The organism is Heliomarina sp., assembly GCF_052826185.1.
The window spans coordinates 56,786-109,875 of the sequence record NZ_JBRBUI010000011.1; the positions used below are offsets into that span (position 1 = coordinate 56,786).

The following is a 53,090-nucleotide window of genomic DNA, read 5'->3' on the forward strand; positions in this document are numbered from 1 at the left end:
AAACACCCTTGCCGCCGCGTTTCTGGGCGCGGAAATCGGCCAGCGGGGTGCGCTTTATATAGCCGCCCGAGGTGACCGTCACGACCATGTCGGCGCGTTCGATCAGGTCCTCGTCTTCCATGTCGCCGGACCAGTCGACGATCTCGGTGCGGCGCGGCACGGCAAACAGGTCGCGGACCTCTTTCAGCTCGTCCGAGATGATCCCCATGATCCGGTCGCGCGAGCCGAGAATTTCGAGGTATTCCTTGATCTTACCGGCCAGTTCTTCGAGCTCGTCGGTGACTTCTTTGACGCCAAGCTGGGTGAGGCGTTGCAGACGCAACTCGAGGATGGCGCGGGCCTGGATCTCGGACAGGTTATAGGTGCCGTCCTCGTTCATCGTATGGCTCGGGTCGTCGATCAGTCGGATGTATCCGGCGATCTCGGCGGCGGGCCAGCGCCGCGTCATCAGCTTTTCTCGGGCCTCGGCCGCATCGGCGGAGGCGCGGATCGTGGCAACCACTTCGTCCACGTTGGACACGGCAACGGCCAGACCGCAGAGGATATGGCTGCGCTCGCGCGCCTTGCGCAATTCATAGGCGGTACGGCGGGCGACGACATCCTCGCGGAAGTCGATGAAGGAGGTGAGGAAACGCCGCAGGGTGAGGGTTTCGGGACGGCCGCCGTTGAGCGCCAACATGTTGCACCCAAAGGATGTTTGCATCGGGGTGAAGCGGAACAGCTGGTTCAGAACGACCTCGGCCGTGGCGTCGCGTTTCAGCTCGACGACAACGCGAACACCGTTCCGGTCGGATTCATCCTGGACGTGGGCGATGCCCTCAAGGCGTTTCTCGCGGGCGGCTTCGGCGATCTTTTCGATCATCGAGGCCTTGTTCACCTGATAGGGGACTTCGTCGATGATGATCGCCCAGCGGTCCTTGCGGATTTCCTCGATGCGGGTCTTGGCCCGGATGATCACGCTGCCGCGTCCTTCGAGATAGGCTTTGCGCGCGCCGGAACGGCCCAGCATGATACCGCCGGTGGGGAAATCGGGGCCGGGGATATAGTCGATCAGCTGCTCGGAGGTGAGGTCCGGATCCTCGATCAGCGCAAGGCAGGCGTCGATGACTTCGCCAAGGTTGTGGGGCGGAATATTCGTCGCCATACCGACCGCGATACCGCCGGCACCGTTGACCAGCATGTTCGGAAAACGCGCGGGCAGAACCGTTGGTTCGCGGTCTTTGCCGTCGTAATTGTCTTGGAAATCAACGGTTTCCTTGTCGATATCAGCAAGCAGGTAGGCGGCGGGCTTGTCCATCCGCACTTCGGTATAGCGCATGGCCGCAGCGTTATCGCCATCCATTGACCCAAAGTTGCCCTGACCATCCAGAAGCGGCAGCGACATGGAGAAGGGCTGTGCCATACGCACCAGCGCGTCGTAGATCGCGCTATCGCCATGCGGGTGGTATTTACCCATGACGTCGCCAACGGGGCGCGCGGACTTGCGATAGGGCTTGTCATGCGCGTTGTTGGTTTCATGCATCGCGTAAAGGATGCGACGATGCACAGGTTTTAGGCCGTCGCGAAGATCCGGAATCGCCCGGCTGACGATGACCGACATGGCGTAATCCAGGTAGGATGTACGCATCTCGGATTCGATGGACACGGACGGTCCCGAGTAGCTTGGCCGCTCGGGTGGCATTTCATCCATGTTTTCAGGGGGTTCTGGCGTATCAGTCAAGTCGGCTGCCCGTTCTTTGGTCGAGACTATATATTGTGGAGCGACCTTAGCAGAACCGTCATATGAGGTGCAATGCCTCGTGACCCGGCTCTTTGGCAGCCACCGGGAATAACTGCTAACAGATTGTTTTTGTTGATTTTAAAGATTTTGATTTCAAGATGGACCTACAGGCAAGTGTGAGAGGGTTCAAGATGGGAATGAGCGAAACGGAAATGATGCTGCGGGGCTATGGTCTGACGACGGCGGAATTCTACTACCGGATGCCGGATTACCGGAACGTGCTGAACAGCTTTGTCTGGCAGGAATACGACCTTGCGCCAGACCATCCGAAACTGTTCGAATTCGTGGAATTCTGGAACAAGGAAATCGACGGGCCCTTGCATTCGGTGCGATTCACGCATCGCAAATTGCTGAGCTCGGGCGAATGGCGCAATGTCACCGGAGAGTTCACGCTTCATTAACAAATGGCGACAGCGGGCGGTGCACAAAGAGTGCACCCCCTGTACACCCCCTGTACATCGCTCTACGGCATTTCGGCGCGAAAATGCCCGTGACCGGGGCTGGCGGGCGTTCGTGGTTAATTAATCATGAATTCTGAGCGGGTGGGCGGCATGGTGAATGCCGCTGGGTGGTTTGGCGGCATGCCAGTTTGATCCCGGGTTTCAGGAAGCGATTGTCTCGCCTTTTATGTAGGTGGAGAGGTCAAGTGCGGGTACGGAGGTGCGTTCAGGGGTAGTCGCCGGTCAGGAACAGCTCGCTCCGCCCAGCACGCAAAATTTCGCGCAATGGGGGTGGTTGAGGTTCACATCGCGCTCGGCCTCGGCCAGGGTTTCGCCGAGTTCGAACTCGGGCGCATAGGGGAGCAGGGTGCAGGCGAGCACAGTCGGTTTCGCCGCGCCCTTGCGTTTCACCACCATCCGGGACGAGGCGCACATGACCGCGTCGGGGGATTTGTCGAGAATGCCCCAGCAGGCGGTGGTGATTTCCGGCACTTCGGCGGTTTCGTCCATTTCCGGGAATAGAACGGTAATGGCCGGGTCGTGCGCGTCGATGTCGAACCCATAGCGTTCGAACAGCGCGTGGAAACCGGCACGCGCGTCAGGTTCGGATTCGGCCCATCGCATGCGGCCGGCGACAGCCATCCGCAGCCCGGTGTCGCGCAGCCAGATCATGCCTTCGATGGTCTTGGCAAAAGCGCCTTTTCCGCGTTCCTCGTCATGATGGGCGGCGTCGAAGTGATCGAGCGAGATGCGCAGGGTGATCCGTTCGCCAAAGTCCTTTTGAAGATCCGCCAGCCCGGCACGGATGCGCGGGCGCAGCATCGGCTGCATCGCGTTGGTCAGGATCAGAACCTCGTACCCGCGCGTCAGGGCGGCTCGCGCCATGTCGAGCATCTGCGGGTTCATGAAAGGCTCACCGCCGGTAAACCCGATTTCACGGATCGGCCAGTTGCGCGTTTCAATCTGGTCGAGATAGTCTTTCACCTCGTCAGCGGTGAGATAGACCAGCGCATCATTGGTAGGGCTGCTTTCGATATAGCAGTTCGCACAGGTAATATTGCAAAGCGTGCCCGTGTTGAACCAGAGCGTTTCAGGATGGGAGAGCGCGACAGAGGCCCGTTCAGACCCGTCGGCTGTGATGCGGGGATCGACGAACTTGCCCGAATTTGCGCCCCGATGATCGAGATCTTTCATATACCTGTCCGAAAGCTAGAAACTTTGGCCAAATTATCCTATGGCTGGGGCAAAGTAAAAGCCGGTTTACAGAGTTGTGATGCGTCAAGAAAATGATATGATGTTTGCGCTAACTTGCTAATCGGTGGAATGGCTTGGCCCGGCAATCGGGCTAGGTGCCACGAAGAGATGCGGCATATGTCGCGGACTGAAAGGACCGAAGATCATGGTTTCACGCGTTATCCCCGTCGATCCCTTTGATCTGGTGATCTTTGGCGGCACTGGCGATCTTGCAAAGCGCAAGGTCATTCCGGCGCTGTTCAGACGCTATTGTGCAGGTCAGATGCCCGAAGGCGCGCGGATCATCGGGGCGGCGCGCTCGGAACATGATGCTGAGGAATATCGTGAATTCGCCGCCGAGAGCATCCGGGAGTTTTCGCCGGGGCGTGGTTGCGAGGATGGCACGCTGGAAGGTTTCCTGTCGCGGCTTGACTATGTGACCATCGACGCGATGGGGGAGGACGGCTGGGAAGAGCTGGCCTCAAAAATGACCGAAGACCGCGTGCGGGCCTTCTATTTCTCGGTCGGACCCGGTCTGTTTGGCGCGCTGGCCGACAAGATCCACGCCCATGGCATGGCCACGCCCGAGGCGCGGATCGTCGTTGAAAAACCTTTCGGGAACGACCTTGCGACCGCCAAGGAACTGAACGCCACGCTTGCCACGCATTTCGACGAAGGCCAGATTTACCGGATCGACCACTACCTCGGGAAGGAAACGGTACAGAACCTGATGGCGGTGCGTTTTGGCAATATGCTCTTCGAGCCGCTGTGGAACTCGCAATATGTCGACCACATCCAGATCACCGTGGCAGAGACGGTCGGTGTTGGGGGACGGGGCGAATATTACGACAAGTCCGGCGCGATGCGGGACATGATGCAGAACCACCTGATGCAGCTGTTGTGCCTGATCGCGATGGAACCGCCCGCACGGTTCGAACCAGATGCGGTGCGCGACGAAAAGCTAAAGGTGATCCGCGCGCTTGGTGACGTGCTGCCACATCACCTGGTCCGCGGGCAGTACGATGCCGATGCGGATCATCCGAGCTATCGGGAGGCGGTCGATAATCCACGTTCCAAAACAGAGAGTTACGTGGCGCTCAAGACCCATATCAATAACTGGAGATGGGCCGGGACGCCGTTCTACCTGCGCACGGGCAAGCGGCTCAAGGCGCGGTCCTCGGTGATCAACGTTATGTTCAAGGACACGCCGCATTCGATTTTCGGCGAAGAAGCGGGACGGCACGCCAATGTGTTGTCGATCCGCTTGCAGCCGAACGAAGGCATCACGTTGCAGGTGACAATCAAGGAACCCGGCCCGGGCGGCATGCGCCTGATCGATGTGCCACTGGACATGACATTTGCCGAAGCTTTGGGCGAAGAAGGCGGCGATCCGCCGGATGCGTATGAACGGCTGATCATGGACGTGATCCGTGGTAACCAGACCCTGTTCATGCGGGGCGATGAGGTGGAGGCCGCGTGGGCCTGGACCGATCCGATCATCGCGGGATGGGAAGCGCGGGGAGATGTGCCGAAACCCTATGACAGCGGCAGCACCGGACCGCGCGATGCGGAGCTTCTCTTGCTTCGTGACAAACGTGAATGGCGGGGTATAACGCCTTGAAGATTAAAGAATATGCAGATCGGGATATGATGGCGATCGGGGTGGCCGACACGCTGGCGAGCCAGCTGGAATCCTGCCTGTTCAATCATGATTTCGCGTCTTTTGCCGTGCCGGGCGGAACGACTCCGGGGCCGATCTTTGACGCGCTTTGCGGTGTCGATCTGGACTGGTCGCGGGTGCATGTGCTGCCTACGGACGAACGCTGGGTACCCGAGGATCATGAACGCTCGAACGCGCGGCTGATACGTGAGAGATTGCTTGCGGATCGGGCTGCAAATGCCCGTTATATATCACTTTATCGGCATGGGGCTGAGCCGGAGCAGGCTCTGGACGGCATCGCCGAAGAGCTGACGCCCGAGCTTCCCTTGTCGCTTCTGGTGCTGGGGATGGGGGGTGATATGCATACGGCATCGCTCTTTCCCAAGGCGCCGGGGCTTGAGGCCGCGCTGGGGCGCAGGGCGGGACCGGTTGCGGTGATGCGGCCCGAAACCCAGCCGGAGACCCGGGTTAGCCTGACCGCGCCGGTGTTGGACGGGGCGATGTCGAAGCATCTGGTGATTACCGGAGCAGACAAGCGCGAAGCCTTGGAAAAGGCACGTGGCCTGCCACCGGAAGAGGCGCCGATTGGTGCGGTTTTATCAGAAATAACAGTTCACTGGGCAGAATAGTACATGCAAGACTTTAAGTATCTGGATGCTAATCGTACTGCGGCAGCGTCGCGCCATATCCTTGATCTTTTCGACACTGATCCAAGGCGCGCTGGTGATTTCAGCGCCGATGCGGATGAGATGCGGCTGGATTATTCCAAGACCAATATAGACCCTGATACCCGTGCCGCGCTGATCAAACTCTGTGAGAGCAGCGATCTGGCCGCGCGCCGCGATGCGATGTTCTCGGGTGCGGCGATCAATGAGACCGAGGGGCGTTCGGTGCTGCATACGGCCCTGCGCAACCTTGATGGTGACCCGGTGATGGTCGATGGGCAAGATGTGATGCCGGGCGTGCTTGAGACGCTGGAACGGATGCGCGATTTCGCCAACTCGGTGCGTTACGGTGCGCTGACAGGGGCCGGGGGCGAGATTACCGATGTGGTGAATATCGGCATTGGCGGTTCCGATCTGGGACCGGCGATGGCGGTTCTGGCGCTCGCGCCTTATCATGACGGGCCGCGCTGTCATTTCGTGTCTAACGTGGACGGGGCGGATGTTTCCGACACGCTGAAAGGGCTGGATCCAAAGACGACGCTGGTGATCGTCGCCTCCAAGACGTTCACGACCATCGAGACCATGACCAATGCCAAGACGGCCCGGGACTGGATGGAGCAGGGCGGTGGTGACCCCGCGCGCCAGTTCGCGGCCCTGTCCACCGCGCAGGAAAAGACGGCGGATTTCGGGATCGATCCGGCCCATGTGTTCGGCTTTGAAGACTGGGTCGGCGGGCGCTATTCCGTCTGGGGGCCTATCGGGCTGAGCCTGATGATTGCGGTCGGTCCTGCGAATTTCGATGACTTCCTGCGGGGAGCGCAGGCGATGGACCGGCATTTTTGCAAGACGGAGTGGGAAAAGAACCTGCCGGTGCTGCTGTCGCTCGTTGGGATTTGGCACCATCAGGTTTGCGGTTACGGCACCCGCGCGGTTCTGCCCTATGACCAGCGGCTGGCGCGGCTGCCCGCCTATTTCCAGCAGCTCGAGATGGAGAGCAACGGCAAGTCCGTGGCGATGGATGGCACGACGCTTGATTATGCGTCCGGCCCGGTCGTCTGGGGGGAGCCGGGTACGAATGGGCAGCACGCGTTTTACCAGCTAATCCATCAGGGCACGGCGGTCATTCCTTGTGAATTCATGGTAGCCGCCGAAGGGCACGAACCGGAGCTTGCGCATCATCACCGGTTGCTGGTCGCCAATTGTCTTGCACAGTCCGAGGCGCTGATGCGCGGACGCAGCCTTGACGAGGCGCGGGAAAAAGTGGCGGGCAAGTTCGAGGGGGCGGAACTGGAACGGCAAGCGGCGCATCGGGTGTTTCCGGGAAACCGGCCGTCGGTCACGCTGATCTATCCCAAGCTGACGCCGTTCGTGCTGGGCCAGATCATCGCGCTTTACGAGCACCGGGTCTTTGTCGAGGGCGTGATCCTCGGGATCAATTCCTATGACCAATGGGGCGTCGAGCTGGGCAAGGAACTGGCGACGTCGCTGGGGCCGATCGTTGACGGAACCGAGAGCGCATCCTCCAAGGATGGGTCAACGCAAGCGCTTGTTGAATATGTAAAAACACATCGCAAGTAAGCTTGTCGTGACAACTAGCGGCCTATTTGGGTGGACGAATTAACCCTCATAGGTTGTAATTTTCGAAAAATAATGCTACCCAAAAGCGTCCGATTATTTCGTCGGGCGCTTTTTCTTTGAATTTTTATAATTTATTTTTCGGAGTACGATTATCATGTCAGGTATGTATCACGGCCTCTCGCGGCTGGACCAGCTGGTCAAGGTGTGTCTTCATCAGGAAGGTCCGGACAAGCCCTTTGCGAGTGTTTTTGGCCGTCTGAGACCCCCCAATCCGGTATTGATCAAGAACATCACCCACCAGGACGTCATCGACAAGCTGGATGAGCTGTCCCAGACGATGGCGCGGGATGAGAACGAGGACGGTCCGGCAGATGCGGGCATGACCTTTCTGGGTCAGTTCGTGGACCACGACATCACGATGGACGCGACCAGCGCGCTTGGGACCCGGATCGACCCGGCGACGATTGTCAATGTCCGCTCGCCCGCGCTGGATCTGGACTGCGTCTATGGCGCGGGGCCCGACGCCTCGCCGCATCTCTATGGCAAGGACGAGGCGGAGCATTACCTGATGTTCGGCACGGCCCATAACGAAAGGGATCTGGCGCGGACCTCGGCGGAGAAGGCGCTGATCGGCGACCCACGCAATGACGAGAACGTCATCGTGTCACAGATTCAGGGCATGTTTATCCGTCTGCACAACACCCTCATGAGCAAGATCGACGACGGGAATGACATGGCCGAGGAGATCTGCGAATGCGCCCATGGCGGGCTGGAGCCGCATGTCTGGCACGACTATGTCCATCCCAAGCTGAAGAATTTCGAGGAAGTGCGGCGGTTTATCCGGCTGCATTACCAGTGGTGCGTCTGGAACGAATTCCTGCCGTCCTTTGTCGATCAGGCCTGTCTGGACCGGGCGATGGCCACGGATGTGTTCAGCTGGAACGCGCCGGTGATGCCGGTGGAATTCAGCGGTGCGGCTTATCGCTTTGGCCATGCGACAACGCAGGCGGGGTATAAGCTGACCGAAAGTGGCAGTCAGGATCACCTGTTCAAGTTCCTTGGCTTTGGCAAGCGCCCGGTGGCGTCCGATATGGATATGGCGATGTTCTTCGAGATGAAGGACGGGCCGAGCGTGCAAAAGGCACGGCCGATCGGGCCTGGACTGGGGCGTACGCTGCTGGAGCTGCCTTTCGTCAAGGACGAGATCGAACTCAGCGATATCGAGCTGACGATGACCCTTGCGCAGTCGAAAAACCTCGCCCTGCGCAACATGATCCGCGACCGCTATACCTATCAGCTTGCCTCGGGGCAGCAGATGGCCGCTTTCCTTGGCGAAGAGGAAGTCGCGGTGCCGGATGTGCTCAAGCAGGCGGGTTTTGCCAAGACGCCGCTATGGTTCTACTGCCTTCAGGAGGCAGAGCAGCATGGCAATGGCAAGCTGACGGGCGTTGGGGGGCTGATCGTCGCTTCGGTCTTTGCCAACCTGCTCAAGCGGGACAGGACAACATATCTGCATCATCACCATTTCAAGCCATGGAAGGGCTTTGGCGGGCAGCCGAGCGTGCTGGCCGGGATGATGGCCTATGTCGAGGAACACTGGTCCGATAGTAACCACCGCGAGGCGTTGAAATCGGGCTAGGCGACCGGCACGTTGCCAGTCGCGACAGGGGGAAGGCCCAACACCCCCCTGGTTGGGGCGGCCTTGATGGTCGCCCTAACGTTCGTCCCGGGCGCCGTCGAGTGACATGAACTGTTCGCGCAGCCCCTCGGGAAGCGGGTAGCGGCCCGAGCCGTCAGGTTTGTCGAGCACGATCACCGCCTGCATCCGCACGCGCATGTCCCCGGACCAGACCTGCTGGTCGAGCGTATAGGAGGAATTGCGGAACGCGGTGACCTGACAGGTGGCAATATAGCTTTCCTTGATCACCATTTCGCGAATGTAACGCAGCGTAATACTGTGGACCATGAACCGGGGACGCTGGTCAAAGAAGGACAGGCAATAGGCGTCGGAATAGGCCACGCGGGCGGATTCCAGCCAGCTGATATAGGCCTTGTTATTGACGTGGTTTTGCGAATCCAGCTCAGAAAAGCGGACTTTATCGGCAATTGCCATGCGCTGCGGCGTGGTTACGCCATGCGCGATCTGCTCTTCTGCCGAGAGCGGTGTGTGATAGCGAAGCTCCATGTCAAAGGGGCTAGTCCAGTGCGACTTTCGTCGCAAGGTCATTCTTGCAAAGCCTCGAAATCATTGTCAGTTTGATCGGCGGAGAGACATCGGGGAGGGATTGGTGCGAAACGGCCGCTTTCGCCCGTGTTTTCAGAAAATTTTGGACAATGCCGGGAGAGGAAGTCTTCCGGACATGGAAGAAGAGGAGCCTGCCATGCTGGGCCAGATGATGAACAAGCCGCTGCTGATATCTTCGCTGATCGATCACGCGGAGACCTATCATGCGGATACAGAGATTTTTTCGGTAGAAACAACCGGCGGCGTCGAGACCGCCACATGGGGCAGCGTCGCCGCCAATGCGCATCGGCTGGGGTCGGTGCTGAGCAAGCTGGGCCTGTCGGAACAGGCGCGTTGTGCGACACTGGCATGGAACAACCGTCGCCATCTTGAGATTTACTACGGCGTGTCCGGCGCCGGCTTCGTGTGCCACACAATTAACCCGCGCCTGTTCCCGGAACAGCTCGTGTTCATCGCCAACCATGCCGAGGACGAGGTCCTTTTCTTTGACAAGACATTCGTGCCGCTGGCCGCGCTCTTGGCGGACAAGGCCGAAAAGCTGAAGCATCTGGTCTACATGGGCCCGCACGACGAGGAAGTCGCCGAGAAGGTGCCGAATGTCACCTTCTATGACGAGATGATCGCAGAGGGCGACGCGGATTTCGCCTGGCCCGATTTCGATGAGAATACCGCGTCGAGCCTGTGCTACACTTCGGGCACCACGGGCAATCCCAAGGGCGTGCTGTATTCGCACCGTTCGACCGTGCTGCATGCCTTTGCCGCCAATTCCATCGATTGCATCGGGTTCTCGGCGCGTGACGTCGTCATGCCCGTGGTGCCGATGTTCCACGTCAACGCATGGGGCGCGCCTTATTCCTGCGCCATGTCGGGATCGCGGATGGTGATGCCCGGACCGGGTCTGGATGGCGAAAGCCTTGTCAAACTGATCGACAGCTATGACATCACGCTGGCGCTTGGGGTGCCGACGATCTGGCTGGGCCTGCTGGGCTATGCGGCCAAGTCCGGATCCAAGCTGGAATCGCTGGAACGCACCGTGATCGGCGGTTCGGCCTGTCCGCCGTCGATGATCGACACCTTCCGCGACAAGTACGGCGTCGACACGATCCATGCCTGGGGCATGAGCGAGATGAGCCCGCTTGGGTCGACCAACCAGCCGCTGGCGAAACATGCCAAGCTACCGGTCGAGGCGCAGCGCAAGCTTCGAGAAAATCAGGGCCGTCCGCCCTATGGTGTCGAGCTTAAGATCGTCGACGACAATGGCAAGCAACTGCCCAATGACGGCAAGACGCAGGGCGACCTGATGGTGCGCGGCTACTGGGTGCTCGACAGCTATTTCCGTCAGGAAGACGAAGACCTGCTGGATGACGGCTGGTTCGCCACGGGCGATGTGGCCACGCTGGACCCGGATGGCTATATGACGATCCGCGACCGATCCAAGGATATCATCAAGTCGGGCGGTGAGTGGATCAGCTCGGTCGAGCTTGAAAACATCGCCATGTCGCATCCCAAGCTGGCCAACGCGGCGGTGATCGGCGTGCCGCATCCCAAATGGGACGAGCGCCCGCTGCTGGTTGCGGTCAAGGCCGAGGGCGAAGAGCCGAGCAAAGAAGAACTGCTGGCCTATTTCGAGGACAAGATCGCCAAGTGGCAGATCCCCGATACGGTGGTTTTCATCGACGCGCTGCCGCTGAACGCAACCGGCAAGGTGCTGAAGCGTAATCTGCGTGACCAGTTCAACGACGTTCTGAGCGCCTGATACAAGGCCGAGTTAAAGTGAAACCGCCCCGTCCGGATTACGCCGGGCGGGGCGGTCTGTGTTTGACGGATGGGGGCGCAGATCGTGTTAGTCGGTTATGTGCTTCAAGCCGGGGTTTTGGGCAAAGTGCGGCGGAGGTTGGGTTTGAGGCAATTTGAGACACTCAGGGCGACGTGGCGACGGCAGCAGATGCCGTTTGGGCCGACTATCGGTGCGTGCAAAAATCAAGATTTATGCACGTCTTTCCAAACTACGCGCCAAGCTTCAGGGGTTTCTGTGCGAGCCTTGTCCCTCGTAGCGAAGCGGGTAGGGTGTTCCTGGCTGAATTCCCGGAGACAAATACGCACCAACTCGGACAATGAACGTCCATATATCTTTGCACTGGCCTGAAGCCATTCGTCGATGTCAGGATCAACCGTGATGGTAATTCTGTGCTTACTCATCGCTTGTGCGCCTTAGATCACTGATGGCGGCAGCCGCAACTGCGATCCCCAAAACGATTCCCATCTCGGCCACTGTGCTGCCACCAAGTGGTAGAAAGTGGAATAGGTCTGGAAAGAGACCTTTGACGACTGCTAGCAAGAGCAGTGCCACACCAACAAGAGTAATGAACTTCATGAACGCCTCCATCTGAGCGCCCTTGGTGATAGCAGGTAAACCTTAAGAAAAAGTTGCTGCTGCATCACATTGAGTAACTTGAATGATCGTTCTGTCTGTGCAGCCGCTATCGCACGCGACTGATGCACGCTTTTAGCTGTTGAACTGATTAGTAGCTTTAAAGCGTACAAAAATCACGATTTCTGTTCGACTGCCCCGAAAGCGGCCAATGGGTAAAGGTCCAAAATATCCGAATAGCGCACGGACACGCTTTGCGGACAACCCCCAAATGGAATGCTTCAGGACGGGTTCCTGTTCTTTTTCAGCTCGGCCAGAAGTGCGTTGAGCATCGCGTCCACATCCGCGTTCGACCAGCGGTGATCCGCAGAATCCGGGTAGCGGTCGAATGACATGTCGAACTCCAACCCCCAGTCCCGCGCGAGTCTGTCATTGGCATCTGCGAAATGAGCGAGGAAGGCACGCGCTTCGTCCTTTGTCGGAAGGAAGGGCGAACTGCCCTCAACGCGGTCGAGGATACGGTCGATCCGTGCGTCCTTGAGACCGAGGCCGGAGAGTTTCAGGCCGAGATAAGTGGCATTGCCGTCATATGAGGTATTTTTCCACTCGGCGCTCGCGAATTTCGCCCCGGTCCGGTGGGCGAAATCCGCCACGACATCGCCGTCCCTCAGGGAGGCGGTTTCAAACGGCACTACGGTCACGTTTTCCTTGCCAAAGGCGTCGGCCCAGAGTTGCAACTTGGCGGCGTAGTCGAAGTAGTTCTGGAAATGCGGCTGATAGACAGGCAGCGGCGTGTCATTCACCCCGTAGAACCGGCTTGCAGGTTTGTTGCCAATCACTTGCCGACGGTGGGAACTGGCCAGCAGGTCCTGGCGGCGCAGGTAGCACAGAATTTTGACGTGGCCGAACCTCGGTACGACGATATCGCGGAGTGCCCGGATATCTTGGGGATCGTTCAGCCAGAACATGCCCTCGTCCGAGGCGATGGCCGTTGTCTTTTGCGGGGTCAGAACATTTTCCGCGTGTTTCGCGCGCAAAATGCCGCGAAATGCCGGACCTTCATCTGCCGTGTTTGTCATTCGCCCGTTCTGGCGGACGTTGATGTAAACGGGGTCATTGCGATCTGTTTGCTTCAACGCGGTGCGTAGCGCTTTCTGGATCGATGTCGTACCGGTCTTGTGAGATCCGATATGGAGGATAAGGTCACCCATTCAGGGGCTCCGAATTACAGTCGTGTCAGCTTTGGCCGGGTGTAGCCCTGCTATCAGGCCGTTTCAAACGCTATTCTCGGGGCTATGTATGAACGGCGAAAGGCGCTTCAACAGAAGCACAGGTATCTGGATGTTCTTTAAGGGGAGAAACCTTGGAGCGGGTAACGGGAATCGAACCCGTAACTGAAGCTTGGGAAAATTCACGCCTGTTCAGTCAAGGCTTTGATATCTAATTGTTTCTCGATTTGATCTGGGGGAAATTCTGGGGGACGCCTTGCGAAAGTGGGCTGAATTCGTCCAGCGCGAGGCGCATATCGTCTACCATCACATGGGCATATCGCATGGTCGTCGCGATGTCTTTGTGGCCTAGCAGGCGCGAGACGAGCTTCAGGTTATTAGTCTGTCTAAGCATGCGTGTTGCAAAGGTGTGGCGCAGATCGTGAAAGCGGAAATCCTCGATCTCAGCCGCGACCAAAGCTTGGCGAAATTGGGCATTAAATACGCCACCATTGGAGACGATCCGGGTACGCTCCATTGTTTGCTTGTCCAGCCGTGTGAACACCAGCTTGGAGTATTTCTTGACGTTGCTGCGTGGCAGTGACGACAGCAACGCGGACAATTCCCGACTAAGTGGGAAGGTCATGGAGTCGCCACCCTTCAGCCGGAAGATCAGCTCCCGGTTCTCGTGATCTACGTCTGACCAGCGCAACTCGGCCATCGTGGAGATGCGCGCGCCGGTCAGAAGGCAGAACTGGACAGGAGCGACGATGTCTTCGGACAGCTTATCGAAGAGGCGGATCTGTTCGGCTTGCGACAGCTCTCTGACGCGTTCTTTCGGTTCTTTCGTTTCGGCGCCGCGAAGGTCCAGATCCGGAACTGTGGCGCGATACTTCGTCATGTGTCGCAGGGCGCGGCCGATGAGCTGCAGCTGGCGGTTCACCGTGGCATTGGTCACGGTCGACCGACGCTTCGCTACGAATGTCAGAATGTCGGCGTTCGTCAGTTTTGAGATTTTCTTGTCGCCGTCCATCACGGCAAGAATTGCGCGTGATTGGTTGCGCGTGGTCGCTGCGGAGGGTTGGTGCTGGCTTACGTCGCGATAGTAGGTGCCGAGTGCTTCTGACAGGGTAAAGCTCAACGGCGCGGCGGATTTGGCGTCGGATCTTATCTTGGCTTCGACGGCCTTTGCTTCCTCGTAGTCTTTTGTCCCAGTAGATCCTCGAAAGCGATCACCTTTGACGATGATGTCGTATTGCCAGTAGGGGCTTTTACCGGTTCTGAATGGCATTGTGTTTGAGCCTCAATGTAATCCGCAACGTCATCTGGCCTGTATCGGATGGCGCCGCGCGCCACCGTGACCCACCTTAACCCGTCCCGTCGGCAAGTCTGCAACGACTTGGTGCAAACACCAAGGGTGCGCGCGGCTTCAGTGGGCGTCATTAATGGCTGCAGCTTGATGTCGTGTTTGCTCATGGTTGGGCCTGGGGGAGTTAGCTGAGCTCGACCGCGCGCAATCGGCGCCCGCCGGCGACGATGCCGATCTTGCCGGGTTTCTTCGGATCCTCGTAGCCCGCAAGGTTCTGAATCAACCCGTTGATCTCGATCGAGGCGGCCATCGCCGCGGTATCCTCAGGCGCGCCGTTCTGGCGCGGGTTGATCGGATGCAGGTAGAGCTTGGAGAGCGGCGCAAGCGTGTCGTCGGCTATGAGTTCAATATGGGTGTTCATTCTCAATCCTTTTCGGTTCTGAGATATCCGGGGGCGACATCCTCGGTGCGGCCGTCCTGCCAGCGTACGCGCACCATCGCGTTCTTCAGCTCATCCTGGGCAAAGCCGGTGACATGACCGAGTTCGCGGCGCTTGCCGTCGTTCTGAAACGAGTGGATCCAGGTCACGACCGCGCCGAGCTGGAAGCGCCAGTGACGCCGGTAGGGGAAGGGAGAGTGAGGGGAGGCGCTCATATTGAAAGCGCCGTGTCAGGTGCCCGACCGAGGAGCGGGAGACGCTCTGACTCGGTCGGGCGGCTGGCTGCCCCTGCCATTTTAGTTCCGTGAGTGGTGGCGAGGCACGCCTGTTCTCTGCCAACGGTAATGATGGCACAGAAGGTATCAGCTAGAAGTTGAAGTGACGGGGTCAAGGTGACCGCCGAGAGATTTGGCGAGTTCCAGCGGCCTGCTCTGATTTTGGAGGGACCTATGGGGTAACAGGTATCAAAGCAGGCCTTAGTCGCTAGAATATCGATCATCATAGCCACCAAAGGTTAACTGCCAGAAAGACTGCGGTTGTGCAAAGCAGATATTGGGACAAATTCGCCCGTGCTGGCAGCGGCTTGCCTTCCATATGGCATTTCACATGCTGCAGCAGCTCGATGAACAGGGTGGGCAAGGTGGCGAGGCAAAGCCCGATCGTCGCGTATCCGAAAACGGCGGGGATCATGCGGCCGCCCTCATGCGCACGGCAATGACCCTGCCGGTCTCGCGGTGATAGGCGTCGAGCAGCCTGTCCGCCGTCTCGGGATCGTTGCGTAGAAAGGCGCGGCGGGCATCGCAGAGCTTGAGACAGGGGCTGAGTTCGCCTTGCGTCAGGTGAAACTTGGCGAGCTGGCGCAGGGTGACGGTGATCGGGGCGGTGCTCATGAGCGCGCCCCGGGGCAGATCAGGGCAACGGGACCTGTGCGGCCGAGTTCGGCGGCGCGGGTCTGGATCCGTTCCGAGAGGCTGCAGATGCCGGCTGGTTCAATGCGGTGCCGAGCGGGGCCAATGTTCTCAGGGCGAAAGCGGCGGTTGCGTTCGATCAGAAGCGCATTCCAGGCGATCTGAAACAGCGCGGGCGTGTGGCAGTAGCTTAGCGGGTTCGCGGCAACGGTGCGCGCGAGGCTAGTGTCGGGGTGGTGCATTGACTTGCCTCCATCGGGGGTCGATGGTAGGCATTAGTAGTCCAATAAAAATGGACTGTCAAATGGAAGGTTCAGATTTAATGGACAGGTGATCGGCGGTGATGGCTGCGATTGAGCGGTTTCCGATGATTCGAATGTCGATCAATCCGCCTCGGGTCAGGTGTCCATTCGCGCCATAGTTTGGAGATTGTTTCTTTCTGTTTGATCTTAGCCTTTTGATCGCGCGTAGCGATCATGAATTTAACTTGTGAACTTGACCGCTTGGGCCTGCGGCTCGTTAATCGGGTGCTGGCGTTGGGGAGAAGGTCTGAGGGGACGTTGTGAAGTTTGGTATGTTGGTCGCCCGGTTTGCGCTTTGGTTTAATCTTGATCTGAATTGGATCTTCGATCCCATTCATTCTTTGCGGCTTCTAAAGCGGGGAAAAGAGCATCCTGAATGTCGCCAGGGAGCTGGGCAAAATCGCCATTAATCATAAAATTGAAGTCAATTCGGTAAGCTCGATATAGGTGTTTCATGAGTTCCCGATTGGGGTAACTCACGCCGTTTTCCGCATTGCTGTAAACAGTTTTCGATACGCCGCATTCCTTCGCGAGCACGTTCGCTTGTTTTCCTGTCACCGAACGGGCCGCGCGCAGGCGTATGGCGCACGCCATGAGGCCTGTGTCGTTGGTGAATGCTAGTCGTTCTTTGTCGGCGTGGTTCATGTCCTGTTTATAGCTTCGGTCCATATTTTTTGAACCGCTCGTGACGTGAACCTTGCTTGTCCAATTTAATTGGACTATGGGTCGAGTATGGAGCATACGTCGGGAAAATCTCTTGTCGCAGGTATTTGCCAGGCACTCGGGCGCCGGAACATCGGTGAAGGTGTCGGCGTTGGCAAAACTGCCGTTGGCAATGCGGTAAGCGAAGGCATCTTCCCTGCCAGTTGGTACAGGGTAGTGAAGTCTCTTTGTGACGAGACCGGCATCGAATGTCCGCTGGAGGCTTTCAATTTCAAGTCGATTTCAAATGAGGACGCCGCATGATGCGGCGCCCTGAGAGACAATATCAATTTGGATCAACATGCGTGCAGCATGCGCATCGGACGGTGCGCTCTCAAGCGAAACCCGATCGGCGTTCTTCACAGGACGGGGGGCGCTTCCCATGAGATACACGGCGTCCGGCACGATTCAGAATGCGGTGGCGCGATGCTATCGGGCGGTGGGCGGGGTCGAAGCTGTCGCAGAACAGCTCGGCCTCGCCAATAGCACGGTGTCCTACGGCACCGAAGTCAACGAGGCCCGGCCCGGTGGCATTGGCGTCAATTACCTGGCGCGGCTCGGCCGGGCGAACGCGGCGGCGGCGGTACCGGTGGCCGAGTTCTTCTGCGATCTCGCCGGGGGCGTCTTCCAGCCGGTCGAGGTGGTCGGGGTGACCAATCTGCATGACCACTGCTGCGACGTGGCCAAGGAATGCGGAGAAGCACAGGCCGCGACCATCAAGGCGGCCTACAGCTCCAAACGCAACGAGATCGACGAGGCCGAGCGCGAGATCGACGAGGCGATCGGCGCGCTGGTGCGGGCGCGGGCCGCCCTCCGGGGCCAGCGGGGTGCGGCATGAGCCTTCAATTCAAATTCAGGCGCGCGGCGGGCATCCACCCCCTCAGTTCCGTCCCGTCAAACCGTGACCAGGGGGCGCACGGCGCGCCAAGGAACGCCCCCGACATCTCCCTGTTGGACCTGAGCGGGTGCCTCGGCATCCGCCCGATTTTTGAGGGGAGGCCAGTTTGAATAAGCCCGATAGAAAGCCGCTGCCGCAGGTCGCTGGTGAGCCTTTCCGCCTCGATCTTGTGCTGGTCGAGGTCTTTCCCGAGCACCGCAGCTTCGGCCTGTCGGCACTCGAGCCGGATGGCACGCGGGCGACGGCCGTCCTGTTCTCCGGGTTCGTGACGCCGGAGATGCCCGCCGAGCTGCGGCGCCTTGCGGAGCGGCTCGATGAACTGGTGCGGGGGCGATCATGATCCTCCTCGGCGCTGCGATGGGCGTGTCCATTGGTTTCCTGCTGGGCTTGCTGCACGCCGAGCGGCGCGTCGCCCAGGCGAAGCAATGGCTCGACCGCGCTAATGCCACCTATGACCGCGCTTTTGCGATGATCGATGCGGCTGACGGGCAGGGTGATCCGCCATGACCCAGTCCCCCGATCTGCGGCTTGTAGATCCAACGGAAGAGATTCCGGAATACCCGGTCGAACTGACCGAGGCGCGCATGACGTCGGATTACTTCACCATGTTCTGGCATGACCGCTGGCTCTATTCCGAGACCTGCCTGAAGGCGGATCTGGACGTGCAGGGCGCGGCGCTGAACCTGTTTTTTCTCGCGCGCAAGCAAACGCCCGTCGGCAGCCTGCCGGACGATTCCGCGGTGCTGGCGAGCCTGCTGCGCATCGATATCGAGCAATGGGGCCGGCTATGCGGCCGCGCGATCACGCCGCTGAACAATTGGCGGCGCTATCGCTACGGCAACAAGGTGATCCTCGGCCATCCGATTGTGATCGAGGTCGCGCTCGACGCGGTGCACCGGCGCGAGGTGCGCGAGGCGGCGCAGAACGACAAGGCGACCTCGATGCGGCTCAAGCGGCTCGGCGAGCTGATGATCGAGATCGGCTGCGACGCGCGCATGACGCAGGACAAGATCCTGCTGGAACGGCTCGATGCCTGGCTCTTGGAAAACCACGTCGGACAGCGGCGCATGCCGCGCTTCGAGGCCTCGCTAAATGCGGCGCTTCGGCATGCGGTGCAGATGGGCTGGATTAACGGAGGGCGATAAGGCGCTGTAATCAGGACTTAAAAATCTGTGGAGTAACAGAATGGAACAGTTCCGTAACAGTTCGGAACAGTTACGCACAGAACGGAACAGTTCTGCACAAAGAAGAAGAAAAGAAAGAAGAGAAAAAGAGAACCACGGAACGCGACGGGTGCGACCAGGCGGGACGGGGCGAGAAAGGCGAGAGCGAGGACGGGCAATGAGCAGTGAAGACGGGGAAACCAAACGGGACCGGGTGCGAAGACTGCTGATCGGGCCGCTGCAGGCAGCGGGGTTCCGGTTCAAGAAAGGCACCGACGCGGCAAAGGCCAAGGCGGAACTGGACAGGATCGCCGATGCGCTGGCGTACATGAGCGACGCGGATCTGGAAACCATGGCCGAGCTGATGTTGACCAAAGGCGAGGGGGCGCAGCGCTGTTTCTGGCCCGCCTTCGCGACCTTTGCCTTCTGGGCGGATCATGTGAACCCGCGCCCGCTGGAAGAGCATCCGCGCCTGCTGTCCTGGTTCCGCTCACGTGCCGGGGAGCGTGCCCTGCAGAATGGGGCGCTAGTGGCGGAATATGTATATTGGAAACAGCACAAGGCGCCGCCGGTAAAACCGCAGGCCATCCGCTTGGTCGAGGATAAGGCGCGGGAATACAATGGCAAAGCCGAATTGATCCGAGACCGTCAGCGCCGAAACTTCCAGATCCCGCCCGAGGATCTCGACTGGCTGTCCCGGTTCGACCGCGCGGCCGAGCGGCTGAGCCGGATCGTTGCGGAAGGCATCGAGGACCGGGAAGGGGAGCAGGCGGCATGATGGCGGTGCGTCACATCCAGCCAGCGCGCGGCTCGGCAGCGGCCACGCCAGTAAGCATTCAGGAATTGCTGGAATGGGCGTTTCGCTCCGAATGTGCGCAGCTAGACTTCGACGAGATCCGCGCGAGCTCCGGCGCTAACATGCAGTCCTATGGCGCAGAGTACCTGCTGATGCAGCGCCAACTACTCGGCTGCAAGATCGACGGCGGCGGAAGGTCGGAGCCGCACCCGGATGCCGAGATCGTCGCCTCGGCCGTCGCGGCGCTACCGGTCAGCCACGGTGGTCGCCCGATGGCGATCCGCATCGCGGAACTCGCCCGGGCTGGCATGGTACCAGACTGGGCGCCAGAGGCGCGCATGGTCTGCGAGCCAGTGCAGTGGCAGTCGCAGCTTAAACACGGGCGGCGTCACGCGAAAACGGTTGCCGTTGGGAAAGAACGCTATGTCTATCGCGGTCGGCTGCGCGAATACGAAGTTCGACTTTGTCCGGTCAGGTTCCGGAACGATGCGGCTTACCTAGCCTCGCTGCGGCGCGAGTATCTTCTGTGGTGGGGCGCGCTGAGGGAACTCAGGGAAACGTTTCGGGTCTATGGTGGGTTGTCTGCGTTCGCGGTTACAGAGGCAATGCCGGTGATGAAGCCTTGGGTTTGTTGAAGTTGGCGAAAATCGATAATTTAAATATGTTTTATTCCCTAGTTGTGGTATTAATTTCGGTGTCGTTAACTTGTTCTTGCCTTATTGCTCGTGGCATTGCGGTAATATTGATACGTCCCGAACTCCTATTTGCAACGTCTTAATTACGCGAGAAGGAAAGGAATTATGAGCGATGAAATACGATTGAAAGAGTATGATTTTCTAAGAAACGAAATCGCAGAGAGAAGCAATCAGCAGTTTGTGCTGGAGCGAAATGTTGCTATAGGAATTGGTGCTGTCTTTGGGTTGATAATTCAGTTAAGCGAGAATGAATTTGATTCGCTCGTGAACCCGTCAGTTCCTAGCTTGGCCATGCTTGGGTTATGGTGGTTACCTTACGTAATTTTACAAGGAGGGTACTTCCGTTGGAAAGCGAACGAGGAAGAGATATCCAATATCGCAAAATTTCTTAGAGAGGGAGTCGATGAGGAAAGATATGAGAAATTTAAGTCAGATGCGGATAATAGTATAAGTGAAAATAGGAGGTGGCGATATCTACGCAACACATGGATTTCACTTACAATAATTGCCGGTGCTGCCGCCGGTATCCAGACCATTTACGTGTTCGTCTATGATATTTTAATTCAAAATTGACATTAATGCATGCAGGCAGTTTTATCTGTGTGATTCTAAACTGAGCTCTTCGATCATGGTCGTAATGGAATTTTGTCAAAACTAATTTTAGAAATAGACTCTATCGACCTGTGTCTTATATTTGACGCAGCGCAATCGACCCGGATGTGGTTCTAAGCGGGCTATTCAGAAACTTTCTTTACAAATTGAGATTTCAAGCTCATATGACCAATTCCGGGAAGTTTACAGTCTATGTCATGATCGCCGTTGACCAACCTGATGCCGCGAACCTTAGTGCCGACCTTAACCACCGACGAAGAACCTTTGACTTTTAAGTCCCTGATAACGATGACTGTGTCACCCTCCGCAAGGACATTCCCGGCTCTGTCGCGAACATCTTGGAGCTGTGCCAGCTAGTTCATGCGGTACCGACACGTGTCCGCATTCTAGGCAGTTCAGCAGAGCATCGACCTGATAAACATAGGTCGAGGAGCATTCAGGGCATGGTGGTAATGTAACGGTCATGGTTTGGTCCAATTATCTCATGACAGTCTCGAGAAAAGCGGAAATTTCAGTATTGCGGCCCTTAGCGGACTTTCGCCGTGTTGCCTGATGCTGCGATGCGGCTTTTCGAAATCGGTCATCAATCACTTCGAGCGGCACGGTGCGCCTTGCGAAGGTCAGCGAAAACGGCGGGATTAACCTTAGCTGCGCTATGGTATGAGGTCCGAGTGCACTCAGCGAAATCTGTGAAACCGTCCCACCTTGGGATAGGCAGGGTGCCGAACCCTATACTCGTACTTGCACACGCTCACGAACGCGGTTGTAAATTCTGATCGCCGGTTGATGCTCAAGTTCCACGACAACGGCAAACCGCTGATCAAAAACTTGGTCCACCGCCCAGTGGGACAGGCACCGCACGACGAGATAGTAGACCTCTCCATACTCCTCCGTATCACGCTTGAAAGTGATGGATGCCGTCTGAAGCGTATTGTTCGCGCGCTCGTCCGACCCGGGTTGGAGCTTGCACTTAAACTTCTCCGGCACGGCTGGTGCAGCTCCCTCCGAAGCCTTGTCTCTATCGCGGAAATGCTCGAAGAGCTGTGCCTCGTCGATGCCGCGCAATAGGCGGAAATCCATCTTGGTACCTAGATAGTCATTCCGAGTGCGGCGGACGGGTGGGTCGTAGGCAAGGGAGACCCGGATCGTGCGGTCACCGCCAGTTCTGAACTCAGGTGGGATGGGTAAGCGGTATACCGCGAATTGATCCATCTCCAAGGCGTCCTCGGCGTAGAGAATAACACGATGATCATCCGAGTAGGCGGCGCGGCTGGTATCAACGACCCCGTTGCCTCCGATCCTGACACGTTCGACGGAGGTCATCGCGGCCAACCGCCGTTCAAAGGCATCGGGCGAGCGCGCCGCGCCCACGAGGAGCGCTCGCAAGAGGTTGGCAGACGCATCGGGCATGCGACGCAGCAGGCGCGCGGCTTTGTGGATCAACAGAGGCGCCGCGAAGGATGTGCCTGCAGCGGCGGTTAAGTACTGCTCCGTGTAGCGATGATTTAAAGTGATCACCCCCGCTGCGGGCAGGCGCGGCGCGCCTGCCAAGCTGACCGAAGGTACGTCGAAAACAGCTGTGCCGCCGAGATCGACAAGGTCAGGCTTTCGAATGCCGCCTGCCCCAGGACCAACGCGTGTGAAGGGCGATGGTTCGCCCCATTCGTGCGTAATAGGTCGTATGTTAACATCGTATGCATGCCGAGCGTCGAGGCCTGTCCCTCCCGCTACAGAGCCTACCGTAATGACGTTCGCGGCACCCGCAGGCTCGGCCAACCGGTTTTCAGGCTCGAGCAGGTAGGTCGGATATACGGTTACTAATTCCTCCGACGTGGCCGCCATGAAGGGTCTTGGCCGCCCGCGATTACCGGCGGAGACGACAATTAATACGTCGAGTTCGCGAGCGAGCGCGTCGAGGGTCGCGGCCCAAGGGCCGACGCGACCCTGGGCGAGGTTCGCGTTCACATCTCCAAGAGACAGTACGAACAGCCTACAGCCCGAGTCCGCATGTAGCGTGCGAATTGCGGTGTCCATTACACGCGGCACGGTGCGTCGTTCCGGGAACCGGCCGTTGTCCCCCACTACCTTAGCCACAGCCAACCGTCCAACCGGCTCCAAGGGACCCACCGAAATTGCATCGCGTAGGTCGCCGAAGAGCGCAGTGCCCGCGACAGATGTGCCGTGCCCCCAAACGTCAGCAGCGCCGGTAATGCCCTCGCCGACGTGACGACTGACGATGAGTCCGTTCAGAAGGGGATGATCATTCAAGCCACTGTCGAGTATGCCGATAACTGGCGCACCTTCCGGCGGTTCGAGGACAAGGGGAATTGCACCCGCCTCCAAGGCCACCAGTGGCTGGGCTTCGAGATCCGGTTCCGGGGGGAGGTCTATCAGCGCGATCTCGGGCACTCCGAGGAGAGGTCTGAGGCCGCGCCCTGTCGCTTCCACGCGCATTACGGTGATGGAAGGTCCGATATAGTTGTCGTAAACGGCCCCGCCTTGAGCGATTAGAAAGCGCTCGATCTCCGCCACCTTCGCTGCTCGCTGGGCCCGGGCGCCGAACTCCCAAAGTTCGATGTCGAGTATGTACTGCACATCATCCTGTAGGTCTTCCGCTTCGGTGAAGCCTGCGGCCTTTATCTTCGGCCCGAGTCGATCCCGCGGGGAAAGTCCTCCTACACCATCAATTCGCCCTACGAGGCCGGCGTAGTTCGGATTTTTTTGACCCGGATTGGCAGGTGGTTCGTCGAACTTACTAAGGCGGTCGATGAACTCAGTCAGGTCGCCTGTCGAAGAGAAAAGCAGCACTGTGCGATCTGCATCGCTGGAGACCACCGAGAGGCCGAGCCTTTCCCAATCGCTTTCGGCGATGTGTCCATCGACGCGTACGCGAAGTAGTAGAGAGGGATCGACGAAGGCGGCCGGCTTTGCAGCTCGTTGTTCCGCCAACGCAGTTCTGGTCTCCGCTTGGAGGGTGCCGCCATGACCGCCAGCTCGTCCAGGTGGGGCGCTGCCGCCGCCAGTTTTACGGCGTGCGATCGGCATGCGGGCACGGATCAGTTGCAGGTGGTCGAGTTGTGCCATTGCCGCATTCCTACACGGAAGTGGCGCCTGCACCTCCTACGCTATTCCTTGCGCGTCGGCGCTCGGAATTGCGTAGGGCTGAGCGCAGGTTGCCGTCTGTCAGACCCGTGTTGCCATCCAGTATCGACAGCTTAATCGCTTGTTGGGCGATCCGAGCCAGTTCCGCATAGGAACTACCCGCCAGGCGGTCGACATAGGTAGCCGGATCGATGGACGTAGCCACGTTGCGGAAAGCGTGGCGTAGATATGCTTCGATCATACGCTCGTCGGGTAGATCGAACCAGACCACTTCATCGAACCTCCGCCAAATCGCTTGATCAAGCTGGCCCGCAAGGTTCGTAGCCGCGATGAGAAATCCACCGGGCTCGATCTGCTCAATGAACATCAAAAGACTGTTAACCACACGGCGCAACTCACCGGTCTCGGACGCCTCTTCCCGCGAGCGCGCCAGTGCGTCAAACTCATCGAAAAAAAGGACACACGGCTGGCGCCGCGCGAATTCGAAGGTCTTGCGGATGTTCGTGGCCGTCTCGCCCAGGTATGATGACACGAGGCTGTCGAGGCGCACATGAAAGAAGGGTAGTCCCAACTCACCGGCGAACACCTCTGCGCACATGGTTTTTCCCGTGCCAGGCGGGCCGCAGAAAAGAAGTTTAGAACGCACTTCGAGACCATGGCGGCGAAGGCGGTCGGCCTGCCGGAATTCACGTATGATGCCAGCGAAAAGTTCAGTATTTTCCTGCGATAGGTGAAGCTCGGTATGTGTGCGCTGTGGCTCCACTCGTTGTATGAAATCGCGGGCTTCGTCGGGGAAGGGCAGGAGTTTATTTGTAGCAGCCTTTTGGCTCGCACCTTCACCGAGGCGTTCGAGAGACTTGCGCAAGGAGCTCGCGAGCACTCGATTGCCCTTGCGCTCCTCCTCACCGATGATCTGCTCAACTACGGTGCGGAATTTGTCATCTCGACCGTAGCTCGTTAGGAGCTTTTTCATCAGTTCGCCACGTGCCATTTCGTCTCCCTCGTCTCCCCTTCCCTACATGCACGGGAAGGGAGTTGACAACAACAATTCAGATCGCGCAGGCCTCTTTGCAAGACTGAGTGATACCGATGCATGGCGACACGGTGGTACTTGAGGCCACCCAAGTCAATCCACGTATAAAGACACGTGCCGAAAAATGGCCTTGCCGAAACAGGTCGAGGCCTCCCGTCGGTTACCATGCCGCATTTCAAGAATGGGGCATGGTGCCGTCACGCAGTGTTACTGGACTACCCAGTTCGCGGTCAGTTCTGAATGGCGGCTTCCATCATTTCCGGTCAATCGGATTGTCTCCGCGGCGAACGTCCGGAAACCGCCCGTTGGTGGCAACAGAATACACACAGCCCTATTCAAGAGCTGCAAGCGGCGAATGTTTGCGGTCCGCCCTAAGCGCCCATCATATGCCTTCCATGGGAACATTCTATTGACTTGAGAATGTGAGCTTGTTTACAAAAAGCCAGCAACTGATTTGCGCCCGGCGGAGAGATCCGACCGGGCGCTTCGCGTTTCTGTGGTCGGCATCGGTGGACGGTGGTGCCACACGGGTCTTCGGGTCCTTCCGGGGCTGTGGACGTATGCGGTGGGCGATAGCGCATGAGTTTCGCGCCGCTAAACATTCGCAAAAGCCTAAACCAGATGGGCCTAAACAAGAGGAAAAGGGTAAACTGAGAGCGATGGCGATATGGCTGGCTTAACTGCGACGGACTTGGCTTCCCGGCTGAACCTGTCAAAGGGACGCATCAGCCAGCTGGTTGCCGATGGACGCCTCGATGGCTGCTATTCTGGAACGGGCCGAGCTCGGCGGTTCGATGAAGCAGCTTGTATGGAGGCTTTGAATCGCAAGCTTGATCCGGGTCAGATGCTCGGCAACGGGGCGGGAACCAAGAAACGCATTGTCGAGATTGCGGACGACGAAGACGACGGTGCGCCAAAAGTTCGTCCCAGCGACGAACTGCCTTTGCGAGATCCGGATCGCTATGAGCTGGCCCGGATCCAGAAGGTCGAAGAAGAAGCCCGTAAGCTGCGCCGTGCCAATGCCGAAGCCGAAGGTAGCATGGTGCTTACGGCCGCCGTCCATCGTCAGGTCGCGAAGCAGATCGGTCAGGAAATCGCTGAGTTTGAGACTGTGCTGCGTGAAGCCGCCCGAAAGGTCGCGGATCGGTTGGGGGTAGACTATCGCTCCGCTCGGCAAATCATGATCGAGACCTGGCGGGATCATCGGGGCACCCGGCAGGTGGTGCTGGAAGATCAAGCCGAAGCCGCCGAATTGTCGGAAGAAGAGGCGGAGGCGAACTTCTGATGGGGTTCTTGATTTCGGCCGAACGTGTCATCGCCCTCGCTCTTGCCGAGGCGATGGCACCGCCACCGCCGCCGGACATCACCCGATGGTGCGAAGAGAACATAGTTTTTGACGAACGTTCGCCGATGCCGGGTCCGTTCAGGATCGACCGGTTCCCGTTTCTCAGGCAGATCCACGAAGTTCTGTCACCGGAGCACGCCGCGCGGGAAGTGACGATCCGAGGCTCGGCACAGTGGGGTAAGACCGTGTCGATCGTGAATCCGGTGGTTGGTGCCTGGCACGAGTTCGGCCCACTGGACAGCCTTGTGGTGCATCCGACGACAAGCGCGGCGACGGAATGGGCCGACAATAAGTGGCTGCCGATGCGTCGTCAGGCCCCGAGCCTTCGGCGGATATTCGGAGAAGGCAAGGGAGACAACAAGGACGCCAAGTTCAATCAGGAAACCTTGGCAAGAAACGGTTCGCTGAAGATAGCGAGTGCAGGTTCTCCAGATGACCTTGCCGGCACGTCGCGCCGGCTGGTGGTCATGGATGACGTGGCAAAGTTCGAGATGACCGCGAAGGGGGATCCTGAAGCTCTCGCCGAAAGCCGGGCATCAGGTTTTGAAGATGCCAAGCTGTTGCGGGTTTCCACGCCGCAAATCAAGGGGACTTGCCGGATCACGCGAGCCTATGATCGCAGTGATCGACGCCTCTACTTCGTGCCTTGTCCGCATTGCGGGCATGAAGCGCCGCTCACTTGGCAGAACTTCCGGAAGAACCTCGATCCGGAGCGTTTACACGCCGCGTGCTTCAGCTGCGATGACTGTGGCGCGGTCATCGCCCATGCCGATAAGGAAAAGATGGTCGCGGCCGGTCATTGGGAGCCTCAGAACCCGGCAGGTGACCATCCGGGGTTCCATCTGTGGCGTGCCTATGCGCCGCAACGGGACTGGGCATCGATTGCCGTTGATTACGCCCGCGTCATGGGATGGACGGCGGTAAAGACCAGCGGCGAAACCGAAGCGGCGATTGCCGACAAGGTGAACGCGGAAACCGAGCAGACGTTTTTCAACGACGTGCTTGGTTTGCCCTTCGAGCAGGCGAGCAAGGGGCCCGATTGGGAAGCGTTGCGGAACCGGGTGGAAAATGCACCCGAGGAGGAGGGGCGGCCAAAGGGCGTAGTACCGGCACGGGGCATCATCCTCACTGCGGGCGTTGACTGTCAGGGCGACCGGATGGAAGTCCACGTCGTTGCTTTTGGTGCCAATTACCGGCGGTGGGTGGTCGATTACATCGTGCTGCCGCATCACATCGGGGATGACGAGGGCAGGGCCGCTCTGGATGCCATCCTTAAAACGACGTGGCGTACCGAGCGCGGACTTCGTCTGCCTCTGGATATGATGGCGATCGATGGCGGTACCTTTACCGAAGACGTCTGGTCTTTCGCCAAACGCTGGCCGTGGTCGCGGGTGATCATCGTGAAGGGAGCCAGTTCGTCGACCGGGCCCGTCATGGTGCCGCAGCAATTCGAACGGCGCTCCGATGGCGCTGCGAAACGTCGCCAGAAGCGGGCGTGGATGTTGAACGTGAGCCAGTTGAAGGCCGACTTCTACACATGGTTGGACAAGGATGATCCGGTTGAGCGCGGCTACTGCCACATCGCCCGGGGGCTGGGAGATGAGTATTTCCGCCAGATTACATCGGAAGTCCGAGTTCTCAAGCGGTCCCGCACCGGCGTGGTGACCAGCTCCTGGGATCTTGTCGAACCGACCCGCCGAAACGAAGGGCTCGATACAATGATTTACGCGGAAGCTGCCGCTCGGCGCAAAGGGTGGACGTCTCTCACGGCGGAACAGTGGGCGGCATTCGAAGCAGAGCGGGGCATCGCGCCGGAAGAGCCGCAGCGAGACCTGTTTGAAGAAACCATAGTTGTTTCGCCGGCCGTGGCGACAAAGCCGAAGCCGCAACACAATGCATCGGAAAAGCCGGGTTGGCTCGGTGGCCGACAGAAAGGGAAATGGTTGTAATGGATACGCCAGAACAAGAGCTTGCCAGATTGAAGAGCATCAAGCGTTCAGGCGTCTTGCGCGTCGAATACGAGGGCAAGGTGACCGTGTACCGTTCGATGGCGGAGCTGAATAACGCGATCTTCGATCTCGAAACGGAAATCGCGACCGCGTCCGGCAAGCGTCGGCCAAATGTCATGCTCACTCGGTTCTCGCGGGGCTGAACATGATGAATGAACGGGATCCGTCCGTGCCTCTCGGTTTCGCCGAGAAGGCGATTTCGGTGTTTTCGCCGAGAGCGGCGGCGCGCCGCTATGCAGGCCGGGTTGCACTGGAAAACATGCGCAGATCCTACGAAGGCGGGTCGCATACCCGCCTGACGGATGGCTGGAAGACCACCAGAACTTCCGCAGACAGCGAGATTTCCGTCGCCGGGCAGGTGCTGCGCGACCGGATGCGGGATCTGGTGCGCAACAACAGCCTCGCGGCAAATGCTGTTCAGGTGCTGGTCAGCAGTATGGTCGGGCCCGGCATTAGACCTCGGGCCAAAACCGGCCATGAAGCGCTCGATAAGCGCGTAGATGGTCTGTTTGAGCAGTGGAGCAAGCAATGTGATGCCCATGGGCACACGGATTTCCACGGGCTTGTAAATCTTGCGGTCCGAGAAATGCTCGAAGGAGGTGACGTCTTCGCGGTGAACAGGCCAAAGCGCCCGTCGCGAACGCGCGTTGTGCCGCTGGAAATCGAACTGATGGAAGCGGATCATCTCGACACCGGGCGCTGGCAGACTGGTGAGGATGGCTCGCGCATATCGCAAGGGATCGAGTATGACCGCTCGGGGCGTCGATCGGCATTCTGGCTGTACCCGGACCACCCCGGTGACAACAGCGCGGTGTTCCGCAGGAGCCTTGTTTCCAAACGGGTGCCGGCCTCGAAAGTGGCGCATCTCTTTGAGCGCCAGAGGGTTCAGTCGCGGGGGGTGCCCTGGGGGACGCCTGCACTGCGGGCGCTGCGGGACCTCGACGATTGGCAACTGGCTGAGCTGGTGCGCAAGAAAACCGAAGCCTGCATGGTCGGGATCGTGTTTGGCGACGAGGATGGCGGTCAGGGCGGCGTCGGGGCGCGTCCCATGATCGAGGATCAAAACGGCAACCCGATTGAGCAGTTTGAGCCGGGCCTTCTGGCTTATGCGCGCAACGGTCGCGATATCAAGTTCAACACGCCCGGATCGACCGCCGGGGTGCGCGACTGGAACTCGGTGCAGCAACATATCATTGCCGCCGGGTTCCGGATTCCCTACGCGCTGCTAACCGGGGATCTGCGCGAGGCGAATTATTCGAGCAGCCGGGTTGGCATCAATGAGTTTCGCAGAATGATCGACCAGGTGCAGTGGCTGATCATTATCCCGATGCTGTGCCAGAAGTTGTGGGACTGGTTTACCGAAGCGGCATGGACGGCGGGTCTCCTCCCGTCCCCGACGGTGGCAGTCGAGTGGTCGACGCCAAAATTCGAAAGCGTCAATCCGTGGCAGGATGCGCAGACGGATCTTCTCGAGGTGCGCGCCGGGTTTACCTCCTTGCCAGAGCAGATCGCGAAGCGCGGCTATAACGCCGAGGATGTTCTCGAGGAACAGAAGAAGGCGCTTGATAAGGCGGATGCCCTCGGCCTCGTGCTCGATAGCGATCCGCGCAAAGTGACCAAGCAAGGTCTGTTCCAAACCGAGCCAACGGCGGAGACGGATCCGCCGGCGCCGCCCAAAGGCAACGAGAAGGACTAAAATCATGCCGAAGGACATTTTTGAGATCCCGCTTGTTGCGCGGGAGGCTTCGGTGCGCCTGGAAGCCATCGATATCGAAGCGCGCACCATCGAGGTCGTCTGGACCACGGGGGCCACCGTTCAGCGGGTTCGCTGGGAGGGGTGGGACGACCGGGTTGAATATGACGAGGAACTGGAAGTCTCCGATGACGCGCTGCGTCTTGAGCGTCTCGACAACGGGGGACCGTTCCTCGACAGCCATCGCGCCTGGGGCGGTGTTTCTACGGTTCTCGGGAGCGTGGTGCCGGGTTCGGTGCGTGTTGAGGGCGGCAAGGGCTATGCAACGATCCGGCTGACCAGCGCCGAGGACGCGGCCGGCGCGGTGCATCGCATCCTTGAAGGGACCATCAACAAGGTCTCCGTCGGCTACCGGGTGCACCGGTACGACATCACCAAAAAAGACGGCGAGCGCGAAATCTGGCGCGCCGTCGATTGGGAACCTTACGAAATTTCGGCGGTCTCCATGCCCGCCGATCCCGGAGCAGCCATCAGCTCGGAGAGATCCGGCGTGGCGGACTGCTATCCTTGTGTCCTGAACCGGCAGGACAGCACAGCCGCAGCCGTGGCGTTTGAGAGAGGGACGAATATGTCCAAGAACGGTAAGCCCGCGGCCGGGCAAGATATGGGCCGCAATGACGCCGAGGGCGGTGAGGAACAGCGCGACGCGCCCGAGACCACGGAAACCCCGACGCCGCCCACCGCCCCGGAAACGCGAGACAATCCCACGGATGTCGCAGAGCGCGCCGTTGCCGCAGAACGCGAGCGCTCGGGGGTCATCTCTGATCTCTGCCGTCGCCACGACCTCGGGAGCGATTTCGAGCAAAACCTGATCCGGACCGGCGCGAGCGTCGAGCAGGCGCGCACAAAGATTCTCGACGCCATTGCCGAGCGGGATCCGCTCGAGGGGCGCTCGTATGAACCTGCCCGTGTGAAGCGGCAAGACGGCCAGCAAGTCGGCTTTCGCAATGCGGTGACCGCTGCTTTCGAGCATCGCTGCAACCTGTCTTCGGACCTGCCGGAAGATGCCCGCGAGTTCCGGGGGATGAGCACCCTCGAGGTGGCGCGCGAAGCTTTGGGCCGGATCGGGATCAACACGCGTGGCATGGCCAAGATGGAAGTCGCCCGGCTCGCCTTTGATACCCGTGCAGCGGGTTATCACTCCACCTCGGATTTTCCGATCCTGCTGGCGAATGTCGCGAACAAGTCGCTTCGGAAAGCCTATGACGAAATTCCGCGTACATTCACAGCCTTCTGCCGACGTGAATCCCTGCCGGACTTCAAGGAAACCACCCGCGTCCAGATCTCGGGTGCCCCGGACCTGTCGAAAGTCGCGGAATCCGGCGAGTTCAAGTATGGCAAGATGGGCGAGGCAAAAGAAGCCTATGCCCTGTCGACCTACGGCAAGATCATCGCGTTTACCCGTCAGATGCTGATCAATGACGACCTGGGCGCGTTTTCCCGGCTCGCCACGGCATTCGGGGCCCGTGCGGCGGATCTCGAGGCGGATATCGTGTATGCGATCCTGACGCAGAACCCGACCATGGGCGACGGCACGGCCTTGTTCCATGCCAGCCATGGCAATCTCGGGACGGCGTCGGTCATCGATGAGAAAGCCCTGACGTCGATGTATCGGGCCTATGCCAAGCAAACCGGGATCGAAGGGCACAAGATTTCCGTATCGCCCGACATGATCATCGTTCCGCCGGGCCAGCGCGCCGTTGAGGCGCGCAAACAGCTGACGGCGACGACGCCGAGCAGCACGGCCGATGTAAACACCTATGCCGGGCGGATGCAGGTGATCGAAGAGCGTCGGTTGATCCCGACCTCCGGGCAGGATCCGTGGTTTGCCGCTGCGGCGCCGACCATGATCGACACGATCGAATATGCCTATCTCGATGGGCAGGACGGCGTGTTCACCGAAACCCGGATGGGGTTCGAGGTCGATGGCATGGAACTCAAGGCGCGCCATGATTTCGGCGCCAAGGCCATCGATCACCGGGGCTTTTACAAGAATCCCGGCGCCGCTGCGGCCTGATCAGCGACTTGATCCTTAGCTTCACGTCCTCGGGAGGCTATCGACCGCGCCCGGCCATCCTCCTCCCGGCCGGGTGCACCTTTTCCCTGATATTCCGAAAGGATCGAAACGATGAAGAATTTTATCGCAAAGGGGGACACGGTTCCCTTCACGGCCTCCGGCGATGTGACGTCCGGTCAGGGCGTCTTGTCGGGCTCGCTGTTTGGCGTGGCGGCGGGTGACGTCGCCGATGGCGAAACCGGCGAGATGAACACCACCGGTGTTTTCGAACTGCCTAAAGTCGGCTCACAGGCCTGGACACGCGGCGTCAAGGTCTACTGGACCCCCGGCGGCAATGCGACCACGACGGCGTCCGGTAACACATTGATCGGCGTTGCCTATGAGGTCGTCGGTTCCGGCGCCTCCGAGACGGTCGGCCAGGTTCGCCTTGGCTTGGTTGCCTGACCCATGAATGCGTTCAGCGCCGCCGTGGATGCCATCTTCGCCGACCCCAATATGGCAGTCGACGCGGCGTATCGTTCCGGCGGCGCTGATCCGGCCACTTCAATCCGTGCGATCAAGCGCGCTCCGGATGAAATCGCGGAGTTCAATTCTGGCCGGTTTGTTTCCGACACAGTTGTCTTCGATCTCAGGGTCTCGGATGTTGCCAATCTGACGGTGGGCGACACGCTGGCTATTGATGGCGATACCTACCAGGTCTTCGGTGAACCGCGTCGTGACAGCGAAAGACTGGTCTGGACAGCGGAGGTCCGCCCCGTTGCGGTTTGAGTTTTCCACCCAAGGCGATCCGGTTGAGATCATGTTGGCCGAAGTGGCGCGTGCCGAGCGCGCGGTTTCGCGCGGAACTAGGCGGGCAGGTGAGGGTCTGAAGCGCGACTGGCGCAACGAGGTGAAGCGCGCAGGACTTGGCAACAGGCTTGCCAACACGGTTCGCGCTCGTTCCTTCCCGCAAGGTCAGTCGAGCATCAACGCCGCCTCGCTCGTTTATTCGCGAGCGCCGGACATTCTGGATGCCCATGACCGGGGAAGTTTGATCCGGTCGAGCAGTGGATTTTACCTCGCGATCCCCATCGCGCCAGACGTGCAAAAAATGCGGGCCCCGGGAAACAAGCGCATCACGCCGGCCGGCTGGGAGCGCAAGACCGGTCGCCGGCTCCGCTACGTATATCGCCCCGGCAAGCACGCTCTTCTGGTGGACGATGGGTCAAAGACATACCGAAGCTGGAGTGATCCGTTGGATTTCAACGCAAAACGCCGATCCAAGCAGCGGCGTGCCAGGAAAACCATGCCGATCTTCGTCCTCGTGCCTTTCGCGAAGCTGCGCCAGAAGATGGATCTCGATCGGGCATCGGATGCCTGGGCGACCCGTCTGCCGGGTTTAATCCTCGACGGTTGGAAAGGCGGCACCGGTGGCTGACAGCTACAGCGAGCAAGTGCTCAAGGCCTTCTTTGCGGCCTTGCAGGTCGCGGCGCCCATCGGTGTTACGGTTGCACGCAACGAAACTTTCCCCGCCCGCGTTCCCGCTGGCGGCTGGATCTGCCTTCGCGACGGCGACCCGGGCACCCCCGAGGCGCTGATGTCGCCACCGGTATATGTCTACGAGCATCTCGCGGAGGTGGATATCGTGACGGCTCTTGATGCCGCTTCAACGCGCGACACCGTCTTTGATGCGCTCAAGCAGGTGGTCGGCGCCGCCATTGTCGCTGATCGGACGCTCGGCGGCCTGTGCGATTATGTGCTGGGCGATGCGCCGGTTCCGGTGGAGGTGCCCGTCGAGGGCGCTGAGACCTTCAAGGCCGCGACGATCGGCGTGAACCTCATCTATGGCACCAGCGACCCGCTGGCCTGATGTATCGAAAGGAATTAGAAAATGGCACGCGCTCTTGGAGCCCGCGCGCAGTTCGCGCTCGGCTTTGAATCCACCTATGGCACGCCGCCGGCATCCGGCAGTTTCTGGAAGATGCCGTTTGCGTCGACAACGCTTGGCAGCGAACAGCCGCTGCTAAGCAATGAGTTGCTTGGCTACGGGCGTGACCCACTGCCACCGGCCAAGGATGCTATCACGGCGGATGGGGATGTGGTCGTGCCGCTGGATCCGTCCTTTCTTGGGATCTGGCTCAAGGCCTTGTTTGGCGAGCCGGCGACAACAGGCGCCTCTGCGCCTTATGCCCATGAGTTCACGTCTGGTGCATACAACCTGCCGAGCTTCTCGGCCGAGGTCGGTAACCCTGACGTCCCCTCGTTCCGGATGCTGAGCGGCATCAAGGCCAACAGCATCAACTGGACCATGCAACGTTCCGGGCTGGTGACCGCGACCGTCGCCTGCATTGCGCAAGGAGAAACCACCGCGACCTCCACTGCCGTCGGGACGATGACGGAACTGCCGCTACAACGCTTTGGCGCCTTCACCGGCGCGATCAAGCGCAACGGGACTCAGCTTGGCAACATCGTCTCGGGGCAGATCACCTATACGAACAATCTCGATCGGGTGGAGACCATCCGCGATGACGGCAAGATCGACGGGGCGGATGAGGGCGAAACCATGCTGTCCGGCGAAATCGTGGTGCGCTTTGCCGACACCACCTTGCTGGACCAGGCGCATGACGGCGATCCTTGCGCGCTGGACTTCGGCTACACCATCGACGCGGGTAACTCACTGAACCTCGTGGCGCATGAGGTCTACCTGCCGAAGCCGCGCTTGCCGATCACCGGACCCGGAGGAATGCAGGCCACCTTTGCCTGGCAGGCAGCGCTCAATGCGGTCGAGGGCTGCATGGCGACCGTGACCCTGGTCAATGCAATGGCCGATTTTGACAATCCAACCTGACAGGATCCTGAATGAGACTGAACCTTTCGCCCGCTGTTGAGCGGTACGAACTATTTCCCGCGATCGCCGACAGTCCCGCCGTAGCGATCCACGCCCGCCCGGCCTTGACCGATATCGTCCAGCAAGCCTCAACAGATGATAGCCTGCTGGAGTACGCTGACGAAATCTCGAAACTGATCGAGGCCAATGAGGTAGCGACCTCTGATGGCAAGGCGGAGCTCAAATCGCAGTCCCGATTTGCCGTGCTTCTGGCCAAGGCGATCGCACGCCTGACCGTCGAGAGCTGGGAAGGCATTGAGGACCCGGACGGTTCCCCTGCACCGGTCACGCCCGATCGGGTCGATGCGCTGCTCGATCATGCGGCGATCTACAAAGCTTACGAGCAGGCATACCTGTCGAAGTGGCTGGCGGTGCAGCAGGAAAAAAACGGCTCATCGCTCTCGCTGAATGGCACTTCGGCGGGGGCGACGAATTCTGCAGGGCCTGTCCCGGCATCTGCAAAGAGTGCCCGCAAAAAACCAACCAGGCGCAAAGCGTAGAGGGACGGCAGATCTGGTCGCTTGTCCACAAACTGCGCGGTCAACGGCGTGTCGCCGGTGGCCTCTCCGTCGCCTTTATCGGCTGGGACATGAACGCGGCGTTTTCCCTGGCCGACGCGCTGGGGATAGACCGTATGGCCGTGGCCGAGTTCCTGCCTGAAATTGAAACAGTCGCCATGGCGAAGATGAACGAAAAGGTTCGGGCTTCCGATGAATCGTGAAAAGAGCATCTCAGTTCGATTTGCCGCCGTTGGTGGGCAGATCGTCAAAGCTGAAATGCGCGATATCGGCACGGCGGGGCGCGAGGCGATGCAGGGGATCGCGTCGAGCACGGGGCCTGCATCGGCCGGCATCGATGTGGTCAGCTCGGCCGCCAGCGAGGCGCAGCGCAATCTGGAAGCCATAGCCGCGCGGGCAGGGCAAGCAGCCCGGGCCATGCGGACGACGGCAGCCGCCGCGACGCCGATGGTTGACCAGATCAACAGGCTGACCGGCGTTACCCCGGCGATCGGTCAAACCACGTCGGAATACCTGCGGCAAGGGCAGGTGCTCGATGATCTGCGGGCCAAGTACAATCCGATTTACGGCGTGATCCGTCGCTATCGCTCCGAGGTCTCCGAAGTCAGGGCCGCGCATCTCGAGGGCGCCATTTCCGCTGACGAAATGGCGGCCGCAATCTCACGGTCCCGGCAGGCGGCGCTTGGCAGCATCGCTGCCTACAAGGGGATGGCGACCAGCGTCACGCAGGTTGCCCATGCTTCGCGGGCGGGATCGATGCGCATGCAGCAGCTGGCCTATCAGGTCAATGACATCGGTGTGTCTCTGGCCGGCGGCATGAACCCGTTCCTTGTGATGGCCCAGCAAGGCACGCAGATCGCGCAGGTCTACGGTTTTGGAAATGGCGGAGTCGGGGGGGTCTTTCGGGATCTCGGCCGGATGCTTGGCGGTGTTGTCAGCCGGTTTCCTCTGCTCACGGCCGGTTTTGTGGCTGCGGGTGCCGCCATTCTGGGCATGCGTGCAGACATCAACGAAGCCCAGAACGTGACCGTCGGGTTCGGGGATGTGGCGCTGGCAACGTTCCAGGTGATTGGTCGCGGCATCAAGCAGTTTATCCAACCAGCGACAGAGCTTATCAGCGGGTGGTTCCAGACGGCCTGGGACAAGGTGGTAGAGAGCGTCCGGTGGTTGGGCAATGCGATCATCAACGGGTTCAGCCTCGTGGTCGAGGACATCAAGTTCTCGATCAATGTCATACCGGACCTGTTCTCGGCCGCGTGGAACAGCGCGAAGGAAATCGTCTTCAACGCGCTTGCCGACATGCTTGGCGGGATCGGTGGTTTCCTCAAGGATGTCGCGGAAGGCTTGAACAGCGTGTTTGGCACAGATCTGTCTGCGGGAGGCGCGCTGTTTGACGCAGCTGGTGGCGCGCGCACCGTGGCAGATGCGGCGGGTGTCCGGAAAGATGCCGCAACCGGTCGTATTGCCAATTCGCGCGACGGATACCTGAACAGGCAGGAGGAAATTCTGAATCGGGATCCATTGGGCGATTTCTACAACTCGGTCAGGGATCAGTCGGTTCGCAATGCCCGGAATAAGGACGAAGACGGAAAGGGGGGTCAGAAAGACAAGGTGGATGACCTCGTCAAGTCGCTGCAGAGCGAGCTGGCCGTGCTGCGGGAAACCGACCCGGTCAAAAAGAAGATGCTCGAATATGCTGACAAGCTGGCCGACGCGGCAGACATGGAACAGAAGCAGGTCGCAGATCTCGTTGCCCAGCTCGACAAGGCAAGAACGGGATACGAGGCGATTTCCAGATCCCTCGCCACCTATGCGGAAGAGGCCAAGCGCATTGGCGATGATATCGGCGACGCCCTGGCGGGCGGGTTCAAAAGCGCGGAAAATGCATTCCGGGACTTTGTCAGCGGCGGCAAGGCCGATTTCAAGAGCCTCGTGCAGAGCATGCTTGCCGATCTCGCTGTCTTACAGTTCCGCCAGTCAATTCTGGGACCAATTGCGGGCGCTTTGTCTGACGGGTTCATCGGCAAAGCAGTTTCCAGCCTTTATCTGCACGGGGGCGGCGATGTTGGAGCAGGCGGGCGCCAACGGACAGTCCCGGCAGCCTTGTTCGCGGGGGCGCAGCGCTTTCATGGCGGGGGCTTTCCCGGTTTAGCCAGTGACGAGGTTCCGGCGATTTTGCAACGGGGCGAGCGCGTCCAGTCCAAGGCAGAAGTTGCTGCCGGCAAGGCTGGTGGTGGCGTCCTGAAGGTCATACTGGGCGATGGTTTGAAAGCCGAATTTCTCAGCGAGGCGAATGAGGCCGCCGTGCAGATCAGCGATGCGGCGGTCAACTTCTATGACAAGAAACTGCCGGAGCGTGTCGCGACCATCAGAAAGAACCCAAGGATGCGTTCCTGATGCCGATCAGTTTTCCTCTTGGCCGGGGTGGTTTCTTCGGACAGCTTCCGGTCTCCGAGCAGCGCTTTCAACTGGGCGAAAACGTCGAGGTGTCCGGTCTCGGAGAAGGTTCGATTTTGCGCGACCAACTGGGGCCGCGGCTCTGGTCTGGGAACTGCATGATCGACCGGATGAATTTCGACGACGCGCGCTCGATCATCGATCGGATCGAGCTGCTGCTCGACAGCAACGGCTCGTTCCTGATCTGGCGCCTGGACAGCTCACATCCGGTGCTGGATCCGAAGGGCTCAATCATCTCTGGCGCCTCTCCGGAAATCCACCAGTTGGAGAGTAACAACGTAGAGCTTCAGATCTCGGGGCTTCCAGCTGGTTATGAGCTGCGTCGCGGTGACATGTTCTCTTTCCAATACGGGAGCAACCCGGTTCGGTACGCCCTGCACCGCGTGTCCACCAGTTCTGTCGTGGCGGACGGTAGCGGAACCACTCCGACGTTTGAGGTTCGGCCGCACATCCGACCAGGTGCCACCATCGGCGCAGCTGTCGAGTTCGACCGTCCGCATTGCAAGGCCATCATCGTGCCGGGCAGTTATCAGCCGGGATCGTCGCGACGCACGAAACTGCGCTCGATCTCTTTCGATTTTATCCAGACCCTAAGAGCCTGATGAGAAACCTCGCCGCACCAATTCTGTCCATGCTGCAGGCAAGGGCAGGGATGTATGCCTGCCTGCTGGTCTGGATCGAGGCAAAGGACAGAAGCACTGGCGTTCGGGAGCCGGTGGGCTTCTGGACTGGCGCGGACCATCAGGACTTCAATATTGGTGGGGAGACTCGCACCTATTATGGCGCCGGCGCGATGATCGGTACCGAGCCCATGACGGCGAATGTAGGCCTATCGGTGCGAACCCATACATTGAGGTTGTCGCATATTGCGCCGGAAGTGCGGCAGGCGCTGCGGGGATATGACCCACGGCTTGCGCCTGCCCAGATGCATATCGCCTATTTCGATCCGGCGACCCACAACCTGCTCGCCGACCCGGTTCGCGTGTTCAAGGGCAGTGTAAATGCGACGCCCATAACGACACCGGGTGTGGGTGGATCAGGTGCGGCCGAGGTCGAGCTCCTGAGTTCCGCTCATTCGCTGACCCGTCCGCTCGCGCTGAAAAAGTCGCACCACAGCTTGCAGGCCAGATCTCCGGGTGATGACTTTCGTCAATACGCCACCGTTGCCGGGACAGTGACAACGGTCTGGGGTGGCGTTCGCGCGAAAACCCCCTCCAAAACCACCGAGAAGACCCCGAAGCCAGACACGTCGTCGGAAGCGCCGGGCGATCCGGTCTACCAGGGCCCATGACGATGTGTGAGAAACCGCGCCGCCTTCCGGACTGGCAGAGACGCCTTGTCGATTATCTTGGGGCGTCCGTTCGCCAGCCCTTCAAAGAGGGTGTGCACGATTGTGCCTTGTTCCTTGCGGGCGGAGTGGAAGCCATGACGGGTGTCGATTATGCCGAGCCCTATCGCGGTCGATACAGGACGACACCGGGCGGTTTGCGCATCCTTCGTCGCGATGGTTTCGAAGATCATGTCGCCCTGGCGGCTCACCATTTGAAAGAGAAGCCCGTTGCCTTTGGATGCCCCGGCGATGGGGCGGCCGTGCCGACGCGCGATGGTCTCGCGCTCGGCATCGTTCAGGGCGAGAGCATTTACCTTCTGATGCCCGATCGGCTGGCGCTTGCGCCGCTGTTGTCGGCAACTCGCGTGTTTGAGGTTTAAGACGTGCCAGCAGCTGCAGCATTCTTAGGCGGTGTCATTGGCGCCGCCGCCCCGGCTATTGGCGCCGCCACGTTTGGTGCCTGGGCGGCTGGAACCGGATTTGCATCTTTCCTGACCACGACGTTCGTCGGAAAGCTGCTTTCGACGGTCGCGGTGTCCGCGCTGTCGATGGCGCTCGCGGATACCAGCACGCCAGCGGACCCAGGCATCAGAACGCAACAGACCTTGACGGGCGGTACCACGCCCGCGTCCTTCGTTATGGGCAAGTATGCGACCGAGGGGCAGATGGTCTGTCCGCCCATGTCGCACGGCTATCCGGGCGGCACGCCGAACCCCTACCTGACGTTTGTCATCGATCTCGGCGACGTGCCCGGGCAGACGCTAGAGAGCTACTTTATCAACGGCGAAGAGGTCGAACTTGGCGAGGAAGAACACGCCGAATACGGCGCGCCGGTGGTCGGGAAGTTCGAAGGCTACGCATGGATCAAGTTCTACGACGGGACGCAGACCGTTGCCGATCCCGGCTTACTGGCGAAATACAGCGACTATCCCGATCGGCCCTGGACGGAGAACATGGTTGGTACGGGCATCTGCTATGCCATTTGCACCTTCCGACTCAATAACTCGCTCTACAGCGGCTCCTTTCCCGCGATGCGCTTCATTGTTGGCGGTATCCCCCTCTACGACCCGCGCAAGGATTCGACGGTTGGCGGGTCGGGAGCGCACCGCTGGTCGGACCGTTCGACCTGGGAAGTATCAGAGAACCCTTTCGTTCAGTCCTACAACATCATGCGAGGCATTGAGCTTCCCAGCGGTGATATCTGGGGCGGCGAAATGGAGGCGGATGATTTGCCGCTTTCCAACTGGTTCGCTTCGATGAATGCCGCCGATGTCAGCACGGAGGCGACCGAGGACAATTTTGAGCCCGCCTACCGAACCAGCTATGAGGTCTATGTTTCCGACGAGCCTGCGTCGGTGATCGAGCAGCTTGGCAAGGCCTCGGCAGGCCGCTTCGCTGAAATCGGCGGTGTCTGGAAGTCCCGATGCGGCGGGCCCGGTTTGCCGTCGCATTTCATGACGGACGAAGACATCAACATCCGGGAAAGCCAGAATTTCGAACCGTTCCCTGGCATCGGCGACGCCTACAACGGTGTACATGCAAGCTTCCCAGATCCGGCCAACGCCTGGAACCCGCATGACGCCCCTCCACGGTATTATCCGGACTTCGAGGCCGAAGATGGGGATCGTCGCTTGGTCGCCGACCTTTCGCTGCCGGCTGCGCCTTACGGCGACCAGGTGCAACGGTTGATGGTTTCCTACATCGAGGAAGAGCGCCGGTTCCGCCGTCATTCCTTGTCGCTGGCGCCCGACGCGATCCCCCTCGAGCCGCTTGACAGCATTTCATGGACCTCCGCGCGCAACGGCTATGCCTCGAAGGTCTTTGAAGTGATTGGGTTCGTGGATCCGCTCCTGAACAGCAAGTTCCAGGTCTCTTTGCGTGAGGTGGATTCGTCCGACTATTCCTGGACGCCGGCAAAGTCTTTGCCGCGCGGATTGCCGACGCTGTCGGTCACAGAACCAGCAGAGTATGAACCGGGCGCGTGGTCGTTCACCAAGGGTACGGTCAAAGATGGCGCCGGAAGCGATCGACGTCCCGCTCTGGTGTTCGATTGGGCCGGGTTCGCAGAGGACGATGTTGCCGGCATCGCATATCGGGTTCGCACCAAAGTTGGCAGCGAGCAGGTTTGCCGGGGGACCGACATTTCCGGCACCAGCGGTCAGGTCAAAGTCTCTGAGGGCATCCTGCCCGGCACCGCCTACGAGGGCAGCATTAAGCTGATCCCGATCAGCGACCGAAAATCGAAATGGTCCGATTGGGAGGAGGCAACCACCGACGACGTTCGGCTCTCATCCGGCGACCTTCCCCTCGATGTCAACGATTGGTCGGTCGCGACGGACGACCCTATCGCGGTGTCTCTCTCCACCAGCCTAATCGATGACGGCCGCGCAGAAATCACGGCGATATGGGTGGCGGTGACGGATGCCGCCTATTACGAGCTCGGCATCACCCGCACTGGCGGCGGAGAGAATATCCTGCCCGTAGACGGCACCTCCTACAGCTTTGAGACCGCGCCGGGCGTTGAATGGTCGGTTAGGCTGCGCACGCGCAATGCGCTGAACAAGCCCTCGGGCTGGACGGCGAGCGAGACGCTGACCGCCGCGAGCGACAGCACGGCACCGCCGGTGCCGGGTCAGCCAAACCTGACGCCGAGCTTCCGGAGCATCTGGACCGAGTGGACCTTTGCCGGGGCGAGCGACTTCAGCCATTTCGAGCTCTGCTATAAAGCGACGGCCGGCACGCCGGCGGTCAGCACCACGGTACCGGTCATCGAGACGCCGTCAAAACGCTTTGAGATTGGCGGTCTGGACGCGGCCACGACCCGTTATGTCTTTGTGCGCGCGGTGGATACCTCGGGGAACAAATCGGATTGGTCCGTTGGCAGTTCCGCGACGACGCTTGCCGGTAGCTCGGCGGTCACGACGGAGGATCTCGAAGGGCTGATCGATCAGACGTCTTTTGCCTCCGGTCTCGCCGCGATCGAGATCGTCTCGTCGGTGCCGTCCGATGCCGATCCGGCGAACTTTCCCGGCCGGTCTGTCGTGGATACCAGCGACGGCATCGGCAAGTTCTATCGGTTCATAGGCGGCACCTGGACCTCGGCGTTCGATGGCGGCGATCTCACGATCAATTCGATCCAGACGGCATCCATCGCGGCCGGGGCGGTGAAGGCCGCGCAGCTTGACGCCGGGGCGGTGACCGCGCGCACGCTCGGCGTGGGTGACTTCACCAACATGATCCTGAACAGCCGGCTCGAGAATGACGAGGGGTGGGCATTCAACGGCAGCGTTGGGGTCGGCACCGATAGCGTCGCGACAACGCCCGGGGTGTTTGTCTATCCGGTCGATGTCACAAACCGTTACGCTTGGACCGAGATCCGCATCCCGGTTGAGCCGGGGGATCAGTTCTTTGCGCGGGCGAAGGCGCGCGGCGCCGGCAGCTTCGAGGCGCGGATAGTGTTCCGCTTCTATGACAAGGACGGGAGCATCCTTGAGCAACCGTCGAGCCTGCTGGCGGCGACCTCGAGCTATCTGTCCTTCAATCTCAGCCATACGGCGCCGGCCGGCGCGACGGAAATGCGCTGCGACTTCGGGCGCTCCGGGGGCGGTAGCGGCGCGGGATATATCTCGGCGCCGTTCCTGATGCGCAAGAACACCGGCGAGATGCTCGTCGATGGCGTTCTGAAGGCGAACCATTTTGTCACTGACGAGGCGGTGATCACGGTCACCGCGCAGATCGCAAACGCAATCATCACGAACGCGAAGATCTCGGATGTGAATGCCACGAAGATCACCGTCGGGGCGCTTGATGCCGGCATCACCGTCGGCCCGTCAGGCGTCACCATCGGAACGGTTGAGAGCCGCGCCGCGAACCCTGCCGCAAGGGTGAATGCGGGCACGACCTTGATCCAGCCGGGCAAGATCCAGATCTCCGGGTCCACGACTATTGAGGATTGGCGCCGGGCCGGAGATCAGACCAAGATCGATGGCGGTCAAATCTCGACCGCGACGGTCACGGCCGAGAAGCTGCAGATCGGTCTGCGCGGGCTCGCCGTCAGCGAGTTGAACTTCTCGACCTCGGGCAATGTGCTGAGCTGGACCGCCGGCAAGATCAAATACATCGACAACAACAGCACCGAGTCCACGCGCAACCTCTCGGCTGGCAGCTTCAACTATTCGGGCAGCAACGGCGTCGTTTATATCTACTGGACGCGCGGCGCGACTACGCTCAGCGCGAGCTTCGATCTGCCCCTCGCCAATACCGGAGAAAACGTGGTTCTGGCTGCCTATCGCGGTGGGCAGGATGTAAACCCGAACTTCGGTCGCACCATCATCGAGGGCGATTACATCGCGACTGGTGCGATCACCGCGGACAAGGCAGACTTTACTTCGCTTTCCGCGCTCGGTCTAACGGTCGATACCGCCGATATCGATAACCTCGCTGTCAAGAACGCGCAGATCGACAACCTGACCATCACTGCGGGCAAGGTCGAGTCCAATGGCATCACCAAGGTCCGGAAGTCGACCGGCACGAACCCCTCGATCACCTTCACGCCCAGCATCGACGGTGAAATGACCGCGATGGTCTGGCTCGATATCGAAACGGAAGGCGCCGGCGCTGCGACCGGAACTGTCACTTTGCGGATCGATGGCGACTCCTACGGGTATCTGAGCGTGAGACGAGAGGATCTCGCGCCAAGCACGAGTTACGCGCAGGAAACCGGCATGATCGTCTGGAAGATCAACACCAGCGCCGGTGTTTCAATGACCATCGATCTGCAGAACTCGGGCGCGACCATCAACGCCGCGTCGATCGTGGCCATCGAGACCAAGAGGTAAGACATGGATGTCGTCTATTTCGATCCCGCAACCGGGTTCATCGAGGCGGTGAATGATGTTCTCGATGCCGACGAAGCCGAGGAGAACATCCGGCCCGGCATTACCATGCTGTTCGGTTCTGCCGATCACCGCACGCAATATGTGTCAGGGGGTGCCGTAACTGACCGCCCGGCCGTCCCGCCGATGACCGGCACCTCCTACGACCTCAACCAGCTCCCGGCCGGATCTTCGATTGTCGTCGCGGATCCGGAAGGAACGGAAACGACGATCGCGGCACAGGATGACACGCTTCTGCTCATTGATGCCGGCACCTATCACGTTCGATCGATCTCGCCCTTTCCGGCGATCGATTTTGCAAGCGAGGTAACCGTTCCATGAGCCCCATCGAAGTTGGCATCGATCAGGTCGCCCGCAAAGAGCGCATGACGGCGCTTGTTGATGCCGAGCGCGACAAGCGCATCGCGGCCGGCTTTGCCTATGCCGGCAAGGTGTTTCAGTTCCGAGACGAAGACAAGGCACGGATCACCGGCATGGCGACGCTGGCGGGCTTTGCGATCGGGCAGGGCGCGCTTGCCGGCAACCTGCTCTGGCATGGCGGCGTCGATCCGTTTGAATGGATCACGCTCGACAACACGACGATCGAGCTCGATGCGCCCTCGATGTTCGCTGTCGGCCAGATCGGGGCCGAACATGAGCGGGCCCATATCTTCGCCGCGCGGATACTGAAGAACATGAACACGATCCCGGCCGATTTCGAGGCGGATCTCTACTGGCCGGCGCGCCCGTAAGCGCAACAGGGGGCAGACTTGAACGACTTTTTCGGAGACGAGACCCGCTGGATCGCGCGGGCTCTCGGGGCGTTTCTCGGTGTCATTGCCTCGATGATCATGGTGGCGCCAAAGGGCACGAAGAACGCCTTCTATCGCTTGTGGATCGGGATCGTCATGGGCGCGATCTTCGCGCCGGTGGTTGATGACATCTGGTTCCTCGGCGGGCTTGGCGGGGACGACTTCGATCATACGCTGGTGCGCTCGGCCGTGGCCGGCTTCGGCGTCTGGTTCGTGCTCGAGTTCACCGCGCGGATGATGAGCTCGACCGACTGGCTGGTCGAACTGGCAAAGGAAGTGCTGCGCCTTCGGGCCAATGGGAGTGACCGGAAGTGATCCTCAGTTTCCTGTTCCTGATCGTCGAGCCGATCTCGGCCTTGATGCTGCTCGCCCTTGTGCTGCGGTACCGGCACACGATGGGCATCCATCGCTACGCGCGGTTCTTCCTGGCGATCCTTGCTGGCGGGCTGGTGCTGCACGCGGCCGGGCAGGTCGAGATCCTGATGAAATACCGACCGCCGCGCACCTATGCCTGGGTGCCGATGTATCTCGCGCTGAACGGCGCGATCTGGACCTCCTACCTGACCGATCGATATCGGCGCAAACGAGCCTAGAGGAACGTCACATGAATTTTGATGTGCGCCGGGTGCAGTCCCGGCTCGCGGATCTCGGATTCAATCCGGGACCGATCGATGGCCTGCGCGGTCCAAAAACCGACGCGGCGATTATTGCCTTCAAGCGATCCAAGGGGCTGCGGCCGCGCGCCTACGTGGGGCCGATCACTCTTGCGGCGATCAAGGCCGCGTGGCGCGCTCAGCGCCAGCTGGTGACCGATGCCAGCTTGCCGTGGGTGGATATCGCCGAAGGCGTGCTCGGGTTGCATGAGACCCGGGACAATGCCGAGCTGAAGCGCTTCCTCGCGTGCGACGGCCATGCGCTCGGAGATCCGGCCGTCTTCCCGTGGTGCGGCGATCTGATCGAGACTTGCATCCGCGTCGCGCTGCCGAATGAACCTTTCCCGGGGGCGCTCGGGCAGAACCCCTACTGGGCGCTGAACTGGCGGCTCTTCGGCATCGAGACTGTGCCGACCTTTGGTGCGATCTGCAGCGTCGAGCGCAATGGCGGCGGGCACGTGTTCTTCCTGATGGGGGAAGACGAGACGACCTGGTACGCGCTTGGCGGCAACCAGTCGAACGCGGTCAGCCGGGCGCGGATCTCGAAGAGCCGCAAGCTCGCCGGTTGCCGTTGGCCCGCGACCTATCCGGAGCGGCCGATCTTCCTGCCGAGGATGGAACCCGGCGATCTCACCCTCACCACGAACGAAGCCTGAAAGGAGGCTGACATGACTGCACTGTTTAGCGGGCTGTCCCTGCGGATGGTCCTGTATCTCGTCTTTGCCATGATCGCGGGGCAGGGGGTTGCCGTCTTCGATCCCGAGGCCGGCACGCTGACCTTCCACCTGAAGGATCTCGAGACCCTGCTGGTCGGGCTTGGCGGCTATTTCGCGACCTTCGCCGGCGGCCGTGTCGCCAAGGCCAAGGGGGGCACCACGTGATCGAGGGGCTGATCGCGCAAGTCTTACCGTGGATCCTGACGATCCTCGGCGGGATCGCGGCTGCGCTCGTCTACGGACGGCGCGAGAGACGGAAAGGCCGCGTGGAAGAGCGGCAGAAAGCCAAGGAGCAGGATCATGAAAAAGCGACTGCCATTCGCGATCGCGTCGATCGCGATCTGCCTGACCGCGTGCGCGAGTACGACGGGGCCGGCTACCGAGACTGAGGCCGAGATCTGCCGGCAGTGGGGCGCCTCCCTGCCGACAAGATCCCGGCAAGACACCAACCAAACGCAGGACGAGATTCAGACCACCTATGCGGCCTTCGCGCTCGCCTGTCCTGAGTGGGCGCATCTGGTGCCCTGACCAACTTCACCTTGTCCATGAAAGGGAACACAGATGGCCAAGCATGAACTGCAGACCGTTACCAATGCCGATCCACAAGAGATCACCGCAGGGGATGTGACGCACATCTCTGTTCAAAATCAGGATCGGGGGCGCATCTTGCTCCTCTATCCTAGTGTCGACGGGGTGGCGCCGATCGAAGGCGCTGCCAGCATTCAGCTGCCGCCGGGCCAGATGTTCGTGAATGAAGCGCTGGTTGATCTGTTCCCGGGCGTCAGCGGGGTGAACCGGGTCTTCGGACAAGCGCCATCCGGCAAAGTCGTCGCGCTGGTCAGCCATGCGTGACTTCATCATCGGTCGCGGCGGCGGAAGTTTCGGCATCAAGTCGAAGCGCCGCTTCCTGCGCAGCGTGCTGCAATCGGTGCTCGAGCGCGAAGGCGACGGCACCGTCACAATTTCCACTCTTGCTGAGCCTTGGACCGCCCGCGTCACGCGGGAGGACAGCGGCGAAGTGACGATCTCGGAGTAAGCAATGGCACCTAGAGATTTCCGCTACCAGATCGACGATGGACCATGGGTCTACGAGACGCAGGAGCTTCCGTTCACGATCGAGGGCGTGACAAACGCGAATGCCTTCAAGGTCCAGCCCATCGGCGCCGTCGTTTCTGTCGATCCGATCGCCACGATCACCGCCGTCATCACGCCGGTCATGCCACGTGTCTATGAGGGTCAAACCCTTAGCCAGATCGATAACTGGTCGGACTTCGTCAGCAACGAGAATTACGACTCCACCGTCGGCGGGATTGACCGTGTCGAGATGACCTTCACCGGCGATGCGGTGGATGCGGTCACGCCCTTCGTTCTCGGCGAGAGTGTCGGTTTCACGGCGCGTGCCGTCAACGAGTTCGGGCAGGGCGAAAGCTTTGTCACCGTCCAGTCGGAAGTGGAATACCGCGAGATCGTCACCATCACCGGCGCGCTGATCGACGTGGACGTCAACGAGATCGTGCCTGATGCGGTTGTTCTCGACCCGATCACGCTGGAAGAAAGCGGCACGTCCTATGATGCCACCTATACCGGGCTGACGGCCGGAGACACGCGCAATCTCCCGTTCAACTTTGGCGCATTGAATGACGCGGGCTTGCCGTCGTTCGAGATTGTGGATGGGGTGGCCACTGGCGATATCGGCCTCTGGATGTGGGACACGTCAGTCGCTGAGGAACTGACCGTCACACACCGCTGGACGTCGGACGGCACCATCATTCCTGGCGAGACCGGGCAAACGATTGCGGATGTCACCACCTATCCCGGTGTCCTGAAGTATTTTCCGCAAGTCAGCGACGGCGTTACGACGCGCGAGGCGCTGTCGCTCGGGTCGTTGATCGAGGGCGGTGCAACCATCTACGCGCCGACCGTGAGCAAGATCGGCGACGCGCCGTCGAACCTCTACACGGCAGAAGCAATTTCCACCAATCCCGATACGGATTCCTTCGACTGTGGCGCGGCTGAAGCGGGCAAAGAGCTCGTTATTGTTTACTTCTACGGGGTCAACTTCTCCCGGGGCGGGGCAAACTTCCCGCTCGACATCACCATGAACGGTACGGACACGCCTCAGACCATCTTGAGCGTGGCTGACGATCGATTCAAAGTCGCCTTTGCGGCCCGCTATGACGTGTCGGCGGGCGGTGTTCACACCATGAGCACCATTCCCCATTCGGAGACGGCCGATCCTGAAAGCTGGAATGGTTACCAGCGGCAGGCATACCTGGTCAGCAACCATACCGTTATTCAGGCGCTGCCGCCGACAGGCACGAAGGCGACCTTTGGTAACAAGCCAACGGATCTTTCGGCCTCGGTCAAGAACGGCTCGAGGATCATTGGCGGCTGGCGCGGTCTGAAAGATGCCGCAGGCACCGATGCCGACCTGACCGGGCTGACTCAAGACGGGCCGTTCTGGTGGACCGGCACCAATCAAGATCAGGGCTGCTATTTCCTCGAGGCGACATCCGGCGCCGAAGAGACCCGCGCCATGTCCTTTAACAACATCCTTAACGCGGCGAGCTACAACGGCATTCTTGCGCTGCTGGAGATTTACTGATGCCTAAGATTTCTGGACCCAAGCTACGCGGTAAGAGCGGTCGCATTCGTCAAGGCAACCGCGCGCCGATCACCTTCGAGAACTTCGGCATTCAGGCTCCCGCTGCGCCTCCGTCGAACGTCCTGTCTCTGCGCAATAACTACATCGTGCCGGAGGGTGAACCTGACGAGGTTGAGATCCTGAGCGTCACGGACGACCACAAGGCATTCGTCCGCGCTGACAAGGTGATCTGCCTCGATCTTCTGGACGAGTACCTTGAAGGCGGCAAGACGATCACCGTCAACTATTCCAAGAAAAAGGATGGCGTCACCACTCTTGAGCAGGCGGTGCTTGACGTTGCCCAATCGCCCAAAGGCAACGGTTGGTCCGATGGTGACATTTATATGCTTGAGAAAGACCCGGCGACAGGGCTTTCCAAGGTGGAGCCAAGCGAAAAGACCCGACGTATCTTCGTCGTGCCCAACGGGACAGAAGGCGCGATCACCATCAACGAGGTCATGACGCGCGAAAACAAGTATTACGGGCAAGCGACCCTTCACATCGCCTATGGTCTGGCCGCGACCGGCGAGAACGGGGCAGCCTATGGCAGCAGACCCGATCTTGCGATCACGCAGAAGGCGCTTGAGGACGCGTGGAATTATCTCAAGCCGCTCGATAACGAATACAACATCTGGATCCTCTGGCAGCGCGGCCATAGCTACGACAATACCGTCATCCATTGGGCCGAACAGCGTGGCGAGTCCGCCCTGCACCCGTCGAAGTCTGGCGCCTGGGGCGTGGGTGCGGACCCGGTCTTTACAAACACCCGTGGTCCAATCCGGAACACGAACAAAAAAGCCCGCAACATTGTTGTCGAGAACTTCCGTGGTCAGGGCATCTACCTGGATGATGGTGCGGCGAACGTCATCGTTCAGGAGTGCCATTTCTACGGGAAATCCCAAGAAGCGCACCCGATGCAGGTCAATGCCGCGCCGTTCAACTTCGGCGTGACGTTCCAGGAGTTCACCATGTCGCATATGCGGCTGGAACACCCCTACAAAACGCCTGATTGGGATCGTGGCCTTGCAGACAAGATTGCCGGGGTCTACGTCTCCTACTCCGCGAATACGGTCATCGCGAACTGTGCGGTTGATCATCACGGCTGGGGCGACGGCTACCGGGCCGACGCGGTTTATTATGATGAATCGCTCGACGAGTTTTTCGAGCAAATTCCGACGATGGGGTCGCACGACTTCTACCTGCAATATGATAGCTGCTGGACCTACGTGGACAGCGTAACGCTTTCACGCGGTTCGCTGAACGGCTTGCAGGCGCGCTCGGGCGGCATCATTCAGAACGTCGTGCTGATTGCGAACAACAGTCACCTTCTCATCGGTGACGCCGATACGCTCGTCAATGGCTCCTATGCGCGTGGCAACGGGAATAGCTACACCTTCGTCGACAACGTGGTCATCCACAAAGCGGGGATGAAGCAGTGGTGGAATATGGCTGACGATGAACCGTCCGTCTCGCTTCTGCAGGGCACCGGCATTTCGGATCAGGATGAATACGCCACCTACGACCGCATCGCGGTTGTGAACATGGACCCGATCCGCGACGACATTAACATCATGACCGGCCCGGACAGCATCGGTCCTTGCGCGGCCTACGCACCGGGGAACATCAGCCTTTACAAAGCCATTGGCGACAAGGTTGGCCCGGTCTACGAGCCGGATCTGACGCGGATGAATGTTCAGGTCGCCAATTGGGACCGCCCGGCCTCTGAGGGCGCAAAGGGCTATGAAGACGTGAATATCCCGGCAGGCGTGACCGAGCAGGATATTCAGGACGCCACGGCAGAGAACTTTGCCGACATGAAGGCGGGCACCAGCGGCAACAGCTATATCGACCTTCTCGACCGCTGGAACACACCCGGCGAACGCCCGTGGGACGCGCCGCATGGCGCGCACGAGCTTGAAGAATTTATCGACTTCATGCGCGACAAGCTCGGTAACGACGTGACCCGCCGCGCGACCGGTACAACGGTGTTCTTCAATCCGCCGGCCGATGGGAAATCCCCCGGCAACAACGCCTTCGTGCGCCGCGATTGGTCCTCGAAAGACTGGCCCGGCACATGGCCCAACGACAGCGTGAACATGGGCAAGTATGCCAATGTCGTCTGGAATCTCACGCCCAAATGGCAGTTGCAGAACTTTACCTTCGAGGCTTCTGGCGAAATGCCGATCACAGCTGGCATCTGGGCGCCCCAAGGCACGATCACCGTCCACCCGGACGGGCAGACCTTTGACGTTCGTAAAGGCGGCAAGGCGCATCTGATGAACGGGTACAATGGCGCGAACCCGATGTACTTCAAGGCTGCGCAGGGGCGTTTCCTGAACGCCGGGAGCGTCGCCGGGAAGATCAGCGTATCGGCCTATCACGACGGCATTGCCGCTCTGGGTTTCGACGCGTCGAGCTTCACGGTCAGCGACGGCGAAGAGCTCGAGGTATTCGGCGGCTCCCGCGTGGGCTTCGACGGGGCTAACTCGGAAAGCGCCGCGCTTGTCATACAACCGGGCGGCAAGATCAGCTTCAAGCCGACGCTGCGCCTCTATATCGACGTGCCCGACGCTGGCCCATACTACCAGCCCAAGCGGGGCCACACGATTACCGGCCTCACTAGCGGCGCGACAGCCACCGTCCGCGATCCGCAGCTCCGCAACACGGACAAGCGCATGATCGTCGTGGACAACGTGGTTGGCACGTTCCTGCCTGGGGAAAGCCTTTCCTGCTTTGTCACCGTCAATGCGGATTTCCATCGCGGCGTCGTATCGGGCTTCGGAACGATCGACGAGGTTGTCGTCGTCGTTCCGGATCCGATCCGCAAATTCCCAACTGGCTTGAACGGGTTCGATGACGGCGAGGGCGGCGATAATCAGATCATCATGCCAAACGTCACCGTGCCCGTCACGATCAACGGCGGGACACTACAGGTCGACATTCTCAATTGGGGTGAAGGGGCGTTCCCGCTCGTTGCGCTCGATGCGATCGCCGGCGACTTCGATACAGTCGTGATCGACAACGGCGAGGATAAGGATGTGACGATCACCACGGACACCACTGCCAACACGATCAGCATGTCGATCGTTGCGGGCACGGGTCAGGTCAATCAGGCGACCGTCTGAGAAAGCCGATAAGCGCCAACCCGGTCAACAAAAGGGCGCCGCCGGCGGGGAGCGGTGTCTTCGGCATTTGAATCGCCATTGTCACGTCGTAGCCACCGCATTCTTTCATATCGCCACAATTGAAATATCCCTGATGGGAATAGTTTATGGTGCCACCGTCCAGCAGGTATGCAGAGAACACGCCGTAGGGTAACTGTGAAGACAAGTGGTATCCATTGTACAAAGCACCAAAACTCGCCTCACAGCTGATACCGCCGAGCGTGCATGTTGTGATCGCCACCAAATCGAATGTGCTGCCGCCTCCCGGCGAAATCGAGTTGGTCTCGATCAAGGCGTCATGCCATTGGCCATCTCGAATGCCAGAAAACTTAAAGAAAAAATCGTAGGGATTGTTGTCGTAGGTCACGGTCTGAGTGCCGGGATTGTTGAAGTCTCCCGGTTGCTGCCATCCTTCAGGGGTGTAGAACGTCTCCTCGGTCACTTTTACCTTGAATTCGTATCGAACTGTCGCCGCTTCGGCTTGAACAGCAAACATCAGGGCGCACAGCGCCAGTAGAAATTTCATATTGAACCCCCCAGTTCTATGTGAGTGCCACAGTTTAGGGGGCGAAGATTCGAGTCAATGAATTTGTTAAGTTAACGCTTTGGTTGGAAGACCGACTGCATCGCGACGCCAGACAGGACTATTAAACCTGACCTGCCCCCCTTCGGTCCCTCGTTCATAACGAGAGTCTGCGGGTTTGATCTTGATAATCATGGGTTTCGGTTTGGGCAAGCGCGCCGGGCGCGGAGCCCTCAAATTGCTCAAGCGCTCGGCGCGCTTGCAGTGGC

58 protein-coding genes and 1 pseudogene (1 of these 59 cut by a window edge) are annotated in these 53,090 nt (G+C 59.8%); 42 read left to right on the forward strand and 17 right to left on the reverse strand.

Features of this window, described 5'->3' with window-relative positions; all coding sequences use genetic code 11:
* Positions 1-1,690, reverse strand: the 5' portion of a protein-coding gene (gyrA, locus tag ACU0FH_RS01925) for a DNA gyrase subunit A (RefSeq protein ID WP_446193169.1). The gene continues 1,037 nt to the left of window position 1, outside the view; only the first 1,690 of its 2,727 coding nucleotides appear in the window; its start codon is at positions 1,688-1,690; its stop codon lies beyond the left edge, outside the window.
* 221 nt (positions 1,691-1,911) lie between these two features.
* On the opposite strand from gyrA, the gene ACU0FH_RS01930 reads away from it, so the two are divergent.
* A complete protein-coding gene (locus ACU0FH_RS01930; protein ID WP_238371196.1) occupies positions 1,912-2,181 on the forward strand; it encodes an usg protein in 270 nt (89 codons plus the stop codon).
* Positions 2,182-2,463: 282 nt separating this feature from the next.
* Here the strand turns inward: ACU0FH_RS01930 and ACU0FH_RS01935 are convergent, their stop codons facing one another.
* Complete coding sequence (locus ACU0FH_RS01935; RefSeq protein WP_446193113.1) at positions 2,464-3,414, reverse strand: radical SAM protein; 951 nt, start codon at positions 3,412-3,414, stop codon at positions 2,464-2,466.
* Between the two features lie 205 nt (positions 3,415-3,619).
* On the opposite strand from ACU0FH_RS01935, the gene zwf reads away from it, so the two are divergent.
* The 4 genes from zwf (at position 3,620) to ACU0FH_RS01955 (ending at position 8,995) form a co-directional block, all read left to right on the forward strand.
* A complete protein-coding gene (gene zwf, locus ACU0FH_RS01940; protein WP_446193114.1) occupies positions 3,620-5,074 on the forward strand; it encodes a glucose-6-phosphate dehydrogenase in 1,455 nt (484 codons plus the stop codon).
* Positions 5,071-5,742 (forward strand): 6-phosphogluconolactonase, encoded by a 672-nt coding sequence (gene pgl, locus ACU0FH_RS01945; RefSeq protein WP_446193115.1) that lies wholly within the window; start codon positions 5,071-5,073, stop codon positions 5,740-5,742. The genes zwf and pgl overlap by 4 nt, the downstream gene beginning before the upstream one ends.
* Before the next feature lie 3 nt (positions 5,743-5,745).
* Complete coding sequence (gene pgi, locus ACU0FH_RS01950; RefSeq protein ID WP_446193116.1) at positions 5,746-7,356, forward strand: glucose-6-phosphate isomerase; 1,611 nt, start codon at positions 5,746-5,748, stop codon at positions 7,354-7,356.
* Between the two features lie 154 nt (positions 7,357-7,510).
* The gene (locus ACU0FH_RS01955; RefSeq protein ID WP_446193117.1) at positions 7,511-8,995 is read left to right on the forward strand and encodes a peroxidase family protein; all 1,485 of its coding nucleotides are present in this window, start codon (positions 7,511-7,513) and stop codon (positions 8,993-8,995) included.
* A 75-nt stretch (positions 8,996-9,070) separates the two neighbouring features.
* Here the strand turns inward: ACU0FH_RS01955 and ACU0FH_RS01960 are convergent, their stop codons facing one another.
* Complete coding sequence (locus ACU0FH_RS01960) at positions 9,071-9,583, reverse strand: acyl-CoA thioesterase (RefSeq protein WP_446193118.1); 513 nt, start codon at positions 9,581-9,583, stop codon at positions 9,071-9,073.
* Between the two features lie 154 nt (positions 9,584-9,737).
* Here ACU0FH_RS01960 and ACU0FH_RS01965 point away from each other — a divergent pair, with 154 nt between their 5' ends.
* Positions 9,738-11,357, forward strand: a complete 1,620-nt coding sequence (locus ACU0FH_RS01965; RefSeq protein ID WP_446193170.1) for a long-chain-fatty-acid--CoA ligase — start codon at positions 9,738-9,740, stop codon at positions 11,355-11,357.
* 224 nt (positions 11,358-11,581) lie between these two features.
* Here ACU0FH_RS01965 and ACU0FH_RS01970 read toward each other — a convergent pair whose 3' ends face one another.
* The 10 genes from ACU0FH_RS01970 to ACU0FH_RS02015 form a co-directional block, all read right to left on the reverse strand.
* Positions 11,582-11,800, reverse strand: coding sequence for a ribbon-helix-helix protein, CopG family (locus ACU0FH_RS01970; RefSeq protein ID WP_446193119.1), 219 nt, complete (start codon positions 11,798-11,800; stop codon positions 11,582-11,584).
* Positions 11,793-11,975, reverse strand: a complete 183-nt coding sequence (locus tag ACU0FH_RS01975) for a hypothetical protein (protein WP_446193120.1) — start codon at positions 11,973-11,975, stop codon at positions 11,793-11,795. Before ACU0FH_RS01975 ends, ACU0FH_RS01970 begins: the two co-directional genes overlap by 8 nt.
* A gap of 278 nt (positions 11,976-12,253) precedes the next feature.
* On the reverse strand, positions 12,254-13,183 hold the full coding sequence (locus tag ACU0FH_RS01980; protein WP_446193121.1) for a hypothetical protein: 930 nt from the start codon (positions 13,181-13,183) through the stop codon (positions 12,254-12,256).
* 229 nt (positions 13,184-13,412) lie between these two features.
* Positions 13,413-14,471: a tyrosine-type recombinase/integrase gene (locus ACU0FH_RS01985; protein ID WP_446193122.1), complete on the reverse strand. Its 1,059-nt coding sequence runs from the start codon at positions 14,469-14,471 to the stop codon at positions 13,413-13,415.
* A 202-nt stretch (positions 14,472-14,673) separates the two neighbouring features.
* Entirely contained in the window at positions 14,674-14,910 is a 237-nt protein-coding gene (locus tag ACU0FH_RS01990; RefSeq protein ID WP_446193123.1) for a hypothetical protein, read from the reverse strand.
* A 2-nt stretch (positions 14,911-14,912) separates the two neighbouring features.
* Positions 14,913-15,143, reverse strand: a complete 231-nt coding sequence (locus tag ACU0FH_RS01995) for a hypothetical protein (protein WP_446193124.1) — start codon at positions 15,141-15,143, stop codon at positions 14,913-14,915.
* Between the two features lie 283 nt (positions 15,144-15,426).
* The gene (locus ACU0FH_RS02000; protein ID WP_446193125.1) at positions 15,427-15,618 is read right to left on the reverse strand and encodes a hypothetical protein; all 192 of its coding nucleotides are present in this window, start codon (positions 15,616-15,618) and stop codon (positions 15,427-15,429) included.
* Entirely contained in the window at positions 15,615-15,818 is a 204-nt protein-coding gene (locus ACU0FH_RS02005; RefSeq protein WP_446193126.1) for a hypothetical protein, read from the reverse strand. Before ACU0FH_RS02005 ends, ACU0FH_RS02000 begins: the two co-directional genes overlap by 4 nt.
* Positions 15,815-16,078 (reverse strand): hypothetical protein, encoded by a 264-nt coding sequence (locus tag ACU0FH_RS02010; protein WP_446193127.1) that lies wholly within the window; start codon positions 16,076-16,078, stop codon positions 15,815-15,817. The genes ACU0FH_RS02005 and ACU0FH_RS02010 overlap by 4 nt, the downstream gene beginning before the upstream one ends.
* 360 nt (positions 16,079-16,438) lie before the next feature.
* Entirely contained in the window at positions 16,439-16,783 is a 345-nt protein-coding gene (locus tag ACU0FH_RS02015) for a helix-turn-helix domain-containing protein (RefSeq protein WP_446193128.1), read from the reverse strand.
* An 87-nt stretch (positions 16,784-16,870) separates the two neighbouring features.
* Here ACU0FH_RS02015 and ACU0FH_RS02020 point away from each other — a divergent pair, with 87 nt between their 5' ends.
* From ACU0FH_RS02020 to ACU0FH_RS02055, 8 genes are all read left to right on the forward strand, one after another.
* Positions 16,871-17,104: a hypothetical protein gene (locus tag ACU0FH_RS02020; protein WP_446193129.1), complete on the forward strand. Its 234-nt coding sequence runs from the start codon at positions 16,871-16,873 to the stop codon at positions 17,102-17,104.
* A gap of 118 nt (positions 17,105-17,222) precedes the next feature.
* On the forward strand, positions 17,223-17,678 hold the full coding sequence (locus tag ACU0FH_RS02025; protein ID WP_446193130.1) for a hypothetical protein: 456 nt from the start codon (positions 17,223-17,225) through the stop codon (positions 17,676-17,678).
* 166 nt (positions 17,679-17,844) lie between these two features.
* On the forward strand, positions 17,845-18,078 hold the full coding sequence (locus ACU0FH_RS02030) for a hypothetical protein (protein ID WP_446193131.1): 234 nt from the start codon (positions 17,845-17,847) through the stop codon (positions 18,076-18,078).
* Complete coding sequence (locus ACU0FH_RS02035; RefSeq protein ID WP_446193132.1) at positions 18,075-18,245, forward strand: hypothetical protein; 171 nt, start codon at positions 18,075-18,077, stop codon at positions 18,243-18,245. Before ACU0FH_RS02030 ends, ACU0FH_RS02035 begins: the two co-directional genes overlap by 4 nt.
* Positions 18,242-18,883, forward strand: a complete 642-nt coding sequence (locus ACU0FH_RS02040; RefSeq protein WP_446193133.1) for a hypothetical protein — start codon at positions 18,242-18,244, stop codon at positions 18,881-18,883. Before ACU0FH_RS02035 ends, ACU0FH_RS02040 begins: the two co-directional genes overlap by 4 nt.
* Positions 18,884-19,079: 196 nt before the next feature.
* Positions 19,080-19,679, forward strand: coding sequence for a hypothetical protein (locus ACU0FH_RS02045; RefSeq protein WP_446193134.1), 600 nt, complete (start codon positions 19,080-19,082; stop codon positions 19,677-19,679).
* Complete coding sequence (locus ACU0FH_RS02050; protein ID WP_446193135.1) at positions 19,676-20,332, forward strand: hypothetical protein; 657 nt, start codon at positions 19,676-19,678, stop codon at positions 20,330-20,332. Before ACU0FH_RS02045 ends, ACU0FH_RS02050 begins: the two co-directional genes overlap by 4 nt.
* Positions 20,333-20,497: 165 nt before the next feature.
* Complete coding sequence (locus ACU0FH_RS02055) at positions 20,498-20,965, forward strand: hypothetical protein (protein WP_446193136.1); 468 nt, start codon at positions 20,498-20,500, stop codon at positions 20,963-20,965.
* Between the two features lie 161 nt (positions 20,966-21,126).
* On the opposite strand, the pseudogene ACU0FH_RS02060 reads toward ACU0FH_RS02055, so the two are convergent.
* From ACU0FH_RS02060 to ACU0FH_RS02070, 3 genes and pseudogenes are all read right to left on the reverse strand, one after another.
* A pseudogene (locus ACU0FH_RS02060) lies at positions 21,127-21,469 on the reverse strand (zinc ribbon domain-containing protein YjdM).
* Between the two features lie 264 nt (positions 21,470-21,733).
* The gene (locus ACU0FH_RS02065; RefSeq protein WP_446193137.1) at positions 21,734-24,088 is read right to left on the reverse strand and encodes a S8 family peptidase; all 2,355 of its coding nucleotides are present in this window, start codon (positions 24,086-24,088) and stop codon (positions 21,734-21,736) included.
* Positions 24,089-24,098: 10 nt separating this feature from the next.
* Complete coding sequence (locus tag ACU0FH_RS02070; protein WP_446193138.1) at positions 24,099-25,097, reverse strand: AAA family ATPase; 999 nt, start codon at positions 25,095-25,097, stop codon at positions 24,099-24,101.
* 850 nt (positions 25,098-25,947) lie between these two features.
* On the opposite strand from ACU0FH_RS02070, the gene ACU0FH_RS02075 reads away from it, so the two are divergent.
* The 28 genes from ACU0FH_RS02075 (at position 25,948) to ACU0FH_RS02210 (ending at position 52,259) form a co-directional block, all read left to right on the forward strand.
* Positions 25,948-26,424 (forward strand): hypothetical protein, encoded by a 477-nt coding sequence (locus ACU0FH_RS02075; protein WP_446193139.1) that lies wholly within the window; start codon positions 25,948-25,950, stop codon positions 26,422-26,424.
* On the forward strand, positions 26,424-28,433 hold the full coding sequence (locus ACU0FH_RS02080; RefSeq protein ID WP_446193140.1) for a phage terminase large subunit family protein: 2,010 nt from the start codon (positions 26,424-26,426) through the stop codon (positions 28,431-28,433). Before ACU0FH_RS02075 ends, ACU0FH_RS02080 begins: the two co-directional genes overlap by 1 nt.
* Positions 28,433-28,636, forward strand: a complete 204-nt coding sequence (locus ACU0FH_RS02085; RefSeq protein WP_446193141.1) for a phage head-tail joining protein — start codon at positions 28,433-28,435, stop codon at positions 28,634-28,636. Before ACU0FH_RS02080 ends, ACU0FH_RS02085 begins: the two co-directional genes overlap by 1 nt.
* 2 nt (positions 28,637-28,638) lie before the next feature.
* Positions 28,639-30,189, forward strand: coding sequence for a phage portal protein (locus tag ACU0FH_RS02090; protein WP_446193142.1), 1,551 nt, complete (start codon positions 28,639-28,641; stop codon positions 30,187-30,189).
* Between the two features lie 4 nt (positions 30,190-30,193).
* On the forward strand, positions 30,194-32,263 hold the full coding sequence (locus ACU0FH_RS02095; RefSeq protein WP_446193143.1) for a prohead protease/major capsid protein fusion protein: 2,070 nt from the start codon (positions 30,194-30,196) through the stop codon (positions 32,261-32,263).
* Between the two features lie 111 nt (positions 32,264-32,374).
* Positions 32,375-32,707 (forward strand): DUF2190 family protein, encoded by a 333-nt coding sequence (locus ACU0FH_RS02100; protein WP_446193144.1) that lies wholly within the window; start codon positions 32,375-32,377, stop codon positions 32,705-32,707.
* A 3-nt stretch (positions 32,708-32,710) separates the two neighbouring features.
* On the forward strand, positions 32,711-33,031 hold the full coding sequence (locus tag ACU0FH_RS02105) for a head-tail joining protein (RefSeq protein ID WP_446193145.1): 321 nt from the start codon (positions 32,711-32,713) through the stop codon (positions 33,029-33,031).
* A 31-nt stretch (positions 33,032-33,062) separates the two neighbouring features.
* Entirely contained in the window at positions 33,063-33,680 is a 618-nt protein-coding gene (locus ACU0FH_RS02110) for a DUF6441 family protein (protein ID WP_446193146.1), read from the forward strand.
* A complete protein-coding gene (locus ACU0FH_RS02115; RefSeq protein WP_446193147.1) occupies positions 33,673-34,113 on the forward strand; it encodes an acyl-CoA transferase in 441 nt (146 codons plus the stop codon). The genes ACU0FH_RS02110 and ACU0FH_RS02115 overlap by 8 nt, the downstream gene beginning before the upstream one ends.
* 21 nt (positions 34,114-34,134) lie before the next feature.
* Complete coding sequence (locus ACU0FH_RS02120) at positions 34,135-35,091, forward strand: phage tail tube protein (protein ID WP_446193148.1); 957 nt, start codon at positions 34,135-34,137, stop codon at positions 35,089-35,091.
* 11 nt (positions 35,092-35,102) lie between these two features.
* Positions 35,103-35,630, forward strand: a complete 528-nt coding sequence (locus ACU0FH_RS02125) for a hypothetical protein (RefSeq protein ID WP_446193149.1) — start codon at positions 35,103-35,105, stop codon at positions 35,628-35,630.
* An 89-nt stretch (positions 35,631-35,719) separates the two neighbouring features.
* Entirely contained in the window at positions 35,720-35,851 is a 132-nt protein-coding gene (locus ACU0FH_RS02130; RefSeq protein WP_446193150.1) for a DUF7697 family protein, read from the forward strand.
* A complete protein-coding gene (locus ACU0FH_RS02135; RefSeq protein WP_446193151.1) occupies positions 35,841-38,045 on the forward strand; it encodes a phage tail tape measure C-terminal domain-containing protein in 2,205 nt (734 codons plus the stop codon). Before ACU0FH_RS02130 ends, ACU0FH_RS02135 begins: the two co-directional genes overlap by 11 nt.
* Positions 38,045-38,707: a hypothetical protein gene (locus tag ACU0FH_RS02140; protein WP_446193152.1), complete on the forward strand. Its 663-nt coding sequence runs from the start codon at positions 38,045-38,047 to the stop codon at positions 38,705-38,707. Before ACU0FH_RS02135 ends, ACU0FH_RS02140 begins: the two co-directional genes overlap by 1 nt.
* Positions 38,707-39,396: a hypothetical protein gene (locus ACU0FH_RS02145; RefSeq protein WP_446193153.1), complete on the forward strand. Its 690-nt coding sequence runs from the start codon at positions 38,707-38,709 to the stop codon at positions 39,394-39,396. The genes ACU0FH_RS02140 and ACU0FH_RS02145 overlap by 1 nt, the downstream gene beginning before the upstream one ends.
* Before the next feature lie 2 nt (positions 39,397-39,398).
* The gene (locus ACU0FH_RS02150) at positions 39,399-39,815 is read left to right on the forward strand and encodes a DUF6950 family protein (RefSeq protein ID WP_446193154.1); all 417 of its coding nucleotides are present in this window, start codon (positions 39,399-39,401) and stop codon (positions 39,813-39,815) included.
* Between the two features lie 3 nt (positions 39,816-39,818).
* Positions 39,819-44,273 carry a phage tail protein gene (locus ACU0FH_RS02155; protein WP_446193155.1) on the forward strand — a complete coding sequence of 1,485 codons (4,455 nt, stop codon included), beginning with the start codon at positions 39,819-39,821 and terminating at the stop codon, positions 44,271-44,273.
* Between the two features lie 3 nt (positions 44,274-44,276).
* Positions 44,277-44,651 carry a hypothetical protein gene (locus ACU0FH_RS02160; RefSeq protein WP_446193156.1) on the forward strand — a complete coding sequence of 125 codons (375 nt, stop codon included), beginning with the start codon at positions 44,277-44,279 and terminating at the stop codon, positions 44,649-44,651.
* Positions 44,648-45,061, forward strand: a complete 414-nt coding sequence (locus ACU0FH_RS02165; protein WP_446193157.1) for a DUF4376 domain-containing protein — start codon at positions 44,648-44,650, stop codon at positions 45,059-45,061. Before ACU0FH_RS02160 ends, ACU0FH_RS02165 begins: the two co-directional genes overlap by 4 nt.
* A gap of 18 nt (positions 45,062-45,079) precedes the next feature.
* On the forward strand, positions 45,080-45,436 hold the full coding sequence (locus tag ACU0FH_RS02170) for a DUF6107 family protein (RefSeq protein WP_446193158.1): 357 nt from the start codon (positions 45,080-45,082) through the stop codon (positions 45,434-45,436).
* Complete coding sequence (locus tag ACU0FH_RS02175; protein ID WP_446193159.1) at positions 45,433-45,714, forward strand: hypothetical protein; 282 nt, start codon at positions 45,433-45,435, stop codon at positions 45,712-45,714. Before ACU0FH_RS02170 ends, ACU0FH_RS02175 begins: the two co-directional genes overlap by 4 nt.
* Positions 45,715-45,725: 11 nt before the next feature.
* The gene (locus ACU0FH_RS02180; RefSeq protein WP_446193160.1) at positions 45,726-46,430 is read left to right on the forward strand and encodes an NlpC/P60 family protein; all 705 of its coding nucleotides are present in this window, start codon (positions 45,726-45,728) and stop codon (positions 46,428-46,430) included.
* 12 nt (positions 46,431-46,442) lie between these two features.
* Positions 46,443-46,655, forward strand: coding sequence for a hypothetical protein (locus tag ACU0FH_RS02185; RefSeq protein ID WP_446193161.1), 213 nt, complete (start codon positions 46,443-46,445; stop codon positions 46,653-46,655).
* Positions 46,652-46,879 (forward strand): hypothetical protein, encoded by a 228-nt coding sequence (locus ACU0FH_RS02190; RefSeq protein WP_446193162.1) that lies wholly within the window; start codon positions 46,652-46,654, stop codon positions 46,877-46,879. Before ACU0FH_RS02185 ends, ACU0FH_RS02190 begins: the two co-directional genes overlap by 4 nt.
* A 172-nt stretch (positions 46,880-47,051) precedes the next feature.
* On the forward strand, positions 47,052-47,342 hold the full coding sequence (locus ACU0FH_RS02195; RefSeq protein WP_446193163.1) for a hypothetical protein: 291 nt from the start codon (positions 47,052-47,054) through the stop codon (positions 47,340-47,342).
* Positions 47,335-47,526 carry a hypothetical protein gene (locus ACU0FH_RS02200; protein WP_446193164.1) on the forward strand — a complete coding sequence of 64 codons (192 nt, stop codon included), beginning with the start codon at positions 47,335-47,337 and terminating at the stop codon, positions 47,524-47,526. The genes ACU0FH_RS02195 and ACU0FH_RS02200 overlap by 8 nt, the downstream gene beginning before the upstream one ends.
* 3 nt (positions 47,527-47,529) lie before the next feature.
* Positions 47,530-49,095 (forward strand): hypothetical protein, encoded by a 1,566-nt coding sequence (locus ACU0FH_RS02205; protein ID WP_446193165.1) that lies wholly within the window; start codon positions 47,530-47,532, stop codon positions 49,093-49,095.
* Positions 49,095-52,259, forward strand: a complete 3,165-nt coding sequence (locus ACU0FH_RS02210) for a hypothetical protein (RefSeq protein WP_446193166.1) — start codon at positions 49,095-49,097, stop codon at positions 52,257-52,259. The genes ACU0FH_RS02205 and ACU0FH_RS02210 overlap by 1 nt, the downstream gene beginning before the upstream one ends.
* Here the strand turns inward: ACU0FH_RS02210 and ACU0FH_RS02215 are convergent.
* Positions 52,240-52,824 carry a hypothetical protein gene (locus ACU0FH_RS02215; protein WP_446193167.1) on the reverse strand — a complete coding sequence of 195 codons (585 nt, stop codon included), beginning with the start codon at positions 52,822-52,824 and terminating at the stop codon, positions 52,240-52,242. The genes ACU0FH_RS02210 and ACU0FH_RS02215 overlap by 20 nt on opposite strands.
* Positions 52,825-53,090 lie beyond the last annotated feature (266 nt).

Bases quoted from the DNA above. Each gene is read 5' to 3' on its own strand.
- ACU0FH_RS01930 (WP_238371196.1), top strand. From the start codon at position 1,912: ATGGGAATGAGCGAAACGGAAATGATGCTGCGGGGCTATGGTCTGACG.
- ACU0FH_RS01935 (WP_446193113.1), bottom strand. From the start codon at position 3,414: ATGAAAGATCTCGATCATCGGGGCGCAAATTCGGGCAAGTTCGTCGAT.
- zwf (WP_446193114.1), top strand. From the start codon at position 3,620: ATGGTTTCACGCGTTATCCCCGTCGATCCCTTTGATCTGGTGATCTTT.
- pgi (WP_446193116.1), top strand. From the start codon at position 5,746: ATGCAAGACTTTAAGTATCTGGATGCTAATCGTACTGCGGCAGCGTCG.
- ACU0FH_RS01955 (WP_446193117.1), top strand. From the start codon at position 7,511: ATGTCAGGTATGTATCACGGCCTCTCGCGGCTGGACCAGCTGGTCAAG.
- ACU0FH_RS01960 (WP_446193118.1), bottom strand. From the start codon at position 9,583: ATGACCTTGCGACGAAAGTCGCACTGGACTAGCCCCTTTGACATGGAG.
- ACU0FH_RS01965 (WP_446193170.1), top strand. From the start codon at position 9,738: ATGCTGGGCCAGATGATGAACAAGCCGCTGCTGATATCTTCGCTGATC.
- ACU0FH_RS01970 (WP_446193119.1), bottom strand. From the start codon at position 11,800: ATGAGTAAGCACAGAATTACCATCACGGTTGATCCTGACATCGACGAA.
- ACU0FH_RS01975 (WP_446193120.1), bottom strand. From the start codon at position 11,975: ATGAAGTTCATTACTCTTGTTGGTGTGGCACTGCTCTTGCTAGCAGTC.
- ACU0FH_RS01980 (WP_446193121.1), bottom strand. From the start codon at position 13,183: ATGGGTGACCTTATCCTCCATATCGGATCTCACAAGACCGGTACGACA.
- ACU0FH_RS01985 (WP_446193122.1), bottom strand. From the start codon at position 14,471: ATGCCATTCAGAACCGGTAAAAGCCCCTACTGGCAATACGACATCATC.
- ACU0FH_RS01990 (WP_446193123.1), bottom strand. From the start codon at position 14,910: ATGAACACCCATATTGAACTCATAGCCGACGACACGCTTGCGCCGCTC.
- ACU0FH_RS01995 (WP_446193124.1), bottom strand. From the start codon at position 15,143: ATGAGCGCCTCCCCTCACTCTCCCTTCCCCTACCGGCGTCACTGGCGC.
- ACU0FH_RS02000 (WP_446193125.1), bottom strand. From the start codon at position 15,618: ATGATCCCCGCCGTTTTCGGATACGCGACGATCGGGCTTTGCCTCGCC.
- ACU0FH_RS02005 (WP_446193126.1), bottom strand. From the start codon at position 15,818: ATGAGCACCGCCCCGATCACCGTCACCCTGCGCCAGCTCGCCAAGTTT.
- ACU0FH_RS02010 (WP_446193127.1), bottom strand. From the start codon at position 16,078: ATGCACCACCCCGACACTAGCCTCGCGCGCACCGTTGCCGCGAACCCG.
- ACU0FH_RS02015 (WP_446193128.1), bottom strand. From the start codon at position 16,783: ATGAACCACGCCGACAAAGAACGACTAGCATTCACCAACGACACAGGC.
- ACU0FH_RS02020 (WP_446193129.1), top strand. From the start codon at position 16,871: ATGGAGCATACGTCGGGAAAATCTCTTGTCGCAGGTATTTGCCAGGCA.
- ACU0FH_RS02025 (WP_446193130.1), top strand. From the start codon at position 17,223: ATGAGATACACGGCGTCCGGCACGATTCAGAATGCGGTGGCGCGATGC.
- ACU0FH_RS02035 (WP_446193132.1), top strand. From the start codon at position 18,075: ATGATCCTCCTCGGCGCTGCGATGGGCGTGTCCATTGGTTTCCTGCTG.
- ACU0FH_RS02040 (WP_446193133.1), top strand. From the start codon at position 18,242: ATGACCCAGTCCCCCGATCTGCGGCTTGTAGATCCAACGGAAGAGATT.
- ACU0FH_RS02045 (WP_446193134.1), top strand. From the start codon at position 19,080: ATGAGCAGTGAAGACGGGGAAACCAAACGGGACCGGGTGCGAAGACTG.
- ACU0FH_RS02050 (WP_446193135.1), top strand. From the start codon at position 19,676: ATGATGGCGGTGCGTCACATCCAGCCAGCGCGCGGCTCGGCAGCGGCC.
- ACU0FH_RS02055 (WP_446193136.1), top strand. From the start codon at position 20,498: ATGAGCGATGAAATACGATTGAAAGAGTATGATTTTCTAAGAAACGAA.
- ACU0FH_RS02065 (WP_446193137.1), bottom strand. From the start codon at position 24,088: ATGGCACAACTCGACCACCTGCAACTGATCCGTGCCCGCATGCCGATC.
- ACU0FH_RS02070 (WP_446193138.1), bottom strand. From the start codon at position 25,097: ATGGCACGTGGCGAACTGATGAAAAAGCTCCTAACGAGCTACGGTCGA.
- ACU0FH_RS02075 (WP_446193139.1), top strand. From the start codon at position 25,948: ATGGAGGCTTTGAATCGCAAGCTTGATCCGGGTCAGATGCTCGGCAAC.
- ACU0FH_RS02080 (WP_446193140.1), top strand. From the start codon at position 26,424: ATGGGGTTCTTGATTTCGGCCGAACGTGTCATCGCCCTCGCTCTTGCC.
- ACU0FH_RS02085 (WP_446193141.1), top strand. From the start codon at position 28,433: ATGGATACGCCAGAACAAGAGCTTGCCAGATTGAAGAGCATCAAGCGT.
- ACU0FH_RS02090 (WP_446193142.1), top strand. From the start codon at position 28,639: ATGATGAATGAACGGGATCCGTCCGTGCCTCTCGGTTTCGCCGAGAAG.
- ACU0FH_RS02095 (WP_446193143.1), top strand. From the start codon at position 30,194: ATGCCGAAGGACATTTTTGAGATCCCGCTTGTTGCGCGGGAGGCTTCG.
- ACU0FH_RS02100 (WP_446193144.1), top strand. From the start codon at position 32,375: ATGAAGAATTTTATCGCAAAGGGGGACACGGTTCCCTTCACGGCCTCC.
- ACU0FH_RS02105 (WP_446193145.1), top strand. From the start codon at position 32,711: ATGAATGCGTTCAGCGCCGCCGTGGATGCCATCTTCGCCGACCCCAAT.
- ACU0FH_RS02110 (WP_446193146.1), top strand. From the start codon at position 33,063: ATGTTGGCCGAAGTGGCGCGTGCCGAGCGCGCGGTTTCGCGCGGAACT.
- ACU0FH_RS02120 (WP_446193148.1), top strand. From the start codon at position 34,135: ATGGCACGCGCTCTTGGAGCCCGCGCGCAGTTCGCGCTCGGCTTTGAA.
- ACU0FH_RS02125 (WP_446193149.1), top strand. From the start codon at position 35,103: ATGAGACTGAACCTTTCGCCCGCTGTTGAGCGGTACGAACTATTTCCC.
- ACU0FH_RS02130 (WP_446193150.1), top strand. From the start codon at position 35,720: ATGAACGCGGCGTTTTCCCTGGCCGACGCGCTGGGGATAGACCGTATG.
- ACU0FH_RS02135 (WP_446193151.1), top strand. From the start codon at position 35,841: ATGAATCGTGAAAAGAGCATCTCAGTTCGATTTGCCGCCGTTGGTGGG.
- ACU0FH_RS02140 (WP_446193152.1), top strand. From the start codon at position 38,045: ATGCCGATCAGTTTTCCTCTTGGCCGGGGTGGTTTCTTCGGACAGCTT.
- ACU0FH_RS02145 (WP_446193153.1), top strand. From the start codon at position 38,707: ATGAGAAACCTCGCCGCACCAATTCTGTCCATGCTGCAGGCAAGGGCA.
- ACU0FH_RS02150 (WP_446193154.1), top strand. From the start codon at position 39,399: ATGTGTGAGAAACCGCGCCGCCTTCCGGACTGGCAGAGACGCCTTGTC.
- ACU0FH_RS02160 (WP_446193156.1), top strand. From the start codon at position 44,277: ATGGATGTCGTCTATTTCGATCCCGCAACCGGGTTCATCGAGGCGGTG.
- ACU0FH_RS02165 (WP_446193157.1), top strand. From the start codon at position 44,648: ATGAGCCCCATCGAAGTTGGCATCGATCAGGTCGCCCGCAAAGAGCGC.
- ACU0FH_RS02180 (WP_446193160.1), top strand. From the start codon at position 45,726: ATGAATTTTGATGTGCGCCGGGTGCAGTCCCGGCTCGCGGATCTCGGA.
- ACU0FH_RS02185 (WP_446193161.1), top strand. From the start codon at position 46,443: ATGACTGCACTGTTTAGCGGGCTGTCCCTGCGGATGGTCCTGTATCTC.
- ACU0FH_RS02195 (WP_446193163.1), top strand. From the start codon at position 47,052: ATGGCCAAGCATGAACTGCAGACCGTTACCAATGCCGATCCACAAGAG.
- ACU0FH_RS02200 (WP_446193164.1), top strand. From the start codon at position 47,335: ATGCGTGACTTCATCATCGGTCGCGGCGGCGGAAGTTTCGGCATCAAG.
- ACU0FH_RS02205 (WP_446193165.1), top strand. From the start codon at position 47,530: ATGGCACCTAGAGATTTCCGCTACCAGATCGACGATGGACCATGGGTC.
- ACU0FH_RS02210 (WP_446193166.1), top strand. From the start codon at position 49,095: ATGCCTAAGATTTCTGGACCCAAGCTACGCGGTAAGAGCGGTCGCATT.
- ACU0FH_RS02215 (WP_446193167.1), bottom strand. From the start codon at position 52,824: ATGAAATTTCTACTGGCGCTGTGCGCCCTGATGTTTGCTGTTCAAGCC.